At 59.9% G+C, this 51,813-nt stretch carries 44 protein-coding genes (1 of these 44 only partly in view); 15 read left to right on the top strand and 29 right to left on the bottom strand.

Annotated features, from left to right (window positions below; genetic code table 11):
- Window positions 1-233, top strand: a 233-nt coding sequence (locus tag JQ627_RS32740) for a carbohydrate porin (protein ID WP_212488474.1), incomplete at its 5' end; no start/stop codon positions are given.
- Between the two features lie 400 nt (window positions 234-633).
- Here JQ627_RS32740 and JQ627_RS32735 read toward each other — a convergent pair.
- The 6 genes from JQ627_RS32735 to JQ627_RS32710 form a co-directional block, all read right to left on the bottom strand.
- Window positions 634-3,198 (bottom strand): hypothetical protein, encoded by a 2,565-nt coding sequence (locus tag JQ627_RS32735; RefSeq protein WP_212488473.1) that lies wholly within the window; start codon window positions 3,196-3,198, stop codon window positions 634-636.
- Between the two features lie 1,472 nt (window positions 3,199-4,670).
- On the bottom strand, window positions 4,671-4,814 hold the full coding sequence (locus tag JQ627_RS32730) for a hypothetical protein (protein ID WP_409363832.1): 144 nt from the start codon (window positions 4,812-4,814) through the stop codon (window positions 4,671-4,673).
- 140 nt (window positions 4,815-4,954) lie between these two features.
- Entirely contained in the window at window positions 4,955-5,203 is a 249-nt protein-coding gene (locus tag JQ627_RS32725; protein ID WP_249143582.1) for a hypothetical protein, read from the bottom strand.
- Window positions 5,204-5,842: 639 nt separating this feature from the next.
- Entirely contained in the window at window positions 5,843-6,187 is a 345-nt protein-coding gene (locus JQ627_RS32720) for a hypothetical protein (protein ID WP_014493348.1), read from the bottom strand.
- A gap of 170 nt (window positions 6,188-6,357) precedes the next feature.
- Window positions 6,358-7,332, bottom strand: coding sequence for an AraC family transcriptional regulator (locus JQ627_RS32715; protein WP_212488472.1), 975 nt, complete (start codon window positions 7,330-7,332; stop codon window positions 6,358-6,360).
- A 1,091-nt stretch (window positions 7,333-8,423) separates the two neighbouring features.
- Entirely contained in the window at window positions 8,424-9,962 is a 1,539-nt protein-coding gene (locus tag JQ627_RS32710) for an MASE4 domain-containing protein (RefSeq protein WP_212488471.1), read from the bottom strand.
- 128 nt (window positions 9,963-10,090) lie between these two features.
- Between JQ627_RS32710 and JQ627_RS32705 the strand changes: the two genes are divergently transcribed.
- The 3 genes from JQ627_RS32705 to JQ627_RS32695 all read left to right on the top strand — a co-directional run bounded on the left by JQ627_RS32705 (window position 10,091) and on the right by JQ627_RS32695 (window position 12,203).
- Complete coding sequence (locus tag JQ627_RS32705; protein ID WP_212488470.1) at window positions 10,091-10,534, top strand: hypothetical protein; 444 nt, start codon at window positions 10,091-10,093, stop codon at window positions 10,532-10,534.
- 492 nt (window positions 10,535-11,026) lie between these two features.
- On the top strand, window positions 11,027-11,218 hold the full coding sequence (locus tag JQ627_RS32700; protein WP_212488469.1) for a hypothetical protein: 192 nt from the start codon (window positions 11,027-11,029) through the stop codon (window positions 11,216-11,218).
- A 739-nt stretch (window positions 11,219-11,957) separates the two neighbouring features.
- A complete protein-coding gene (locus JQ627_RS32695; protein WP_063981261.1) occupies window positions 11,958-12,203 on the top strand; it encodes a PilZ domain-containing protein in 246 nt (81 codons plus the stop codon).
- Window positions 12,204-12,231: 28 nt separating this feature from the next.
- On the opposite strand, the gene JQ627_RS32690 is transcribed toward JQ627_RS32695, so the two are convergent.
- Window positions 12,232-12,420: a hypothetical protein gene (locus JQ627_RS32690; protein WP_148312123.1), complete on the bottom strand. Its 189-nt coding sequence runs from the start codon at window positions 12,418-12,420 to the stop codon at window positions 12,232-12,234.
- Between the two features lie 42 nt (window positions 12,421-12,462).
- Entirely contained in the window at window positions 12,463-12,786 is a 324-nt protein-coding gene (locus JQ627_RS39305) for a hypothetical protein (RefSeq protein ID WP_249143581.1), read from the bottom strand.
- 1,248 nt (window positions 12,787-14,034) lie between these two features.
- Here JQ627_RS39305 and JQ627_RS32680 point away from each other — a divergent pair.
- Window positions 14,035-15,021 (top strand): transporter substrate-binding domain-containing protein, encoded by a 987-nt coding sequence (locus JQ627_RS32680; protein WP_312015823.1) that lies wholly within the window; start codon window positions 14,035-14,037, stop codon window positions 15,019-15,021.
- 470 nt (window positions 15,022-15,491) lie between these two features.
- On the opposite strand, the gene JQ627_RS32675 is transcribed toward JQ627_RS32680, so the two are convergent.
- Window positions 15,492-15,812, bottom strand: coding sequence for a tyrosine-type recombinase/integrase (locus tag JQ627_RS32675; protein WP_249143595.1), 321 nt, complete (start codon window positions 15,810-15,812; stop codon window positions 15,492-15,494).
- Between the two features lie 1,192 nt (window positions 15,813-17,004).
- On the opposite strand from JQ627_RS32675, the gene JQ627_RS32670 reads away from it, so the two are divergent.
- The gene (locus JQ627_RS32670; RefSeq protein WP_212488466.1) at window positions 17,005-19,167 is read left to right on the top strand and encodes an exonuclease domain-containing protein; all 2,163 of its coding nucleotides are present in this window, start codon (window positions 17,005-17,007) and stop codon (window positions 19,165-19,167) included.
- Between the two features lie 563 nt (window positions 19,168-19,730).
- Window positions 19,731-21,395, top strand: coding sequence for an arylsulfatase (locus JQ627_RS32665; protein WP_212488465.1), 1,665 nt, complete (start codon window positions 19,731-19,733; stop codon window positions 21,393-21,395).
- An 839-nt stretch (window positions 21,396-22,234) separates the two neighbouring features.
- Here JQ627_RS32665 and JQ627_RS32660 read toward each other — a convergent pair.
- The 3 genes from JQ627_RS32660 to JQ627_RS32650 all read right to left on the bottom strand — a co-directional run bounded on the left by JQ627_RS32660 (window position 22,235) and on the right by JQ627_RS32650 (window position 24,802).
- A complete protein-coding gene (locus JQ627_RS32660) occupies window positions 22,235-22,975 on the bottom strand; it encodes a hypothetical protein (RefSeq protein WP_212488464.1) in 741 nt (246 codons plus the stop codon).
- A 441-nt stretch (window positions 22,976-23,416) separates the two neighbouring features.
- Complete coding sequence (locus JQ627_RS32655) at window positions 23,417-24,052, bottom strand: 2-hydroxychromene-2-carboxylate isomerase (protein ID WP_212488463.1); 636 nt, start codon at window positions 24,050-24,052, stop codon at window positions 23,417-23,419.
- Window positions 24,053-24,070: 18 nt separating this feature from the next.
- A complete protein-coding gene (locus JQ627_RS32650) occupies window positions 24,071-24,802 on the bottom strand; it encodes a glutathione S-transferase family protein (protein ID WP_212488462.1) in 732 nt (243 codons plus the stop codon).
- 215 nt (window positions 24,803-25,017) lie between these two features.
- Between JQ627_RS32650 and JQ627_RS32645 the strand changes: the two genes are divergently transcribed.
- The gene (locus JQ627_RS32645) at window positions 25,018-26,268 is read left to right on the top strand and encodes a CaiB/BaiF CoA-transferase family protein (protein ID WP_212488461.1); all 1,251 of its coding nucleotides are present in this window, start codon (window positions 25,018-25,020) and stop codon (window positions 26,266-26,268) included.
- On the opposite strand, the gene JQ627_RS32640 is transcribed toward JQ627_RS32645, so the two are convergent.
- Complete coding sequence (locus JQ627_RS32640; protein WP_212488460.1) at window positions 26,265-27,236, bottom strand: LysR family transcriptional regulator; 972 nt, start codon at window positions 27,234-27,236, stop codon at window positions 26,265-26,267. The genes JQ627_RS32645 and JQ627_RS32640 overlap by 4 nt on opposite strands.
- A 138-nt stretch (window positions 27,237-27,374) precedes the next feature.
- Between JQ627_RS32640 and JQ627_RS32635 the strand changes: the two genes are divergently transcribed.
- Both JQ627_RS32635 and JQ627_RS32630 read left to right on the top strand, forming a co-directional pair.
- On the top strand, window positions 27,375-28,658 hold the full coding sequence (locus JQ627_RS32635; RefSeq protein WP_212488459.1) for a CaiB/BaiF CoA-transferase family protein: 1,284 nt from the start codon (window positions 27,375-27,377) through the stop codon (window positions 28,656-28,658).
- Window positions 28,659-28,840: 182 nt separating this feature from the next.
- Window positions 28,841-29,791, top strand: coding sequence for a tripartite tricarboxylate transporter substrate-binding protein (locus JQ627_RS32630; protein ID WP_212488458.1), 951 nt, complete (start codon window positions 28,841-28,843; stop codon window positions 29,789-29,791).
- Between the two features lie 370 nt (window positions 29,792-30,161).
- Here JQ627_RS32630 and JQ627_RS32625 read toward each other — a convergent pair whose 3' ends face one another.
- Window positions 30,162-31,823, bottom strand: a complete 1,662-nt coding sequence (locus JQ627_RS32625; protein ID WP_212488482.1) for a thiamine pyrophosphate-dependent enzyme — start codon at window positions 31,821-31,823, stop codon at window positions 30,162-30,164.
- 164 nt (window positions 31,824-31,987) lie between these two features.
- Here JQ627_RS32625 and JQ627_RS32620 point away from each other — a divergent pair, with 164 nt between their 5' ends.
- The 3 genes from JQ627_RS32620 (at window position 31,988) to JQ627_RS32610 (ending at window position 35,013) form a co-directional block, all read left to right on the top strand.
- Window positions 31,988-32,383, top strand: coding sequence for a hypothetical protein (locus JQ627_RS32620; RefSeq protein WP_212488457.1), 396 nt, complete (start codon window positions 31,988-31,990; stop codon window positions 32,381-32,383).
- Between the two features lie 468 nt (window positions 32,384-32,851).
- Window positions 32,852-33,634, top strand: coding sequence for a 2-keto-4-pentenoate hydratase (locus JQ627_RS32615; protein ID WP_212488456.1), 783 nt, complete (start codon window positions 32,852-32,854; stop codon window positions 33,632-33,634).
- Window positions 33,635-34,260: 626 nt separating this feature from the next.
- Window positions 34,261-35,013 carry a response regulator gene (locus JQ627_RS32610; RefSeq protein WP_312015826.1) on the top strand — a complete coding sequence of 251 codons (753 nt, stop codon included), beginning with the start codon at window positions 34,261-34,263 and terminating at the stop codon, window positions 35,011-35,013.
- A 780-nt stretch (window positions 35,014-35,793) separates the two neighbouring features.
- Here the strand turns inward: JQ627_RS32610 and JQ627_RS32605 are convergent.
- A complete protein-coding gene (locus JQ627_RS32605; RefSeq protein ID WP_212488455.1) occupies window positions 35,794-36,021 on the bottom strand; it encodes a hypothetical protein in 228 nt (75 codons plus the stop codon).
- Window positions 36,022-36,436: 415 nt separating this feature from the next.
- The gene (locus JQ627_RS32600) at window positions 36,437-38,206 is read right to left on the bottom strand and encodes an alkaline phosphatase family protein (RefSeq protein WP_212488454.1); all 1,770 of its coding nucleotides are present in this window, start codon (window positions 38,204-38,206) and stop codon (window positions 36,437-36,439) included.
- Window positions 38,207-38,581: 375 nt separating this feature from the next.
- On the opposite strand from JQ627_RS32600, the gene JQ627_RS32595 reads away from it, so the two are divergent.
- Window positions 38,582-39,964: a cytochrome c peroxidase gene (locus JQ627_RS32595; RefSeq protein ID WP_249143578.1), complete on the top strand. Its 1,383-nt coding sequence runs from the start codon at window positions 38,582-38,584 to the stop codon at window positions 39,962-39,964.
- A 21-nt stretch (window positions 39,965-39,985) separates the two neighbouring features.
- Here the strand turns inward: JQ627_RS32595 and JQ627_RS32590 are convergent, their stop codons facing one another.
- The 4 genes from JQ627_RS32590 to JQ627_RS32575 form a co-directional block, all read right to left on the bottom strand.
- Window positions 39,986-40,669 (bottom strand): hypothetical protein, encoded by a 684-nt coding sequence (locus JQ627_RS32590; protein ID WP_249143577.1) that lies wholly within the window; start codon window positions 40,667-40,669, stop codon window positions 39,986-39,988.
- A gap of 111 nt (window positions 40,670-40,780) precedes the next feature.
- A complete protein-coding gene (locus JQ627_RS32585; RefSeq protein ID WP_212488452.1) occupies window positions 40,781-42,835 on the bottom strand; it encodes an alkaline phosphatase family protein in 2,055 nt (684 codons plus the stop codon).
- A gap of 240 nt (window positions 42,836-43,075) precedes the next feature.
- Window positions 43,076-44,455 (bottom strand): cytochrome c peroxidase, encoded by a 1,380-nt coding sequence (locus tag JQ627_RS32580; RefSeq protein WP_212488451.1) that lies wholly within the window; start codon window positions 44,453-44,455, stop codon window positions 43,076-43,078.
- Complete coding sequence (locus tag JQ627_RS32575) at window positions 44,452-45,201, bottom strand: EfeM/EfeO family lipoprotein (protein WP_249143576.1); 750 nt, start codon at window positions 45,199-45,201, stop codon at window positions 44,452-44,454. The genes JQ627_RS32580 and JQ627_RS32575 overlap by 4 nt, the downstream gene beginning before the upstream one ends.
- A gap of 328 nt (window positions 45,202-45,529) precedes the next feature.
- Here JQ627_RS32575 and JQ627_RS32570 point away from each other — a divergent pair, with 328 nt between their 5' ends.
- On the top strand, window positions 45,530-45,967 hold the full coding sequence (locus JQ627_RS32570) for an A24 family peptidase (protein ID WP_312015822.1): 438 nt from the start codon (window positions 45,530-45,532) through the stop codon (window positions 45,965-45,967).
- A gap of 26 nt (window positions 45,968-45,993) precedes the next feature.
- Here the strand turns inward: JQ627_RS32570 and JQ627_RS32565 are convergent, their stop codons facing one another.
- The 9 genes in view from JQ627_RS32565 to JQ627_RS32525 are tightly spaced (at most 16 nt apart) and all read right to left on the bottom strand, a layout consistent with a single transcriptional unit that may run on beyond the window.
- Entirely contained in the window at window positions 45,994-46,641 is a 648-nt protein-coding gene (locus JQ627_RS32565) for a hypothetical protein (RefSeq protein WP_249143575.1), read from the bottom strand.
- Window positions 46,638-47,201, bottom strand: coding sequence for a type II secretion system protein GspM (gene gspM / locus JQ627_RS32560; protein ID WP_249143574.1), 564 nt, complete (start codon window positions 47,199-47,201; stop codon window positions 46,638-46,640). Before gspM ends, JQ627_RS32565 begins: the two co-directional genes overlap by 4 nt.
- Window positions 47,198-48,271, bottom strand: coding sequence for a PilN domain-containing protein (locus JQ627_RS32555; RefSeq protein ID WP_212488448.1), 1,074 nt, complete (start codon window positions 48,269-48,271; stop codon window positions 47,198-47,200). The genes gspM and JQ627_RS32555 overlap by 4 nt, the downstream gene beginning before the upstream one ends.
- Window positions 48,271-49,176 (bottom strand): general secretion pathway protein GspK, encoded by a 906-nt coding sequence (locus JQ627_RS32550; RefSeq protein WP_212488447.1) that lies wholly within the window; start codon window positions 49,174-49,176, stop codon window positions 48,271-48,273. Before JQ627_RS32550 ends, JQ627_RS32555 begins: the two co-directional genes overlap by 1 nt.
- Complete coding sequence (locus tag JQ627_RS32545; protein ID WP_212488446.1) at window positions 49,176-49,883, bottom strand: type II secretion system protein J; 708 nt, start codon at window positions 49,881-49,883, stop codon at window positions 49,176-49,178. The genes JQ627_RS32550 and JQ627_RS32545 overlap by 1 nt, the downstream gene beginning before the upstream one ends.
- On the bottom strand, window positions 49,880-50,290 hold the full coding sequence (locus JQ627_RS32540) for a prepilin-type N-terminal cleavage/methylation domain-containing protein (protein ID WP_249143573.1): 411 nt from the start codon (window positions 50,288-50,290) through the stop codon (window positions 49,880-49,882). The genes JQ627_RS32545 and JQ627_RS32540 overlap by 4 nt, the downstream gene beginning before the upstream one ends.
- Window positions 50,265-50,729, bottom strand: coding sequence for a prepilin-type N-terminal cleavage/methylation domain-containing protein (locus tag JQ627_RS32535; RefSeq protein WP_212488444.1), 465 nt, complete (start codon window positions 50,727-50,729; stop codon window positions 50,265-50,267). The genes JQ627_RS32540 and JQ627_RS32535 overlap by 26 nt, the downstream gene beginning before the upstream one ends.
- Window positions 50,730-50,734: 5 nt before the next feature.
- Window positions 50,735-51,247, bottom strand: a complete 513-nt coding sequence (gene gspG / locus JQ627_RS32530) for a type II secretion system major pseudopilin GspG (RefSeq protein ID WP_212488443.1) — start codon at window positions 51,245-51,247, stop codon at window positions 50,735-50,737.
- Window positions 51,248-51,263: 16 nt separating this feature from the next.
- A protein-coding gene (locus JQ627_RS32525; protein WP_212488442.1) for a type II secretion system F family protein crosses the window boundary here: on the bottom strand, window positions 51,264-51,813 show its final stretch. The gene runs 659 nt beyond the window's last position; the window shows 550 of its 1,209 coding nt (coding positions 660-1,209); its start codon lies off the right edge, out of view; its stop codon occupies window positions 51,264-51,266.

Below are 51,813 nucleotides of genomic sequence, written 5' to 3'. Positions count from 1 at the left end.
CGTTGGATCGAGATTTCGCATCACTCAATGGTCCGGCGTGGCCGGTGCGTAGCTCAGAGGCGCTGGTGACCGCCGTCTACCAATACGAGGTCCAGCCTGGTCTGACATTGCAGCCTAACTTTCAGTTCATCCGTCATCCCGGAGGAGGCGGCACAGATCCTCTCGGGGCGATGCGAGGTAAACCTCTAAAGGACGCGGCGGTCCTAGGGCTTCGGTCGGTCATTAAGTTCTGAAGACAGGCTCAGGTGGGCCCTCAGCAGGGCAGTTCAATGCGGAGTGTGAGGGCTACTCTGAGGTATTGCGTCCCCATTCAGAGGACAGCGCGTTGTAGAATACTGGTATTTTGAGTGTGCCCGCCTCGACAATCATAGGAAGCCCAACCCCATAGGGATCGGTGAACGAGTCGCAATTCGGCGCATACATTCCTATCAAGCTGGTCGTTGGCATGCCTCTCGGTATCTGCGGCAATTTCCTTCGCCTTGCTCCCCCAGCACGTCCTTGTTTTTGCAGGCGCGCCGCAATTGCTCGCAGTCCCTCCGCACGCCGGTCAGCATCTCCGCCTCAATGCGGGCGCGGATTTCCTTGCGCTAGATGAACCGGGTCACTTTCGTTGGACCGGATCCTTCAGTGGCGTCATCCGTGCGCTTCCGCTTCCGACACCGGAGGCCCGGCGATGCAGTCCCCGCCCTTTGCCGAGCGGCCTTCTCGCAGCTCGCACTCCAGGCGCTCCCAATTTGCTTTCACGCAGAGCTGGGCATCGAGATAGGCCTGCACCGGCTGCGACATCCACCAGCTCATCGAGACGTGCCCCATTGCGGCCTTCGTCTTGACGACTTGCCGGCACAGCGGATTTTCCCGCAACGGCATGGTTTTCTGCTGGTCCGGTGCCGCGCTCTGCGGCGGCTCGAGCTTGTATACGCCGATCGCATAGAGCCGGTGCTCGCCCACCACGCTCTTGGCGTAGGCAGCGTGGCCTTCCTCGTGGCCGGAACGCGTCGCCGTCAGGGCGCGGAAGATCGACGTGACGCCGTCGAACGGAGCCCGTTCCTCTTCGTCGGGAATCAGCGGGCGGTCGGGCCCGAGCCCGCGTGTCTCGGGACGCACCGGTTCGTTAACGACGCGGATGATGACCGGCTGCAATCCGAACTGCTCGTGCTTCAGGGCCTCGGCAATGTCGGCTGCAGTCGCCAGCCCGTCGTTTTCGAAATAGCCGCCGTCAACGATCCGGTCGACCACATCATTATCACGGTCGCGTAGAGTCCCGTACGGCGAGATGATGGGGAAGCGCGCGCTCATCGTTGCCGCGGTCGACAGCCGGATATTGCGGTCGGCCGGCGGTTCACAAGGATCAACGCGCTTCTCTGGATCAACGTTGAGCTTTTTTGACCAGGTGGCGATCTCGTTGAGATCGTACGCGAAGGGAAACAGGGTCCGCTTCGGCCCGAACCGATCCGCCGCGCACACGTCGCCGACGACAATTCGCCGTCCGGTCGAGACGGACGTTCCGTTGATGAAGAGCAGCGGCAGCCACGCGCCGGCCCTGGCCGGATCCGGGTGATAGCCGAAGCGCCGGCACATGCCTGCGTCGTCGGCCGGATCAGCGGGCCCTTGTGCCGGCGGATTCCGGCACGCGCGCGCGGAACGAAGCGAAGCGTGATCAGGCGAGGTTATGCGATGGTAGCGGCGCTCGAATCCCTGCTCCAGAAGCGTGGCGCGGTCCGGCCACAAGGAAGTTCCGGAGAACGGATTACCCAGCGGGAACGAGTCGCGATAGGCCAACCCGACCATGACCGGCGAGAGGAAGTCGCCGGCCAGGATGAGCTGGAAGCAGTCGCGCCACGAGCTCGTAGGATCGAAACGGACGCCAGGCTCGGCGAAGGTCTTGGCAAATTTGCCGAACCAGGATCCAGCCCCCTCCGTCGTGCACGGCGGGCGCGACGGCGCACCGTTCTCGGCCGCGTCGGCGAGTGCCGACCGCACCATCAAAGCGCCCACCGAACTGCCGGACACAGTGGAGAGCGCAAAGATGCGCTTGTGAACGTCGCCGTAAATGGCGGCCTTGGTCGGGTCCTGGCCCAGGTCGATGAGCGCTCCAACCACAGTCGCTGTCAGGAACGCGGCGCGACTTGCTCCTCCGGCCCCGGCAATCACTATCGGACGCGGACACGTCCTTCCCTGTTCGGGGAGGCAGCCATTGGTCCATTTCCAGCGGCGCACCGCCTCGGCCAGCGCGATGTGTTGCTGCTTTCCCATGACCGAAGAGGTGCGCGACGGCGCGCCGGTCCAGCGGACGTCGTGAAAACCGTCGATGCAATAGAGAAGCCCACCCGCCAATCCGATCAGTAAGAGCAGCAGGGGCGTGCGCACGCGATGCGACCAGGCCGCGACATCGCCGAGCAGAAGCACGAAGCCGGCAAACAGCACCGGTGCGAAGAACAGGCGCGGAAGCCACGTGGCGACGAAATGCGGATCGACGATGGTGATGACTAGCACGATGAGGATGAGCGCCCGTGCGGAAACCAGGCAGGCATCGACCGGCGAGACCGCCGTGCGGGCAACGTGAGCCTTAAATCGCGCTGTTACGTTGGGACCGACAAAGAGCTGCGGGGTGCCGATCAGCAGCGGCGGCTCGACCGCCTGATTATTGGGACTTAGGCGGGAGAAACCGAATAAGCGCGGTTTCCAGATCGCCGCAACATAGATCATCGTCAGCCCGATAGTGATTGCGAGCAGCGCCGTGGAGCGGAGCGCGGCTTCGTTGGCCTCGGGCAGGCCGTGCACCGCATCGAGCAGGTTGCGCCGCGTGCGGCACATGGCCCATCCGGCGAAGAAGAAAACGGCCAATCCCAGCAAGCGCGGCACGACCACGGCCGGCAGGTAGAACTCCTGTTGCAACTGTTTGCGGCGAACTGGACTAAGCCCACCGACGACATGGGCTTCCTCGACCCAATCGTCGTGTTGAAGCGCACGGCGCGCCGAGGCATGCACTACCCACGACCAGGCAAACAGCAGAACGAAGAAGGCCAGCCAGCGGGGCCAGCCGAAACTGATATCAGCGAACAGATCCCGCGCCTGCGGTGCGGCGGCAAGCAGCCAGCCGGCCGCAACGGCACTCATGAACGGCACGCGGCAAACCCAGGTGACGCGGAACCAGCGCCATACTACGTGCAGCCATTCTGTGATTCCGGTGGAGTTCATGAATCCTTTGGCCAGCCTTTCGGGACGACCACGTCATCATAAAATCAACTCAGAATTGGTATGTGACTTACTTCACAGGACGGGCACTGCGAAGACCTCATGCCCTAGCGATTCCGAAAAGTATCAAGCCCGACTCCCTACCGGATCGGCGAGGCGCTTACCATAACGGCGCCGACGTCATCGCGGTCGAGGCGGTCGGCCGGCACGATGGAGGGCGAGGAGCGAATACGCTACTCCGATACGACAAGGGCGAAGAGTCGGCCCCGGCTGCGGGGGGATCAGGGGGGCCGGGGCCGCTCTGCCAGCTCTGGCAGCGAGCCAGCGACGACTCAAATATTCGCTCGCCGTTGTGGTTCCCTTTCAAAACTCAAGCCGGCGCTGTCCGTATCTAACCCAGTGTCCGAACCTGATTTAAGGGGCCTGACATGGTAGAGGGCAAGCCAGCGGGGAAGGGCGCTCCCACGACCCGCGTGGGCAACAGGGAGGCTGAGACTTTGATCAACAGTGCTGAGTGCCAAGAACATGCTGACCACTACAAGAGGCTTTCTGGCGCGGGCGGCATTTCCCAGAATCGTGCCGCCCTCCTGAAAAACATTGCCCGAACTTATGTGGGTTTGGCCGGCCAACTCGATAGACTGGCGTCCCTCGCGAGGAACGAGCAGAGGTAGGCAGCCTCAGCTGGCGGTCTTAGTTGAGTTTCCTGCGAAGCTTTCGAGCGCTGGCGGGCCTAGCACTCCCGGCGCTCTAATCTGCAATTGGATCGGCGGCCGGGAGCAGTTGGGGCTGGAATGCAAGCCCGTGCCATGTTCGCCCTCTAACGGCAATGCGCGAACTTCGCGCGCCGGTAGTCTTACGGAATCCATTTTCGGAACGGGGCGTTCTATTAAAAGAACACCGGCGAGATTTGAGCACCAAGTTTTTTGCTGTTCCGGGAATGCCGCAGTGGGGGCTGGAACCACGCTGCGGCTTTTCCCATTGGACGCCGCGTCACAGACGACGCGGCTCAGGCCGGCAAGCCTACCACGTCGTACTCGAAGGCCACGCCCTCCGGATCGTTTTCATCGAGCCAAACCTTGGCAGCTTCCTCAGTCGCGAACACCACCAGCTCTGTGCCCCGGTCGTAGATCCAGACGGTTCATTGATCCCTCTTCAGCTTGCGCCGGCCCCGATGGGGCTCATTTCCCTTGGGGTTGAACTCCGGAACGTAGTGGCGGTTCAAAGCGCCATGACTCCGGTCCGCGCAAACATCGTCGGGCCGCCACCTTCCGCCACTAGGATCTAGGCTTCCATCGCTGCTTGCCCTTCCCGCGCGTTGTGCTCTTGTTCGGCAGCGCGGTGATGTACTCGCCGGCGTCGAGCAGCGTCACCAGTACGCGATCGCCGACCCTAATCGGATCCTCGAAACACCGACCCCAGCCTCGTTCGGTCATTCATTTCGCTTCAGCTCAGTGCCCGCGGCAGCAATGGCGCGTTCAACCTCGTCGGCCAGGATAGCCAGATGCGGCCAGCTTGGTGAACAGGTCTTGCTTCTTGGGATCAGTTGCCAGATCGCGGATCAAGGCGCACTCGGAAGCATCGGTGCGGAGCTTTTCCAACTGAGCCTGCATGTCTTTCATTGCGATCGGTTCCGTTCCCGATCTGGAACTATACCGCTTTGTACAAAAGCGGACAGAACTGATTGCCGGTTTTTTCCTATGCTCGTGACCACCTGGCGATCCCATTACCGCCAAGGTAGCCTCCAAACGGCCCCGGCAACTTAGTCTTTTGCTGGGGCCGCTTTTGCGGTGGTGCCGATCAGCCGGACATACGTGCCGCTCTCGTGCAGCTCAAGCCAGCCCTTCTCAACGGCATGCTTGATGCCGGCGCCGAACTCCGACCCGGTGGCCTTGAGCGTGTAGAGAAACGGAGCATTGAGCTTTTCGATGTGAATGCGACCGTCCTGGACAGCTTTAATGGTCTTCGCGAGCTCGACCAGTTTTGTGGCCGGCGGCTTCAGGAGCGGCAAAGGCACGTTCGGCGACGAGTTTCGTCCCAAGGCCGAACTGCTTCACCCGCACTTGTGGTTCTGGGCGTGGAGCCTGGTCCGATCGTCGGTATCTCTTCGACGTAGTCGTCGATGGCCTTCATCAGCTTCTCGCGATCCGTGCGGTGGTATTGGGGCAAGCGGCCGCCTATCGGAAATAGCGACAGAACGCGCAGAACAGTATGGTTTGCCAATGCCTAGCCCACCAGAGGGCAAAGTAAGCTGATCTGTCGATTTGCGGCAGATCGGCCGACCTCGTCGCTCAAACTCACAAATGCTATCTCGATGGAGTTGCGGCGGGCTCCGGATCATACAAAAATCTCGACAGCAGATCTTGCAGATCGATGAAGGTGCCGACGCCATCCTGTGCCTGCTTCTCCAGAAGCGCAGCCATGCCTCTCGTGTTTTCCAACTTCAGGTTTTGCCGGGAGCGATGCGCGAGCCAGCCGCCATCCGCCCACGGAAACCACCGACCGTGAACGGCGCCTAATAGGCCCTAGTTTCACATGGCGCTGGCGCGGGCCGGTCCCGTCCCCTGAAGCCCGGTTGCGCTGTGCGGCCTTCGTGTGGCCTTGCGCCTGCCACGTCGTGCTGATGCGGAGCGCGATAAAAGAGCCTGTGTCAATCGGTCAGGTTGAGCGTCTTATCGGCGCAGACATTGATGCCGGAGGCATCCGTCGACTGGCCGTCGTCGAACGTCCCACGCAGATCGAAGCGGCAATCGCTGGCCTGTGGCAGTTTAGCCGACGCTTGCTTGCCGGATTTCAGCGGGCCGAGTACTTCCTTCCAGTCTGGCGACCCGGACTTGGCCGCCTCCAGCTGGACTAGATCCGCTTTGCGCGAGTTCGTCACGGTGACGGTGACCGCGCCCGCCTGTTTCGCCTTGGGCTTCGGCGCGGCCTGCGCGGCGGTAAGGCCGAAAAGAGTTGCTCCCACGAGCGCTGCAGCAAGTGTCCGAGTGTTCACCGGATTGTCTCCGTTTGGTCCCCAGCAGCGACGGTCTCATTCTTCAACGCGAAGCGGTCCCGGTTATGGCCAGTTCGCGTATTCCATAGATCAAGGTGAAGGAACTCTTTCAGCCCTGTAGCCCCGGTGCGCGCTGCCTGCCGTCCCGCGAGGTCGAACTGTCCGCGTTTTCAGCGGCCGTCGCCCGCGCATTGTGAGGGGGCGCAGGATGACTTCTGCCGCACCATTGATGCGGCGCGCACGCCTGATGGCGTCTCGCCGAAGTGTCGGCGGAACGAGCGATTGAAATGAGAAACATCACCAAAGCCGACTGCAAACGCGATATCGATGATGGCCAAATGCAGATGGTGCGGGTCAGTCAACATCGCGAAGGCACGCTCAAGTCGACACGCTGCAAGGTGCACGGTGAACGGCTTTCCGGTCTCTTCGAGCAATTTTTGCACGTATCGCCGCGACATACCGAGCGCTCCAGCAACATTGTTCAGATCGAAATTGGGATCGCCGAAGCGTTGCGCGACCTCCGCCAGGATCGCCTGCAGCTTGGCTGCCTTCACACCACGCTCCGTAACGAGGTTTGCAGCTTCGACGGTCGGCCCGAGCGTCGCGGCCACAAGATCGAGGAGATGTGTGCCGACGGTGGAGGCGAGTTTTGATGACGGAGGTTCTTTGAAGGATGCGAGCGATTGCAGGTAGATGTGGAGCAGTCGAAGCGCCGGTCCAGGACGCACCGGCCGACCTGATAGATCTTCCGGCTGTGCAACCAGCGACCTAAGGGCGGCAGCTGGCACGGTCACGAATTTGACGCTGGCGCCACGCGACCCAAATACTCGCAGCAGCCTTCCCCGGTCAACCAAACAAGCGGCGCCGGCATCATAGACATGTTCCTGGCCAGCATTTGCAAATTGGACCGGGCCAGCTTCGACGATGTTCAGTCCGAATTGGTCACGGCTATCCTTGAGGTGGCATTTGTGACGGATAAACTCCACCGGCGTGCTGACAATGCCACAAACGCCAACCGGGCCGAGCGGCAAGTAGGTGACATTGATACGCGGGCGGCCGCCGCTGTGATCTATCACGTCCAAGGCGAGGTTCAGCCGCGTAAACTCTTCACGGAACGTGGAATACCGTGTGCGCTCCGGCAGCATCTCAGTCGACCATCGCACAAGGGGAGATGACGTTGGCATGCCGGCCTCCCGTTTCGGTGCCCACCCACGCAAGAACGACTGAGCGCCCGAACGAAATCTGTAAATTCCTCGAATGACGCCAAGACTGAGACAATATCGGACCGCAGCTTCGCTGCAGGTGTGAGGTGGATTACAAATGAAGGCAGGGACCTCAAGAAAATGATGAGGAATTTCCCGTCAGGCTTTCGATGCTGACACGGTTCGCATCGAGGTTGCTATGATGCGCGAAATGCCGCAAGGGCACGAAGAATTTGCGTGTGCAACATTGAGGATGCGCGCATGTGTAATCCACAGCCGATACGACTGGCATCACTCCTCAAAAGGTGAAGAAAACGCCGTGCCTAAAGGCCGCCAACCGACACGGCTTGCTTCTTTAGCAAGCCCACATCATCCGCGAGCTGCGGGTGGCCGGAAAAGCCAGTCTACGTTCCATTGCAGAGGAGCGGAACGAAGCCGGCAACTCGGTTGCGCGCGCGGACGGCTCGGTTTGCTCGGTTCAGCGGTTGCGAGTGTCTTGACCATCGCTAAATCGAATGGTGTTGGGATAGAAGCAGCGATGCGGGCCCGAATGGGATCGCCCAAAAATGTCACTGCAATCGTGATCATCACTACAGATACTAGGACTACGAGCACATCAGTCATGATGCGCCTCGAAAAGTGCTTCGTCATGATTTGAACCCTCACAACCAATGACGCGCGCGTGCGCAGCTAAAATCAATTTCGCATGCAAATGGGTATGTGAATGGGAGTTCGCCGCAGGCAGCGGATCGTCCTTTTATAGCGCAGCAGTCACCAACTATGTAGCAGCGATCCAGACCAATATAGCCCGGATGCGTCAAAACTGATGTCCTCGCAGGACGCTATAGCTTCCACGTCGTGCATCGCACGGACACGACAGGATGGTCGAAGGTCCTATGCAGGGTGACGAAAAGCGCGGGGACCGTGCAACCGAACCTATCGAGAATATCTGGCGCGAGAAAATCCGTGGTTGCAGTTGCAGGGTTCGCCAGAACGTCCGCTATACGCTGTGTGCAAAGCCCCAACTGTCAGGGCTATCTAGGTAGTGAGATTACAAATGTCGAACCTTGGGGCCCCGTTTTGCTAAGAAATAAACGGCCTCTATACTTCTCGATGATCGTGCAGGATATCGCCAATCCCAACCCCATACCCGCCGGTTTGGTCGTATAGAACGGTTCAAATATATGCGTCTGTTCCTGGGGGAGCACCCCGGCGCCAGTATCCCGGATGGACAGTAGAACGAACGAATTTTGGTCAATCCACGTTTCGATATTCAATCGCCGGCTGCTGGGGGGAGTGGAAGCCATCGCCTCGATGGCGTTTTTCAACAAGTTCAGTATTACCTGCTGCAACTGTCCGGGGTCAGCATGCACGAAAGTCGCTTCAGCCCGAAACTCCGTCGCCACCAAAACTTCGTTGAACTGCAGTTCGTGCTGCAGCAACCGTAACACTTGCCGCGCGACGTCCTCGATGCTGGTCATGGCTGGTTGGTGGGCAGCATCCTTAAACAGCGCGCGAACGCTTGTGATTGTTTCGTTGACCCTAAGGCTGGCTCCTTCAATATCTTTGAGAATGGCGCGCAACTCATCAAGTTTAGGAGGTTGTGCATCAAGTTGCTTCTGAGCGGTGTCAGCATTCAGCGTGATTGCCCCCAAGGGCGACCTGATTTCGTGAGCAATCGCGGCGGTGGCTGCATCAATGCTAAAGATGCGATTGGCGCGCTCCCGCCGCTGCATCACTAAGGCGCTGGCCAGCCGCGAATAGAGCACAGTCATCTCTGTGACCAACACAGCCAGCAGCAAACAGCTTGCGATTAGGGCAAATCCACGGGCGGTGTACCAACCTACTGAAAATCGAGCCGAGCCCGCGTATATCGCCACTAGAAAGTTAGGAAGCGCTGCAAACACTGTGACCATCAGCCATAGATCGAGCACCGTGCGCCTTCGGACAAAAAGCACCAGAAGCACGAGACAACCCAACAGCGATAGACCGATGTTAAATTGATTGCTGAGTGGTGTCTGCAGCATAAGGCCTGTCGTGAAAAACTGCGGCAGATGCTTGGTTTCGTTTATCGCCAACAACGACAGCAGAGCTATTGTCCCAAACACACATGTCAACGTGATTGCTATGCTTGCCGTCGTCGACACCCTTGAAGTCTTTCCCCTGTCCTTCATCAGCGCATAGGCAAGGATACTCAGCGGAAATGTGGTGTACCAAAGTACAAAAAACCAAGCTGGTGTGTTGTAAACGTCACCTATGAGCCCGTTTGGGGCGTAGCTGCCCGGAAAGCTCAGTGTCTGTAGAAAGGCAAACGAGCCGGCGAAGATGTATCCGCCCGCCACCGCGAGCAACGCGCTGTGCGGCTGCACCGAATATTGAGCGAATAACAGGGTCGCCGTTATCAGGTCAGCTGCGCTCATTACCGTCTGAACAACCGGAAGGAAGCTGTCAATTCTGCCGAATGGTCGGTTCACGAAAGGAAGGACAAGCGCTGAAACGGCCAGCATGACGACCGCGACACCAGCAGCTACCGCTCGGTGTTGCGGCGTGGAAGGCATCAGGGCGACCACCATCGGAGGATCATGGTCCGCAGTCAACGATAACTGGCGAGGATCATCGTTCAGCATTGTGGCCCTGTCTGCAGCCGATGTTAGCAGCATATCGAAGGCTCTGGCAGTCGGCCAAATGTTCTGCATCCGCTATGCCGCCGGAAGCGGAAGTCAGCTATCCTACGGCAACGCAGCAGGACCACGATGTCGGAGACCGTTACCGCTGGTGGCCCGCCCGTCGCCAAGCGTGTGCCTCGACCGCAATCCAGAAACCCTGTGACCGCCAGCGCGTCGGTACTGGCGGCGCACCTCGATTGCACCGGACCTACATCGGCAAGCTCGAAGCCGACGGCATGATCCATCGCCAGGGCGACGGCTTCCCGCTCTACCAGAGCGGCGTTGCCTACCTCCGCTACTTGCGGCGCGAGCGGCGGCAATCGCCGCGCAGTGAAGCCGATGCTGCGCACGTCGCGGCAATGACAGCGAGTTTTCGAGAACGCTGCAATCTCCTCATGCTGTTGCCGAAAGGCAACAGATTTATTGTTTCTTCGTTGAACTGTTCCATCTTGCGTTTACGCCGCAACAAACAGTTTTAGATTTGCGGTCTCCGGGCTGGGGCGTGTTTTACGACAGCTAATTTTCGAACCCGGAGGCTTTTCGAAATGATTTTGGAATTCCTCGCAATTGTTTCTCTTGTTCAGTTCGCCAACATGATTTCGCGACTGATCGGTCGGCGGAATGACGTACTCTCCTACGTTTCAAGATCAGGTCCTCAACGGTAAATGTGGCTAAAGCGGCATTGCTGGCACCGTTTTGATGGCATCTATCCTGCACGGTGCGCGACGTAGCGATCTTGCGACCCGGCGCGCCATCGAGCGTGTGTGTTCGAGTGCGCACAGAGATTGCCAAGGTCTAACAGGAGATGGCTGACAAGTGAGGTGAGCCGCCATGATGACCGCCGCTCAAGTCGCGACCGGCACGCCATCCATCGCAATCTGTAGCGGCGTGCTTGTTCATCGCAGGCCGGGCGGAGTTGTTTGCTATTTCTACGCGCCGCGATACTCTGACAATCGGCTGGGGGCCTTAGAATGTTCGATGTGTATCTTAACACCAAGCGTGATCTGTTGGTTGTGCGAAATGGTTTGCCAATTCCGCTTCCCGACGCGTCAGGCAGATGGCATAAGAAGAAAAAAGTAGCGAGCGTCAGCGAGGACATTGAGCTCGCCGTTCAGCGACAAGGCTACTACCTGCGCAAGCTAACGGACTTTAAAAAGCGTTAGTCCGCGAACCGCATTTCCAACCTCTACAGCATCGCGACGAACCAAGCTGCATCGCACTGTTTCGCGTCGTCCCGGCTCTCCAGGAGGGGCGATCTTGTGTCGTCATGTTTCGCGAGCGGGGCTTGTGGTGGACGCGGCAGCGTCGGGCGCGAGAGGCCAAGGGAAGGGCGGATTGCTCGTGAGCCCTGAGGCTTCGTGCCAGACGAGCGGCGCTGTCAGGTTCGCTCCGTAGACAGGGCCGGGAAAACTGCGGCGAAATGGCGGGCCGTGCGTACGGCAAAACCGTCATAAAGAACTGAAGTAAAACAACTTTTGAATGCTATTCGGCTAATCGAAAGTCTTGTGCGAAACCCGCCGGGCCCCAATAGGCCCTAGTTTTAGCCCTCGGGCTTGAAAATTCGGGTGGTTGATGGCTTGCGATTAGAGGCGCTGAGATTAACGTGTCTACGGGCCCAGATGCGCGCCGGTTCGGCGGAGGCATCTCGGCGGACTATGTCACAGATCTCGCGCTGACCACTTCCCACCGTCGCGTCACTCGTCGTCTCGGCTGGATTGGTTTGCCGGGCGCGAACCATGCACAAGATCACGAGGGGGCCACGCGCGTACACGTTTGGAAAGATTTGAACCTCGTACAATTTTAAAAAGTTATAGTCTCTTACTTTTAAATCCAAATCGTCGCGATAGTCTGCGCCGATTATCGCGTTAGTTTTTTGATCCAATAACTTTTGGAGTTGGCCCGATGATTGAGCGGCGAGCATTGGCGCGCATTGAAATCAACCAACCCGCGATGATTCACTTTGACGGAATTGACGGCGTTCATGGCTGCGTGGTGAAGGACGTGAACGATCAGGGGGCGAAGTTTCACTGCCCGTTCTACGTGTTTTCTCGCGATTTCGATCTGTCGCTGGATGGCTTCAAGACGACGAGGCGTTGCCATGTAGTGTGGCGGCACGGGACCACGTGCGGCGTCAGATTTGTCTTTTGATACCGCACTCCAATTGTTTGCAGGTAAATCACGCACCGCGCCATACGTGGAGCACCCCCTCACGGAAGCCGCCAACGAAGTGGTCCGATACATCGGGCGGCATGATGCGGCAAACGTCGTCGAACGATCCGCTGACCACGGTGGCAATCTCATGCGCGGTCGCAACCTTGGCCCAGCGCCGGCCTGCGTCCAATCCGCGCTGACGTTCCCGATCCACGCCCATACCTCCCCGGCCAAACGAAATCTACGGCGCGTGGGCTCAGGCCCGACCGCTACGTGTGTGCACGATTATCGTGAGCTTTTCTGCCGTCGCCTTCGCCAGCACGGTGCCCGTGGTGCGATCAAGCTCCTTGGCGATCAGCGAGAGCGGCATGGTGCCCGCCAGCAATTTGAGCTTTTCGACCTCTTGCGCGGTCCAACTTACTTTCCAGCGCCCCATGGGTCTCGAGTTATCCTTTGCAAAAAGTGGCCAATTCGCCGCACGCATCATGGTCGAAATCTCGCTTCGCAACACCGGTTCCCGTGTATCCATCAGCGGAAATGGCCTTTCCGTTGTTGATACGCCGAATGGCACAAACTGCACTTGCTGACGACGGCTCCTTATCTCAGCGTTTCAACGGCCGCCCTTGACGGATGTCCTCCTCCAAAGATCTCTCCGGCGGCGGGCGAGGCAGCGGCTCCGGCGCTTGCCCCCAGCCCCAGCCCCCGGCGCCGACCTTCGTCCCGAGTTCCTACTCAAAGTGGACCATCATCAGCAATGGTTCGCGTGTCGCATCAGTGTTTGCCGTCGGACGCTCGTGAAGCCAGCGGCTCGCGCTGCGCGCGTGAATGTTGCGGCATCGCTGATCGAAACCAAAGCGGTCCATTTGCATTGACACAAGTCAATCTGCAGATCGTTGGAGCGGATGGTTGGCTCGTCTCGCATGGTATAAACAAGACCGTGGTTCCCTTGTTCTTGCGATCCTGATGGTCGCATCAAGTCTCTCGTCTGTACGTTCTCAAGAAGCAAGTGTCTCGGTCGGACCTTGGGCAATCGCTGTTTCCTCAAGGGGGGACAAATTCTACAACTGTACAATGAGTCGATCTACCGTTGATCCTGCAACGACGTTTATCCGAACGCAGGACGGATTAAGCTTGCTTCTTGAATCAACGAAATGGAAGCTCGACCGAGGTAAGTCCTATGACGTCATTCTAACGTCGGGTTCGCGCTCGGTGCAGGCGAAAGCTTCCGCGGAATCCAAAAGCGTTTCGATTCCTCTGTCAGATCGAGTCCTTATTGAAAACATCCGATCAGCAAACTTTCTCGATGTGAAAGGCGAGGGCGCGACATTGCGGGTGCCTCTCGACAGCAGCACGGCGGCTCTCGACCGGCTCGAGTCGTGCTTCGAAAAAAATGTCAGAACTAGCTTCGAGACAAATCCGTTCGTGCCTCCAATCAGGAAGCCCTAAGCGTCACAAGTGTCTTAAATGGGGGCTTGCCGCCTCGGCGACTCCAGCAAAGGGCGAGACGAGCAGCACTTGGATTTCCAAGTTATTTTCCGTGAAATCGCCAAATAAAAATGCTTGGACTGAGATTGCTGGGTACGCATCGAGGTTCGGAATGAACTTCCTTCATCAGTTTTCGCGGGGCTCGCGATTGCAGAGCGCAAGTCAAGACACACAGTGCCGTGAAGTTATCGGCCGCAAAGATGATCCGCGTGCACGATTCGGGGGCACGTCTGTAAGTCGCTTGCATAGAATCATATTGTACTCTGTTTTGATATCCGTGCTCGTACATTGCGTCCCGACGCTCCACGCTGAAGAGGCGGCCGCGCAAGAGCGGGAGCTAGTGGTGGCAACGAAGGTGGCGCCGCCGTTTGCGATGAAGCAACCGGATGGTGGATGGACAGGGATTAGCCTCGCACTCTGGAAACGGATCGCCGAGGAAGAGCACTTGCGCTTCCGGTTGGTAGAAACCGATAGCATTTCCGATTTGTTGCACGGCGTCGCGAACGGCAGTTTCGATGCCGGTGTTGCGGCTATCACCGTGACTGCCGCGAGAGCGCGCGGTGTAGACTTTACACAACCGTTCTACAACACCGGGCTTGGAATTGCAGTGCCGATCAACGAAGATCCTTGGCGATCAATCGGACAGGCACTTCTGTCATTTGGCTTCATCCAAGCTGTCGGAGCTTTACTCGGTCTGGCGATGACGGTCGGTTTCGTTATCTGGATGTTTGAAAGACGGAAGACGGAGCACTTTGCTGGCGGTGCTAAGGGCCTCGGCTCGAGCTTTTGGTGGTCGACATTAGCCATGACTCAAGCCGGAGCCGCCCAGAATGCTCCTGCCACCCTTCCAGGACGGATTGTGGCCATGGGGTGGATGATTGCTTCTGTCATTGCAATCGCCGTGTTTACTGCTGGCATCACGTCTACTTTGACGCGTAGAGAACTTGAGGGCTCTGTTCACGGTTTTGACGATCTCCGCATCGTTCGTGTCGGCGCGGTCGCAGCGTCTGCCGCAACTGATTACCTTGCCCGTCAACGCCTGCCCGTTCGGAGGTATCCCGACGTCGAAAGCGGTCTGGCTGCCTTGCGGCGTGGTGAGCTGGATGCTTTCGTACACGATAAGCCGCTGCTGACCTGGATAGTTCGGAATGAATTCACCGGGCAAGTCCGTATTGTCGATACGAGTTTTAGCAGCGAGAACTATGCCATTGTTCTTCCCAAAAATAGTGCTTTGCGATCATCGCTAGATCTCGCTGTGCTCGATCAAGTCGAGGGAGGTTGGTGGCAGCAAACGCTGTTCGAAACGCTTGGAGCGAACCGATCTCGGTAACGTCGCTGAAGAAACAGGTGCCTCGAAGGTAACGAACCGTAAGGAAGCGATTACCGCGATCGGGCGTTATCGCCTCACGATCTTCCGTTTCTCAACGTGCGCACCATCGAGAGCCCCGCGGCGAATTCTATCACTGCGGGCTACTGCCTCCTTTGCTACCGACGGCCCTTTTTGTGGTGTGACTGGCACTCGCAACAGATCAATCAGACATGGGAAGTTCGGGTTCACTTGCAGCGCCCTGACCCGAAAATTCCGCGGTTTTGCGCGAGACGCGATCCACACGACAGCCTTGGGAGCCACAAGAGCTGAAGGCTCTCTTCTCCTCACCAGTCTATGCTTCGGGATTGAGGCCGAGGGGTGGTAAGGGGCATTAATCGCTCGGACGTCGATGTTCTTCAGGTGAGTTCCGCTTCCCACCCGGTCATTAACTTATCCCAATCGGACATAAACAATTTATCGCGGTGCAGTGATCAGTCCCGCCAGAAGTTGCGGAAGCGCGTAGGCGACAGCTCGGTGTATCGCACGGTGTGCTGGTTGTTCTTGTGGCCGAGGTAGGCCTGAAGGGCGCGGGTGTCGTGTCCCTTGGAGGCCAGTGCAAACCCGCAGGCATGTCGCAGCATGTGCGGATGGGCCTTGAACCCGAGGGCTCCCTGTACGCCCGCTCGCTCAACCATACGCGCGAAGCGTGCTGTGGTGAACGGCGTCCCACGTTCAGAAGTGAATACAAAGGGCGACGTGGGTGATATCCTGATAAACTCCTCGCCGGTCGGAATGCTGGACCCGACGCGCATGCCGATCGAAGCATCGCACTGGGACATTTACGGGTGCCTGCAGGCGAATGGAGTCGTTGAGCTGCCGAATTTCGATGGCCGTCGACGCTGAGCTTCATCCGCCCAGTCGCTGCGATGGTTGCCGAACTTTCCCGGGTAAGGTTACAGCGGGAATGTGCCTGGTTGCGGACGCATTGCATTGCACTCGTCATCCCAAGTAATGATAGTGAGATTATAGAAGCAGTTGCTTCAAAAAACATACTGCCTGCACTCAGGCGGTGCGGCTCTTGGAATAGTAATGCGTACGCTGTTCATCGTTCTCGGTATTTGGCTACTGATCAACGTCCTGTTCGTCGTGGTTATGATCCCCCCGCGCAAGCCGCGGGCTTCCGATCGGGGAGCAGGCTCCCTCAGGCCGGCGCCGGTCAGGACAGACGATGGCCCGCCAGAGGATGATCCTCCCGTCTCGCTGCGCCATGTAATCATTGCAATCGCGCTCGGGGCTTTCTTTTCGCTGACGCCACCGCTTTTAGAAGCGTACGATGCGCTGAGACGGTGGGTTCGCCGAATGAAAGTGCGAACCGTTGAAAGGGAGGGGTCCGATACAATCGAGTCCATTCGCAAGCGACTGCGCTCAGGGTATGAAGGACCAGCGGTTTCACCCTCCGAGAACGACGAAAACCCGCGGTCCTAGATGGTGCGGGGAACTGCCCCGCCACCTGATCGGCAGCGGTTGGCTTGCTTGCTGCTTCCAGGAGCGCCGACCGGTTGTCGTCAAGGCCAACCTCACGGGCGGCGTCCTTGGCTTCCTCCGACAGCGAAGCCACCTTCATGGACCGCTCAGCGTCCTTTTCTTGGACGCCGAGTTCGCGAGCCGCAGCAGCTATTCCGCGCTCAGGACGATGACCCCGACCGTCTTCCCGGCGACTTTCATTCGCGACAACTTGTCGGTATTGAAGCCGCTCAGTGATCTTGATCCACCCCGGGACCTGTTCGTCGCGCTCCATCAACCTCTTCAACGCATCTGAAGTGCAACCTTGAATTGGCCGACGTCGGGTCGGCATAAGCCGGTGGATCCATTTCTAGGGGTCCGTCCTTCGCTCTTGCTTGACAAATAGGGCTGTCAGAACAAAAAAGGAACGATAAAGCTGCATTTGGCTGGCCGTTGAGAACAGATTCGTTGGCCGGAATCGATGGGAACCCGGCGCGTCACATGAAGCCTGCCACGTTGCCAGTCTATTATTATCTCGACCATTTCGTCGAAATGCTCGATTTCGTCGAGCGGACGTATGACGAGATCCTCACCGACGAGCACCGCTCGTTTGCCGCTCGCTTTCGCGGCTTGTCGAAGGATGCGCAGTGCCTGCTGATCCGAATGGTCAACCGGCGAGGGGCGATCTTCAATCGCGCGCTGTTCAAATATCCGGAGATCACGGACCTCGATACCGCGGCGCGTGACTTGATCGCATGTGGCCACGCGCGTGGGCTGCGCGCCGAGGACTATTCCGCTTTCGTCCTTTGCCTGCCGAAGACCGCGCTTCTCGACGCCGCTCGTGCGGCGGGGTTTGGCCGCGATATCCGCACCTCTTGGTCGAAGCCTGCTCTGGCCGACTTCTTCGTCACGTCAATTCCCTTCGATCTTGCTGCAAGGCATTGCGGTGCCGGCGGCTTCATCGCGCGCGACAACACGCGGTCGATTGAGTTCTTGCTGTATCTGTATTTCGGCAAGACGGCCGGCGACCTCAAGAATTTCGCTCTGCGCGATCTCCGCGTGCTGCGCACGAATACGGAGACGTCGTTCAGCGCGCGCTTCGCCGACGCCGACGAAGCGCATGCATGCTTTCACTACAGCCAGGTGTTGGATCGCATCGAGGTCCGCACCGCCGACACCTACCAAGGGGCGGCCGCGGCGATCCTGGATGGACCTCCGCGGACGACCGAATACGCCGCCGACCTTGCAGCCCGCGCCGCGTGTCAGGTCGGGCAGCTCTTCGAGAAGCAGGGCGACAAGGAGCTGGCCGAACGCCTCTATCGTTTTGGCAGCTCGGCCGATTGCCGCGAGCGCCTCGTCCGGTTGCTGTACGCGAAAGGCGACAAGGAAGCGGCTGAGAATCTACTGCGGGACATGATCGACGATCCCGAAAGCGACGACGAGCATCTCTTCGCGACGGATTTCTACGCGCGCAAGTTCGGCGGACGGCGGACAGGTCTGTGCACCGAGTTGCTGCGGTCGGGACGGACGATCGTCGTCGACGACACGCATCGCGGTAATCCCGAGGCAGGCGTCGCCGGCGTGCTGCGGCGCCAAGGCGCGCAGGTCTTTTTCGCGGAGAACACGCTTTGGCATACGCTGTTCGGGCTGCTGTTCTGGGATGAACTTTTTGAATCCGGTCAGCTTCACAGCGGTTTCGACTGGGTCCCGCATTGCCTTCGCGACCGCACCTTCCATCGGCGGTTCGCCTCGGAGATCGACGGCAAGCTCGCGACGGTCAGATCCGGCAACGCGCTTCCGATCATCTTGCGTACCGTTGCCGCCAGATGGGGGCGGCCCAACGGTGTCTTCGCCTGGGACCACGTGCAGATGGGTGCACTGCGAGCCTTGCTAGAGGGCGCCCGCGCGGGCGGCCTGGCGGACATCGTGCGCGCGATGTGCGAGGATTTCCGCGGCATGCGGGACGGTTTTCCCGACCTGATGCACGTGCGCGACGGAAAAGTGTCCTTCATTGAGGTTAAGGCGGAAGGCGACGCCATTCGCCGCAACCAACTGACCCGTCTGCGCCAACTGCAGAACGCCTGCATCCCGGCCGAGATCGGCCGCGTGGACTACCGGTTCGATCCGGGGCAGGACTACGTAGTCGTCGACATCGAGACCACGGGAGCCTGGTCGTCCGGGGACCGTATTACCGAAATCGGAGCGGTCAAGGTCCGTAACCATCAGGTCGTCGACGAGTGGCACTCGTTGGTCAACCCGCAGCGGTCTATCCCCGCGAAGATCGTGCAACTGACCGGCATCACCAACCAGATGGTTAGGGACGCGCCCCTATTTCATGAGATCGCCGACAGCCTTACGGCATTCATGGGCGACGGCATTTTCGTCGCCCACAACGTGAACTTTGACTACGGCTTCCTGTCGTCCGAGTATGAACGGCTCGAACGGCGCTTCCGTTTTCCGAAGTTGTGCACTTGCGTAGGAATGCGTCGCCGATATCCCGGGCACAAATCGTACGGACTCGGGAAGCTGTGCGCGATCTACGGGATCGAGCTCGAGAATCACCATCGAGCACTATCTGACGCGAGAGCAGCGGCGCATCTGTTGAATTTAATCAACAAGAAGCGCGAAGACGGCGTCTCCGCAGACGCCGAGCAGGCTGCTTAGTCGCATTCTGGACCGGTGTCGCCCATGAAGCGGCTCACGACGTGGCGCTTAGCGCGCTTGTCGATGCCGCCCGCGATGCAGTCATCGAAGGATCACTCAATCAGCGGTTAAGGTCCGCAACGGAATCGGGCCTGTTCTTGAAGTAACGGCCGTTTTCAATTCCAGGATTCACAGAAAGCAATGATGTGAGGCCGCCCTAGTTGGCGGCCTTAAACTTAGGACAAACTGCCGGGCGACCGGCGGTCAATGTTGGCTCGTGGCCCCAAACGGCCGACACGAAATCTCCGCTTAGACGTCTGCTTTTCGGGAGGAAGGGGACTCGATGTGCTTAGATTTTCCGGGCGTGACCCACAGCTGATGTTCGGCCGTTGGTTGTTTTGATCGCGTCCATGTGTCGTCGTAAAGTTGGACGTTGGGGCAACTCGACCGGCCCAGGCAAAGCTGTCACCCTTGAGCCCGCTCGGATCAACGTCAGCGGAGTTTTGCGCCCGCCTGTTCCGCACACTTCTGCAGGCTACCCGAATAGCCGAGTGTGTATCGCATTCTCATGAACGGAGTGAGTTATGACTGACAAGAAAGTCGATCAAGAACTCAACACCCTCTCACCGGCCAGTCCTCCGACGCGGCGCAACATCCTGCTCGCCGGCACCGCGGTAGCAACAGCGGCACTTAGTACATCGGCGCTCGTTTCGACCGCGCAAGCCCAACAGTCTCCTCAACCTCCGACATCAGCACCTTCGTCAGGGCGCAAGCCGAACATCCTCGTCGTCTTCGGCGACGACATCGGCCAGACCAACCTCAGCGCGTACTCGTTTGGTGTGATGGGCTATTACACGCCAAACATCGACCGCATCGCCAACGAAGGGATGAAGTTCACGGACTACTATGCCGAGCAAAGCTGCACGGCAGGCCGTTCGACGTTCATCACGGGGCAATGCACCTTGCGCACCGGTCTGTCCAAGGTCGGCATACCCGGCGCGACGGTCGGACTGCAAGCACGTGATGCGACGATTGCCGAGTTGCTCAAGCCGATGGGTTATGCCACTGGCCAGTTCGGGAAGAACCATCTTGGCGATCGCGACGAATTTCTGCCGACCAACCATGGCTTCGATGAGTTTTTCGGCAATCTCTACCACCTCAACGCCGAGGAGGAGCCCGAAGCACGAACTTATCCCACGGATCCGGCATATCGCAAGAAGTTCGGCCCCCGCGGCGTCATCAAATCATCGGCCGATGGCAAGATCGAAGACAGTGGTCCGCTCAGCAGGAAGCGGATGGAAACCATCGACGATGAAACGTCTGCCGCCGCGATCGACTTCATGCAACGCCAGGCGAAAGCCAACAGACCCTTCTTTTGCTGGTACAATTCGACGCGCATGCATTTCCGTACCCATGTGCGCGACGGTCATCGCAGTCCACCGGGCATCGCAGCGAGAACCGAGTACGCTGACGGCATGGTCGAGCATGACGCCGTGATCGGCACCATCCTCAAGGCCGTGGACGACATGGGTATCACCAATGATACCATCGTGATTTATACGACCGACAACGGACCCCATCAGAACTCGTGGCCGGATGCTGGGACAACGCCATTCCGCAGTGAGAAGAATACGAACTGGGAAGGCGCCTTCCGCGTTCCGTGTCTCATCCGCTGGCCGGGTCGCATCAAGGCAGGTTCGATCTCAAACGAGATCGTCAGCGGACTGGACTGGATGCCGACCCTGATGGCGGCTGCCGGCGAGCCTGACATCAAGGAAAAGTTGCTGAAGGGTCATCAAGCCGGATCGAAGACATTCAAGGTTCATCTCGATGGATACAATCAGTTGCCCTATCTCACCGGGCAACAGCCGAAAGGAGCAAGAGACCGCTTCATCTATTTCAATGACGATGGCGACATCGTTGCCGCCCGGTATCAGAACTGGAAGATTGTGTTCGAGGAGCAGCGTGCCACAGGCACCATGCGCATTTGGGCGGAGCCGTTTACCAAGCTCAGATTGCCCAAATTCTTCGACCTAAGGTCCGACCCCTACGAGAGGGCGGACATTACGTCCAATACCTATTACGACTGGCAACTGGAGAACACAGGCATCCTGTATGGCATGCTCGCCGGGGTTGGCGAGTTCCTGCAGACATTCAAGGATTTTCCCCCAAGTCAGACGCCGCAAAGCTTTAGTATCGATCAGATGGTCGACAAGCTGCAAAGAAGCCTCGCTGCAGGACAGCAGTGAACTGGTTGACGGCGCTGCGTTGTGCAGCGCGGCCCCATCGGGCAAGCGGTGAGGCCGCGTTGCGCTGCCGGAAGTGCAGATCGCGACTGCCTGTAGTCTGCTCGGTGCACCTGTTCAAGCGTACTATAAAACGCCGGCTGTTGGCCCGTTGTTCGTAACGGGAAAACTGTGCAGGTCTACCGATGCCAGTGCGGCAAGAGCATCTGGGATGCGTAAGGCCGCCTGCCATAATTCCTAATCTGTGAATTGTCCACTAGGGAACTGACGGCCCCACGAGCGCATATCATGATCACCAAGGTGCTGAACCATGCGGTGTAGGAACCGCAAGCGCGAGGGAGGTTGTCAATGCAGCGTCGCCGTTTCAAACAGGTCGTGTCCCTTGAAGAACGCCTTTCCGAAGAAGCGAAGCGCCTAAGAGAAGAAGCCAAATTGCTTCCACCCGGCGCGGCCCGTGAAGCCCTCCTACGCAGAGCCCGCCAAGCCGAAACCGGCTCACACATGAGCGCGTGGCTTCAATCTCCCGAGCTACAGCCACCAAAGTAGTTAAGGGCTATGAGAATAGAGTCCACCGTCGCCATAGCCGCCTTCGGTGTCGTCGCACCGCTTGTCATGTCGGCCGTGCTTTTCTTGGTCTGAGCGAAGCGAGGCGGCCGCCTCAGTTGGCGCCACTTCCAGATCAGGCCAAGCCTGCAATGTCGGCTAATGGCCCGCTGCTGCGCGTCGTTGGAGCACCGCGGCATCCGCTTCCGGGTATTGAGCCGACAGCGTACGGCCGAGGAAAGGCAGCGTATGACCCAAAGCAGTCCTATACGCGCGAACGAGCGCGGTCGCGGTCTCATTCAGCGCCAGCGCACTAAGTGGGGATAAAACTCCATGATTGATCGCGGCTTCGTGACGACGCATTCATGAGTTGTTGTCGGCCTCGCCGGATTGTCCGCAACCCCGATCCAGGTCAGCAATCGCTTGCGCTCATCCCAGTCCAAGTCAAATTGGCCGGAGCGACCAGCGACCGTAAATCTAATGGAGCTATCGTCGGCCCCAGTGACGTTGCCCGACATGGTCTCGGCCGCGGATTGGGTCTCTAGAACTACTATTTTTGTGGAGCGATCCAGAGTGACGAAATATGGACCATACTGGCCTGGGCAGGTGAGCGAAAAGGCATCGACCGGGTCGAGACGTTTCGAGTCAAATTGCTCAGGCTGCCCGAATACTGACAGCATTGTTCTGCCAGAAACGTCCGTGCAGGCGTGTTGCAGTAAAGGTCTTCCCAGTTCATTGGCAGGCATTCCCGGCCACGTCATCACATTGCGCTTGCGATTGAAGGAAAGAAGAATACGACCTCCATCGGCCCTCAGGCTGAGGTCCAGTTGTGCGTCACTTACCGCGATGATCTCACCAGGTAGTTTGCTTCTTCCACCGGGGTTCTCATATACGAGGTGATTTGTCTCGAGGTCGTAGGTTACGAAGTAAGGTTGCTGCTGCTGATAATATTTGCCGTCGCAGCGAATGGATGTTGGTGCGGCCTCCGCCTGATGGCCGCAAGCGAAAACCATGAACAGTGATAGCGTGAGATAGCGCATTTGCTGACCAGCCTAAGTTGCTACCTTATCATGCCTCAATCATTTATGCTCGGCTAACACGAAACCCGGCTTTTAGGCGATTTCCGATATCTCGCGTTGCAGAAGGCGGATTGGCCTGAGCGAGACTTCTGCTTCTGGACCCCAACTCAAGCTTACCGTTGTGCAACGTCGGCTGTTGGACCCGGGGCAGACATGCGCCGACGTCTTGGATTCGAGAAGCGGCGACCGATTTCTCGGATGCCGCTCTCTTATGAGAAGATTAAAGCTGGGATATGCCGCCGTGCGGCGACGATGCCGTGCGCCCACCGCGCCGCCCGGCATAACTTGGGAATCCCGAGCGATGGCGGCCCAGGGCAGTCTCCAGGGGTAACTCAGATCAACCTCTCCGTTTCCGCCAAAGGGGCCGCGCAGGAGAGGATCGTCCCACCGGAGCGTGTTGGATTACACCGCCGCTTGGGATGTTGATCGTCGAGCGCGAGGAGGCGTGGGCGAGGTTAGCTCGTCGTCAATGAACTCCATGCGATCCTTACCCCAGAACATTTGCTCTCCGACAAAGAAGGTCGGCACGCCAAACACGCCGCGTTCAAGTCCCCGGTCGGTTTCTGCGATTAGTTCGTCCCTGATCTCATCGCTCTCGACCAATCGCTCAAATTCAGCCGGATCTACGCCCTGCTCGACAGCGATCGGTGTGAGCCCGGCAAGCTCCCCTACGGACGCGTCGTTTCGCTCCCAATAGGCCGCAAAGATCTTCTCCATGAATTCCCATTCCTTGCCCAGGCGGCGCATCGCAAGCGCACCTCGCAAGGCCGGACTCGTCTTCATCGGGAATTTCGTAGGCATTTGGAAAGGCAGATTGTAGCGCCTGGCCCACCTCATCAGATCGATTTTGCGTGAGCGCAGCTTGACTTTTGGTTCCTCCATCAGGACGTAATTCTGTTTTCGAAAGACGTATCCGAGATTAAAGGGGTGGGGTACCACCGTTGCATCGTGCTTCTTCGCAACGGGCTTGATCAGATGGAGGGCAAAATAGCTGTTGGTGCTACCGAGGTCCCAATAGAATTCAATGATCTTTCCCACGAGGGTGTCTCCGCTTGCTTATCTTATCGCTTTATCGTCTGAGGGAATCTCAGACCCGGCGAACTGTTTGTTTCCAAAGAGATTGTCCCACGCAGCTCCTGTCGGCGGCTTCTTGTTCTTTTCAAACCGTTCCTTCAGTACCGCCAGACCGCGTTGCACAGCAGGACGCGCCCGAACTGCGGTGTACCACCGCTGTACCGAGGGATAGCTCTCGAGCTCCTGCCCCTGAAACTTGTGGGATCGCAGCCATGGATAGGTCGCCATATCGGCTATGGAGTATTCGCCTGCAAGGTACTCGCTTTCCGAGAGTCGCCGTTCCAGAATGCGGTACAGCCGCGCCGCTTCCGAGGTAAAGCGATCTACGGCGTAGGGGATTTTTTCCTTCGCGTACTCTCTGAAGTGGTGCGCCTGGCCAAGCATCGGTGCCATACTCGCGGCTTGGAATGAGAGCCACTGCAGCACCTCGTAACGTTCCTTCATGTTGGCCGGCATAAAGCGGAAGCCGCTTTTTTCAGCCAGGTACATCATGATCGCGGCAGACTCGAACAGCGCGTATGGTGTTCCGTCCGGGCCGCTTGGGTCGACGATCGCTGGAATCTTGTTGTTCGGGCTGATCTTCAGGAATTCCGCGCTGAACTGCTCCCCCTTGCCGATATGCACGGCTTCAACTTCATAGGGAAGCCCGAGCTCTTCGAGCAGAATCGAGATCTTGTACCCGTTGGGGGTCGGCCAGAAATAGAGCTTGATCAATCCCGGCTCCTCCATTCGTGTTCTGCCGGAACGTTAGGCACCAGGATTGTCACAGTCCAAGACGATGAACGACATAATTCAGTCGTGAAACGACTTGGCGACGTGCGGTCTGACAGGTCGCATGTCGTCTTGATCAAGTTGCCGTCCGTATTGGACCAGGCTGCGGTCGCGACCTATGCCTAGGCACTCACATGCTGCGAACGGGAGCGCTAGAAATGACCACAAGCGGTGCCTTGCCAATGCTGTCGGGCCTCAAGGTCATTGACATCACGCAGTTCGTCGCCGGCCCGACTGCATCGCGCGTCCTTGCAGAGCTTGGGGCTGACGTCATCAAGGTGGAACTTGCGCCGTATGGCGATCGATCGCGTGTCCAGGGTGTGAAACCGAAGGAAGCGCCCGAGAACGCAGCTCCTTACAGCACCTACTTCTTTCAGCATAACCATTCCAAGCGCGGGATTGCGCTGGATTTCAAGAACGAGCGCGCGCGGGAGATTCTGAAGGGCATGATCTCAAAGGCCGATGTTCTGGTCGAGAACTTCAGTCCGGGTGTGATGGCGCGCGCAGGGATGTCATATGAGGAGCTCAAGAGGCTGAACCCTGGTTTGGTAATGTGCTCCATTTCATTCGCCGGTCAGACTGGCGAATTGAGCGAGAAGCCCGGGTATGACTACATCGGACAGGCATATGCCGGAGTGACGGGGATGATCGGCGAGGCAGATGGCAGTCCGGCCCTGGTCACCATGGCTATCGGGGATGTGTCAACGGGCATGTCGGCTGCGCTGGCAATTGTCACGGCGTTGTTCCACCGCGCGCGGACCGGCGAGGGGCAGCATGTCGAGAGCTCCCTTCTGGACACCTACTTCCACATGCATGAAGCCAGCATTCCAAGGATGTCGAAACTTGGCAGTGGATATGTTCAGCGGCGCACGGGATCGCAGCATCCGGACGGCGGTCCCACGGGCATCTTCAAATGTGGAGACGGCAAGTACATAACCTTGATGTCTCTGGCGCATCAGTGGCCGCAGCTGGTCGAGGCTCTTGAATTGCCCGAGCTGCTGGACAATCCCCGCTTTGCGAGCGCGAGTGCGAGGCGAAAGAACAATGACCAACTCAAGGATATTCTTGAAGGCTGGCTTGCGTCGGTCGGTCCACGCGACGAATGTCTGAAGAGGCTGGAAAAGCGTCGGATTCCTGTTGCGCCAGTTCTCGATCTGAATGACGTGATCGAGCTCGATCATCTGAAGTCGCGGAAGACGGTGCGAACAGCGATCGACCCCCTGTTGGGTGAGTTCAAGATACCTGGAATGCCTGTCCGTTTTTCGGGCTGGCAACCGCCATCACGTCTCGCAGCGGCCCGGCTTGGCGAGCACAATGCCGACGTGCTTCGGGAATATGGCCTGTCGGATGACGAGATTGCCGACCTGCATGACAAGAAGATCTTTGTCAGGGATAAGGCGCTCGGCTAACGAGGCCTGCGTGTACGCCGGACCTTTCCGATGGCTTCCGTAGGCTCGCCGCCCGACGCGGGGGCCGATGTTTTTGGCTTCAGCCGTGAAGCTTGCTGGAACAGGTGCCGGACGAGAGAAGACCGGTCGTCCCAGCGTTTGGCGAGCCACACCGCGGTCTGAGCCTTGGGATCCCGGAGCGGTAAAAACTTCAGGCCGTCCAGTGAAAGTCGCATGAGGGATTCGGGCAAGACCGAAATACCCATTCCCGCCGCGACCAGACCCATCATCGTCGGCGTTGCATTTGCCTCCTGCACTACGTTTGGAGTGAAGCCGGCGTCCCTGCATAAGTCGACTATCTTTTGATAGAGCCCGCTGCCGATTGATTTGGCGTAAAGCACCATCGGCTCTGGCGCCAGGTCGGCCAGGGTCAGGTCGTCCTGCCTTGAAGCCAATGGATGGTCTAGTCGCATGACCGCCATCAGTCGTTCGCGTGCAATCTCGATCGACTGGATCGAGGCAGGCTTGGGCTGCAGTGGCCGGACAAAGCCGAGGTCGAGGCGACCATCAAGAATTGCGTCCACCTGCTGATAAGTTGGCATCTCCTGAAGGACGAGGTCGACGTCAGCGTGCTTCGTTCGGAAGTCGAAAATAAGCTTCTGAAATCCTTCGACGAACGGTGCAGATCCGAAAAAGCCGATCTTGACCTCGCCCAGCTGACCGCGATGGATCCGCTCGGCGCGCACCGCCGCGTTCTCCACGCGTTCGAGGACTTCATGGGCTTCTTTCAGGAAGAGCATGCCGGCGTTCGTCAGTTCTACGCGTCTGTTCGATCGCTCGAAAAGGCGGGCGCCTATCTCCCGCTCCAGCGCCAGAATCTGCTGGCTCAGCGGGGGCTGCGAGATACCGAGGCGGTTTGCTGCTTTACCGAAATGAAGGTCTTCGGCAACCGCGACAAAATAGCGTAAGTGCCTCAATTCGATGTTCATCCGAACAACGTATCAGAAAAATCAGTATCTCAAAGGAGGATACAGCATTCGTTGTACATATCGAACGTGAGCTAATTGGTATTGGACGCTTGAGGACCGTCTCGTGAAAGTGACCGCGTTGTGTTTGAGGGGTGAGCAGTGGTCTCCGAAGAAAGGCTTTCCAACGCGTCGAGCGTTGCCGCAGGAAAGAAGCGGCCCATTCTTCGCGGCGTTCGCGTCCTCGATCTCAGCCGGTTCTTGTCCGGGCCGCAAGCTACCCTGTTCCTGGCCGGAATGGGCGCGGAGGTCATCAAGATTGACGAGCCGCGGGGAGGTGACCCGACCTTCACGGCGCCTCCATATTTCGGGCCTCACGGGGTCGCGCTCGACCGTCGGTCGTCGGAGGATCTCGGAATCGCCTATCTGAAGAGAGCCCGAGGGAAGAAGTCGATAAGTCTGGACCTTAAAAGTGCCGAGGGCCGCGAGGTCTTCCTTAAGCTCGTTCGAGAAGCCGACGTACTCGTGGAGAACTTCAAGGTCGGGGTCACAGCGCGGCTTAACATTGAGTACGAGACGCTTCGCGCCACCAATCCTCGGCTGATCTACTGCTCGATCACTGGTTATGGATCCACGGGGCCTGAGCGCCACCGCAAGGCGTTCGATTTGATGGTGCAGGCTGCAACCGGCATGATGAGCATCACGGGCGATCCTGCCGGACAGCCGAGCAAAACCGGTGCATCCTTGTCCGACGGCATTGCGGGAACATTCGCTCTGGCCGGCATTCTTGGTGCCCTTTACCAAAGGCACGAAACGGGTCTCGGGCAATTCATCGATGTGTCGATGGCGGACTGCCTGCTTTCCCTCATTTTCGACGAGCCGTTCGACTGTTATGGCAATCTCGGGCTCGCTCATCGCCAAGGCAACCGCATCGCAAGGTTCTCGCCGTTCAACACGTATCGAGCGGCGGACGGGGCGGTAGCCATCGGCGCCGGAACAGGCGCCGACTGGACCAGGCTGCTGAAGACCATGCAGCGCGAGGACCTTCTTGGTGTGCCCGAATTCATGGATCCCGGTTGGCGTATCGAGAATAACGCGCGGGTTGATGCGGTCGTAGGACAGTGGGCGGCATGTCTGCCAGTTGACGAGATCATCAGGCTCCTGGACGAGGCAGACATTACATGCGGTCCGATCAGAACAATTGAGGATGTAGTCGCCTGGGATCAGTTGCGGGTGCGAGGCATGCTGAAGCCGGTGCGCAATCCACATGTGCCAAGAGCCGAAGGCCCGCTCGCCGCGGGGTTCCCCCTGAAATTCAGCGAAGCGGATGCTACGCACGACCCGCGCGTGCCGGTGCCGCGCGAGCACAACGCTGAAATCTACGAAGGGCTCCTCAAGTTGTCGAGGGAGCAACTTGCAGGATTAACCAGGGCGGGGATCGTCTAGTTCAGATCGACAACGCCGAAGAAGTTGAGAACAAAAGTCGAAAGGGGAAGCGCATGGCGAGATCGATGTCGGACCCGACAAGTTGCTTCTCAAAGGCAGCTCGGCGCGTTCTCGCCGCAGGTAGATCCATGCCGTCGACGCGATGTCAGCAGCAGGGATATGGGCGCGGGATATTGAGGATAATGCCCTCGGCGCTCGTATCATTGTGCCTCGTCGTGGAGACGGCCGTTGCGCAATCATATCCGAGCCGACCGATTACAATGATAGTCCCTTATGCGGCAGGGGGACCAACGGACACCGTTGCGCGAGTTGTCGCCGACGCGATGGGCCGCGATCTGGGACAACGAGTGATCGTCGAGAACGTCGCTGGGGCAGGAGGCACCATCGGGACGACGAGGGCGGCAAGATCGGACCCGGGCGGATACACGCTGCTTCTCAATCATATCGGAATGGCAACCGCGCCGACCCTCTATCCCGGATCGATCGACCCACTTGCATCTTTCGAATTCGTTGGACTGGTTGCAGATGTTCCGATGACGATTGTGGCCCGACGGTCGTTTCCTCCGAACTCGCTGAAGGAGTTGATTGACTACACTGCCGAGCAAGGGGAGAAGATTACGTACGCGCATGCGGGAGCCGGAACGGCATCGCATATCTGCGGCGTCCTGTTTGCATCTGAAACGGGAGCCCGGCCGATCACCATTCCTTATAAGGGGACTGGACCCGCGATGATCGACCTGCTCGGTGGACAAGTCGATTTCATGTGCGATCAAACGACCAATACGACCAATCAGATTCAGTCGGGAGAGATCAAAGCTTATGCAGTGACCACCTCACGTCGGATACCCGCCTTGTCCAACGTTCCGACCGTCACCGAAGCAGGTCTCGCCAAGATGGAACTGACGGTATGGCATGGAATCTACGCTCCCAAGGGAACGCCACCCGAGGTGACACAAAGGCTCACATCGGCGCTAAAGATCGCTCTCCTCACCAGTGCTGTTGTCGAGCGATTTCGCCAGCTCAGCGCGCTCCCGGTTCGAGCGGAGAACGCTTCACCGGACGCCCTCAAGGCGAAGCTTACAGCGGAGATCCAACGCTGGAAGCCCATGCTCGATAAAGAGGCGGCTAGATGACGGACAGGTGCGCCGCAGGGCCTTGGCGCGGGTCGCCTGTTCGGCACAGGACTGCCGGTAACCGTGCTCACGCTCGCAGCCGGCGTCTGGATCGGCTACCAGATCCAGACAGGAAAGGCATTAACTATCTCGGAACGCAGTTCACGCTCGGGCTTCTCATCACCCTTGTTCAGGGACCAGCTCCGATCACAGATATTACCCCCGGGCTGGCGCGTCTGGTTGGCATCGTGATCGGCTCCGCCGTGCTGTGTCTGACGACCCTCGTTTGGCCTTTGGTTCAAGACCAGTAGCATCTCGGCGGAGACTAGCTGCTGTCGGGGCACCGCGGACTCTCGCGAGTCTGTCGGCTCGGCAGCTTTAGGGACACGGCCTAGATTGCGCCATCCACGATGACTTCTATGAGCTCAGGTCCGCGTCGTTCGATCGCCGAAGCCAGAATGCTCCGAAACTGATCGCCTTCGCTGACGCGAGTGGCGCGAACACCCAACGACCGGGCGAGACCCGTGAAGTCGACGGAAGGCTCGCGGAAATCCATGCCGACAAAATGGTTGGTTCCATGAAACGCTTGCAGGCGCTGCTTGATGATCCGGTATCCTCCGTTGTTCAAGAGCACAACGGTGAGTGGCAGGTTGTGGTGCGCGACCGTCCAGAGCGATTGTATCGAATACATCGCGCTTCCGTCTCCCGAATAGCAGACCACTGGTCTCTCGGGATTTGCGAGACTGGCTCCGACAGAAGCTGGAAGTCCCCATCCGATGCCTCCGGAGGCCATTTGGTGGTAGCCGTATCGGTCGCGGTGACGTTTCAAGGCCGCCATGTAGCGCGACGACGTCAGGCCTTCGTCGACCAGGATCGCGTTCGCGGGGAGGGCATCGACAACCTGAAGTGCCAACCAGTCGGGATCGATCGGAACGGCGTCTTTTCGTCGCGAAATGTCCTGTACAAGCCTGTCGCGGTTCGCCGACCAGTTCACTGACTTCAGGCTTTCGATACGATCTGAAGCAAGCGTGGCCAGAGGTGCCCCTCCCGTCGCCTCGATCGCGGGCGCAAGAACGCGCAGGGTTTCTCGCACGTCGGCTTTCAGGGCGATCTCGGCTGGGAAGTTCTTCGCAAGATCGTTATCAACCAGGCCAATCTGGATAATCGGCATTCCGCGAGGCAGAGGTTCGTGCGCGCTGTGGACCGACATCCGAACCGGGTCCGAACCGAGCACGATCAGCAGATCATGCGCTCCAAGTATCTTGGTAGTCTGCTGCTGATCGCGCGGCAACGCTCCCATAAAGCAAGGATGGTCAGAAAGGAAATGGGCGCCATAGGCGATGGTCTGCTGATAGACCGGGCAGCCAAGTCGCGATGCGAACAGGGCGGCTTCGTCGAGAGCATCGCTCTTCACGATCTCGTCGCCGACCACGACGACTGGGCGGTGCGACGACAGTATCCGTTGAACAAGCGCGTCCAGCGCCTCCCTGGAGGGAGCAACCCGTGTATCGACGCGCGTTGACTGACCGGGCTCGATGTGGGTCTCCGCATTGAGGATATCACCAGGTAGCGAAATGAAGACCGGTCCGGTAGGCGGCGTCGTGGCGATCTTGGCAGCCCGGCGCACGATGCGCGGAAGATCTTCGAGCCGCGTCACCTCTATCGCCCATTTGACGAGAGGTTCGGCCATCTGGACCAGCGGACCGTAGAGAAGTGGCTCCATGAGCCCATGCCCCTGTTCCTGCTGTCCCGCGGTCAGGATCATTGGCGTTCCGGTGAACCTGGCATTGTATAGCGAACCCATGGCGTTGCCGAGGCCGGGGGCGACGTGAACGTTGCAGGCAACCAATTGCCCCGAGGCCCGGCTAAAACCGTCGGCCATCGCGACGACCAGACTTTCCTGCATCGCCATCACATAGGTCAGCTCCGGACGGTCCTTCAACGCATGCATGATCGGCAATTCGGTGGTTCCCGGATTGCCGAACAGATGCGTAATTCCTTCATCCTTCAGCAGGGACAGGAAGGCGGAGCGACCGGTCGTGCGATTCATGATCCTGGTTCTTCCTGTTTCGTCGTCATCATCAGCATCACGTCCTCATCTTTGGTTTGGTCCGTTTGGTCGCCTCTTTGGTTGGCGTCTACAATGATGAGCAGAGTACGCTACAGAAGAGTTGCGGCCATCGGGATCTGCGTTACTCGTGTAACGAAGGGAGTGGGATGTACGGCCGCAGCGCCTTGATCGAGTCGGCGACCATCGCGGTCCTGACCGAGCCCTCGGGATCCCGCCAGGGCGGCGGCGCTTTATCTCAGGTTCGCGCCATCGAAATCCATGAACGTGAAGTACGTCGAACGCATCCTGCGGGATCCCGAGAATGTGTTCAGCGTGTCGCCCGGAGGCGTCATGAGATACGCGGATTTCATGCAGCGAACCGGCCAGATCAAGTCAAAACCCGCCAAATGGCAGGACATTTTCTTTCCATTCATCCAGGAAAGACAGGGGAACTGACGTCCAACGCCGGTGCCAGAGGACCCGAGAGCATCGGCAAGCTCTTCGCTGTCGCGATTTCAAATCCCAATTCCGTTGCGGTCCTTAAGAGCGATATTGGGCCGTGACGTTTCGATCCAATACCGACGATAGTTCGATCGAGATCGATCGCGACGTGTGAAATCGTTTCGTCAGGTCGTCTCACATCTGAAGTATGTCTTTGATCGTCTTGGACTGCGAGGATGGGTCGACCTATCGTCTCTATCAAGAAGGGAGAAGGACTCTTGGTCAGTCTCCAGTTGGGCCGATACCGAGCAGCTGCTTCAATCTTGGACCGGAAGTCCGGGTTGTTGTACTGACCGGCCGGGAAGCCGCCGCCAGACGGTCGGGCGCTCTGGCGCCCACCTGCCGAGGATCGAGCTTCTACAACGTCGACCGGAGCCTGTGGGACCGCCGCTTTACATGGACGGTATGCTTCTCACCTGCCTTCACGCGAATCTGAGCAGACCTGGAGAGCTCGCCGACGGACGCTTACAGACCTGCAAGAACCTCCGGTCCCGACGGCGAAGGCGACTTCTTTGACAAAAGGGTAGACCATGGACATGTCACGGCAACACGAACTCGCTGTCCTTCTCGCGAAGCTCCGCCGCGAGGGACGACAGCAGAGTGGCCTGGACGAGAGCCTTGTTCCTCCTGATAAGGAGACGGCGTACCGGATCGCCCGAATGGTGGAAGAAGTGCTCGGTTGGGAGGTTGCAGGCTGGAAGATCGCGGCGATGAACAGAAGGCTGCAACAACAGTTGCGGACGGACGCGCCCATCTACGGGCGCGTCTTCGGCACTCTTAAGTCGTCGCCGGCGACGGTCGAACACGCAAGGCAGTGCAGTCCGATTCCGGAGGTCGAATACCAGGCCCGCCTGGGCACAGACCTTCCGCCGCGAGAGAAGCCTTACTCGATGGAGGAAGTGACGGAGGCCGTTGTCTCCTTGCATCCAGGCATCGAACTTTCGGAATGCCGCTTTGTGCATGATGGCGCCTTTCCGCCACTGACGGCGATCCTCGCCGATGGTGCGGGCTCGGGCGCTATCGTCTTCGGACCTCCGATCGAAGATTGGCGCAGGCGAGACGTAGCAAATCAGGAGGTCGTCCTCACGTGCAACGGCACGCAGCGCCGAAAGGGGATTGCAGCGGAAGCGCTGGATCATCCCATGGTGCCACTGACATGGCTTGCGAACGAACTGTCGCGTACTGGAATTGGCCTGAAGGCCAGCCAGATGATCAGCACCGGTACGCTAACGGGCATGCTACGGCCGAAGCCAGGCGAGACCTACGTGGCGGACTTCGGCCCGTTTAACAAGGTGGCGGTGACCTATGCGTGACCATCCCGATCCAAATCACCGATGACGAACAGAGGTCTTCCGTGAGGCCGACAGCAAGATCGCCTTACTTCGCTAGGTCCAGGCACTGTCCCGAACGGGGCGCAGTTCAACGTCAGTGCAAAAAGCTATCAAGGAAGAGCCCCAAAGATATTGGACGGCACGTTTGTCAGGATCAAATATCAATTATCCAGCGCCAGTTGGCCTCGACCAATGAGATTGAACCTGAATTCGAGTGACCAGCCTGAAACGCAAGTCCTTGTGCCGATGCATGGGGATCCGATCGCCGATATTACCCCTGGGCTGGAGCGTCCACTTGGCATCGCCATCGGCTCCCGACAGCATCGCCCGCCCAATCAACGTTGCGAACGCGCAGCCCAACAATCAAGGGGGGCGACCGTCAATCCCATCTTCACCTGGGTACGCCTGGCCCAACGCATCCCGATTCGCATCCATATCGACGAAGATCCCACGGGCATTGTGCTTACGGCTGGCATGACTGCGGCAGTACAGGTTGAGCCGCGCAGCGGCCGGCCGATAGGTTCGCTGGGCGTAGAATGCTCTAGCAATTACGCCTGCTGCGCTCCGGTCAGAGCGCCATCGATCCTTTGAAGGGGCAGTTCGACGTGGTGGCAAGAAAATGTGATGATCAGCCGAGGACCGAGAACATCGGCCACATCATCGTGGTCGACGATGATCCGGAGATGCGCCAGATGCTGACCCGATACCTCGAAGATTACTTTGTGTCGGTGAAAGCTGCGTCAAGCCGGGCCGAATTGACCCGTCATCTTGAATGCTCCGAGCCCGGCCTGATCATTCTCGATCTCCGGCTCGGTCAGGACGATGGTCTGGATATCCTGAGAGACATTCGTTCGGATTCAGATATTCCGGTCATTATCATCACTGGGCATCATCCCGGCGAAATCGACCGAATCGTCGGCCTCGAGCTCGGTGCGGATGACTATCTCCTGAAGCCGTTCAGCCTGCGAGAATTGCTTGCTCGCATTCGCGCGGTGCTGCGACGTCAGGAAATGGGACAAGCCGCCCGGATCCGCCATCCAGAGCGGGGAGGATATAGATTTCATGGCTGGCGACTCGAGCGTCGGGGACGCAGGCTCGTCGACGCCAAGGAAAAGTCGGTTGCTTTGAGCAAGGGCGAGTATGCGCTGTTGCTGGCGTTTCTTGAGTCACCGCAGCGATCGCTTTCGCGCGAGTATCTGCTGCGAGCGACACGGGTCCATGAGGATATTTTCGATCGCAGTATTGACGTGCAGATCTTGCGGTTGCGGCGGAAGCTGGAAGTCGATCCGGACGCGCCGCGGGTAATCCAGACCGAGCGCGGCGTCGGTTATGTTTTCGCGCTGCCAGTCGGGCGTTTCTAAAGCATAGTTATGGCGTCGACTTGCGCTGGTGCTATCGTCGCGCCGGCTATTTTTGTGGACAAGATCCTTAGGGGGCGCACCCGGGCTGATGGGGTTTGCACCTCTACAAGCCAAGACGATCGAATGCAATGATATCGAGACCGCGCTAGAGGCGTGGGATTGGCTCAGACGAAGCCGAGTTGGTTCGATTTGAGATCGATGACACGCCCCATGCCATCCAAGCATATTACGAACGAGCGAGCGGTTAGATGGCACGCAGCGCGTGTCGCGGGGAATATGGAGCGAAGGCAATAGTGGTGAACGTTGCAGAAATCCATCCGCGCTTCAGACGCAAACTTGGTTTGCCGGTATTGCAGCTAAGTCCGCTATGCCCAGAAAGACCCAGCCTCGGAATTCCAAAAAAGGTGGTGGTGGGATCAAAGGCGCACTGGACTCCACTGTGAAGCTGTACGTGTACTTCACCCAGTAAGTCGCCATGTTCGCCCTCCCTCAGCAACGACTACAAACAGTGCAAAGGCGTGAAGCTAAATCACTGTGTTGTACAAGCGCACGTCTGTTCTTGGGCTCTAAGCTGAGTCCAAGGGGATGTAGAAGGGTACTGTGAGTATGTGAACTAGCGCGTTTCACCTCTATGAATTGCTCGGCGATCGCTGCGCTCGTCAATTCCCGTTGCTTCGCTAACGAGCCGCCCGCCGGCGATCGGCCCCTCGTCATTGAGGAACATGCAGTGCGAATAATGACACAGCGGACGAACTTGCTCCTCACGCAAAGCCGGCAGCTCTAGTCACTGCCGCCGACCTGGAACGCGCCGACGTCGCGTCCGCGCGGGCTGCCCGATGGGTCGAGCGCGCCGACAATGCCAAGCCAGCGCACCCGACCGAGCCGCAGGCGTTCGAAAAGTATCTTGAGCAACGCGATGTCAAAGGCATGACGCAGGCGTTTCTCGCCGACCTCCTGGAGCAGGACTAAGGGAGCGCCGACTGCAGCTCTCGGCAAAAGCGCGCGCATCTTCGGTGAGACACCCGGTGGATTCGCAATGCTGTGCGCGGAGCGGCAAGGTTTGGATGCCGACGCGAACCGGAAGCTGATGGCAATGCACCTCATGCAAGTCGTGAGGCCGCCTCTTCGGTAGGACCTAGATGAAGCGCCTTCCGGCAAGGGTTTCGACCTGCGCAAGCTGTCGTCCGATGTTCCCCATGGTAGCGCTTCGGGAGGGCCGTATGAGGCGCGGCGCCGTCACGGTCCCGCATGTCACGCTCGCCTCTCGTTTGGGCGGAGCGGCTTGTTTCGCGGATCGGCGCCGGCTGTTCCTCGGCAGCAGTGCACGGGTGGCTTAGCGCGACAGGTGCATACGCTGGTCACGCGTTCGGGCAAACGGCGGCTTGGCCCGCGTCAGGGTTGACGTGGGCCAAGCCCGTTCTTGTCAGTGCCAGTCGCCGGCCTTAAGCGCCGTCGAGAGACTGCGCACCGGGCGCGTTCCCAGCGAGTCAAGATCGAAGCGCTTTTCGAGCAACTTGAGGATCGACGTCGTGTCGAAATCCTCATGAGAGACGCCCGACTGGTCGAAGCGCTTGGAGATCAGTAGCGCCGGGATGCGGGTGCCCGGGCCCCATTGGTCCGCAGCGCGGGCTTCGGCACCGTGACGGTTGTGCGGGGGCGGGGGAACGTGATCCCACTGACCGCCGAACTCGTCATAAGTGATGATGATCAGCGCATTCTTGCCGTCCGGTCCTTCTACGATCGACTTGACGAGATCGACAAGGTGCTGGCTGCCTTCGGATTCGCTGGTGTAGCCGGGATGCTCGTTCTCCTCGCCGATTGGCTTGATGAAGCTGACCTGCTTCAGCCGGCCGTTCTTGGCGGCCTGGATGAACTCGGCCTCATCCTTCAAATGGTCCTTGCGGGCCTGCGTTCCCGGTGCGTAGTTGGCGAAATAGTTGAGCGCCTGATGGTGGAACTGAAAGTCCACGTCGGGGCAGTTCGGGAAGATTGCCGTGGAGAGATGGTTTGGATCGGTGCAGGTCGTGCCGTTGCCGTTGGTCCAGCCGGACGCGCCGACATCGCCATTGGCGTTCGACCAGCCGCCCGAATACCACGCCCAATCAACGTGCTTGGCCGACAGACGATCACCGATGTTCGGCGTGTGCAGCGGCGGCAGGCGCTTGATGTCCGCGGTGCCCGGAGAATAAGGCTGATAGAACGGCTGCGTCGTGTTGACCGCATAGTCACCGCAGGCGAGGCCCGTCGGCAGGCCGGTCTGGTTGCACTTGGCGGTGAGCTGCGCATCCTTCACGGTAGTTGTCGGCGTATAGAGCGGCGTGCTGGTCGGCATGCCGTTCGCGTCGACGATGGAGTGAAAGTCGTTGGCGCTGCCGTCGTTCAGGGCGCCGACGAATTGCGGCGCCGCAGCGGCGACCAGGTACTGGTGGTTCAGGAACGATCCGCCGAAGGCGGCCTGGAAGAAGCTGTCGGCGATAACGTAGTTCGGCGCGCTGCGGCCGTGCAGATAGGTGTAGATGGGCAGCTTCTTGGTGTCGTAATAGCCCATCGTCAGACCCGCGGCGTCGCTTCCGGTCACGTAGCGGTTCTGCTTGCCGCCGTTGAGCTGGAACTGTTCGCTATAGAAGCGATGCACGATGTCTTCCGTGCAGCCGCCGGGCGCACCGGTGCCGTTGAGAAAGCCATGCGAGGCGAAAGCGCCGACCGGCTTCGGGCAGGTGGAGGCCGATGTCGGGATGAAGTCGTTGATCTCGAACGGCTTGTTCTTGAAAGCGCTGAGGATCGCGACCGTGCCCGTATTGTCGGTGCAGCTGGTCGGCTGCGGCGAGGGCGAGGTCAGATTGACGTCGTTCTGCAGCAGGCAACCATACACGGTCTGACCGTCCTGGCGAATCTGCAGCGTGTGCGAGGGATCAGCATCGGAAGTGCCATTGATCCGGTCGCGGCCGACATCGCCCCAGTGCCCGTAGAGGTTATCGAAGCTGTGGTTTTCCTGATAGATGATGACGACGTGCTTGTAATCATTGATGCCGTCATGACCGTTATCGTGGTCGTGGTGCCGCAGCTCGTCCCTGACCTCGTGCTTGAATTCGTCGATGATCTTTTCGACGAGATTTTCCGCGTTTGCCACCGGCGCGGTTGCGACGGCGCCAGCAACAATCGCGAGCGCCGGAATGGCTCCCCAAAGCCGCATCGTGTTCTCCTGATTTCAGAAAGAAAAAGAAATGGAGCTACACGCTAAGCAAAACACATTTCGCCGGGATGACCGTTTTTAGACGCGCGCGCAAACAAGCGAGATGTTGTCAACGCGTCACGATGTCATCACCCCGTGGAGCGCATCGGTTTGGATTTCCACTTTAGCGTTGACTTGCACGTTACGGAGTTTGCGTCATCAAATTGCAAACAACATTCGTCATCCAGTCAGACGGTCATTGAACCCGCCGACAAGAAACTGTCACCCCCGTGACATCTTCCGATCGCGCGGCGGCACGAATGATCTGTAGCAGGAGCGTTTTCCGCGATGCCTTGGGATCTTCTGGCGTGTGGCTTCAGGGAATGTCGCACTGAATTGGCTGGTCGTGGCATCCGCCTGGCGCGGATCACGTTGCTGGCATTCACGGCAGCCTTGCTTGCGCCGCGCGTGATGGCGTTTCCGCTCGGCGGCGACCAGACTGTGCTGCCGGCCGGCACCGAATTCTCCGAGGAAGCATTGGCACGGCCGCGCGAGTTGTTTCACTCCGAAGCGGTCGGAGGCCACAAATCCTTTCTGGTCAATCTCGGCGATCTCGCCTTCAACTCGCCGGCCATTCTGGGCGGCAAAGCGCGCCAGGCCGAGATGAGTTGCGGCACCTGCCACGTCAACGGCGCGTCGAACCCAAAACTGTTCGTGCCTGGCGCATCCAGCCGCCCTGGTACCTTCGACACCACCAGCCTTGTGTTCAACCCGAAGACCTTCAACAGCATCCTCGACCCGGTCCGGATTCCGAGCCTGCGCGGCGCCCGCTTCCTCGCGCCATACGGACATGACGGGCGCATCACCTCGCTCCGCGACTTCGTCTATAATGTCATCGTCAACGAATTCGCGGGGCCAAAGCCGTCGGACGAGGTTTTGGACGGCCTTGTCGCTTACATCAACGACATCGATTTTCTGCCCAATCCAAAAATTGTGCCCGGCGGCAGGCTCGCAGTACAGGTCGGCGATTCCGAGCGTCGCGGCGAGAAGCTGTTCTTCAAGCCGTTCCCGCGTCAGGCCGAATTGAGCTGCGCGGGCTGTCATATTCCGTCTGGAACCTTCAACGACCAGGCGCGTCACGACGTCGGATCGGGCGGGCTGGTCAAGACGCCCACCTTGCTAAACGCGAATTTCAACGCCCCTTATTTCCACGACGGCCGCTATGACAGCTATGAGCAGGTGGTGCAGCATTTCGACCGCGTGTTCGATCTGGGATTGACTGCCCAGGATACGCAGGACTTGGTGGCCTATCTGAACACGGTCGGCGACGGCGAGCGTCCCTTCGACAAGGACGGTGTCGTGATCCGGATGAAAGAGGTCCTCGAGCTGTCGAGCGTGCTCCAGGTCGCGATCCCCACCGGCAATACGGCGGTGGTGTCGCTGGCCGTGACCGGCGTCGGTGCCGAACTGCGTGAATTGACCGAGCACATCCCCGACATCAGGAACGCCTCGGTCGGCGGCCAGGATGAGCGGCTTGCGGCGCGTACCATCTTGAAGGACCTCGTCCTCACCCTGCGCCGCATCGATATCGATGTCTCGGCGGGCCGGATCGATGATGCGATGACGGAATACCGCAGCTTTGCGCTGCTGGTGAATTTCGACGTTCCCGTTGCCCTGAAGAAGGCCGAGCCGTGGTCGCTGTTCAACGGTAACGTGCATCAATCGCACTACGCGGCGCTCGGCCGGTTGCTGCCGGCGGCCGGCCAGCAGCCGCAGTGACCCGGAGCGCTCGCGCTCGCCTCACTCCGAGTCCGGCTGCGCGACCCATACATCGCTCTGCTGGATCCGGCGGATCAGCGCGTGCGGATCGAATTTGCGCATGCCGGCGGGAATCTCGAACGTTTGCGCCGGCTGCGGTTCGTCGCGGATGTGTTCGGCGGTGATCATCGTGCCGTCCTCTGTCTTGATCTGGAGCGGGAATTTGTGCTCGCGGTCGACCCAGCTGAGAAAGGTGGAGCCGGGCGCCGCGACCCGGTAGACATCCATCATTCGCCCGGCGACCGTCTCGTCGTGATCGTATTGACAGCGCCATGTCGCAAGGTCGGTCGGCGCTGATAGCTGCGCTATCGCCAGCCATTGCCGGCAGGGATCGTTCGGATCGACCGGCACGAACATCCCCGTCAGGGGGCTCGATTGCTTCGCGTCCATGAAAACACGTGCGCCGGGGCGGACGAAATAGGCCGTGGGCCCGGCCGTGTCGATCAGGAAGAAGCCATCGGGTAGCGCTGCCGCCTCTAACCGTTCCTTTCCGTCCGAGACATGCAAGCGTCCCAGCACAGTCGTCGTCTCGTCCTTTTTGGCAACGAGATCAGCCGAAAACTGCTGCGCCTCGACCGATTCCGCCGTCGCCGCCAGGAGGGCGGCGGCGAGCAGGGAGGCTTTGAGGAGGCTGCTGGCCGGCGAGGCCTGTGCATTGAGCTTCATTGAAAAAGTCCCGGGTTGGTTCATGGCGGACATGACAACGCCGACCGAACCATGGGTTCGGTCGGCGCCGGCATCAGGCCGACCAATGTCTCGTGCTGGACGAGAGATCGATCACTCGGTGTAGGACAACGTGACCGCCTTGCTGAAGTCGAACGCGTCGAACATGTCCGACAGTGCGGGGCTGTTGGACGGGACGTATTCGTTGTTCTTCGAGTAGGTCGGGTTCGGCAGGTTGTCGCGGCTGCGGTTCGTGAGCGGCTGGAGAGCCCAGTTGCGTTCGATGAACTTCAGCAGCGAAACGTGGTCGGCGTAGTTGTGGTTGACCTTGCCGCCCGTCGAATAGGGCGAGAGGACCAGGGTCGGGATGCGCGGTCCGTCGCCGAAGAAGTCGATCGACTGGATGTAGCCCGAGTCCCAATATCCGCCGGCCTCGTCCCAGGTGATGAACACCGCGGTCTCGGCCTTCAGTTCCGGATTGTTGTCCAGCGCGTTGAGCACGTTCAGGGTATAGGCCTCGAACAGGTCAACCTTCGAGCTCTGCGGATGACCGTCGAGTAGACCGTCCGGCTTGCCGAACGACACCGCGGGCAGAGTGTTGTTCTGGATCGCTGTGATCAGATCGGACGTGTCCTTCATGTGAGCCTGACGCACGGTCGGGTTCGCCATGATCGAGGTCGCATACTGGAACGGATTGCAGATCTGGCAGTAGGCGATACCGAGCGCGTGTGCCGGATCGGCAACCGCGGCAGCGGTGAGGTTCGGACTGGTCGGATTGGCCGCAACCGCTGCGTTCGAGAGCGTCACGGCGTCGTTATACGCACCACCATAGAACGCCCAGGAGATGTTCTTCTCCATAAGCGCGTCGCCGATCGTACGGACGGACGACGGCGGAACGTTGTTGCCGCCCGACAGAGCGCCGTTCGGGAGATAGCCCGGATTGACATTGTTGAGCATGTAATAGTGGTTGGGTTTGCAGTTCGGCTCGGCCGCATACGGCAGATTGTTGAGATAGGTGACGATCGGTTTCACGCCGGGCTGGAACACATCGGAGCAGTTGCTCCAATTGCCGTCGACGGTGTAGCGGTTAACCGTACCCGCGACCGGATTCGGGTTGGCGATCGCGGTGGCCGGCGGCGTCGCCGGGTTGCCCTTGCCATCGCTCCAGAAAGCTGCGTCGCCGGTACCGAGCATGAAGTGGTTCGCACCGGTGCCGCCGTGGAACGACTGGTGGAAGTTGTCGCTCAGGGTGAAGCGGTCGGCGAGCATCTTGAGGACCGGGGCCTGACCCTGCTGGGCGTTATAGAAGCCCATCGAGTTGGCCGCGCTCTTGTTGGACGCCGAGTAGGTTGCCATCACGAACGGGAACAGGTCGTTCAGGCAGCCCGAATTGTTCTTCTTCGTGGCGTTGGCGGCGCTGCAGTCGTCCTGCTGCCAATCCTGATAGAAGCGGTGGGTCGAGTCGCCGGTGTAGTCATCGTCGCTGATCTGCTCACCCTGCAGCTGGAACGGTCCGTTCAGGCTGCCGGCGCCGGGAACGCGGGTGTCGAGCACTCCGGTCGGCAGTCCGCTGAAGCCGGTCGTGAGGATGTCGAGATCGCTCGGATCCATGTCCTTTTCGACGCTAGCTTCGGCGATCGTCTTGAACGGGGCGCCGGTGTCGCTCTGCGCGGTCGGCGTTCCGTTGGTGTTCGGCTGCGGCATCTTGTTGGTGGCGTTATAGGGAGACTTCGAGATCGTCGGCGCGCCGATATAGAAGGAGGGCTGGCCCGCGACCGAATACTGCTGCGCCTGGGCGAAGTTCGGGCCCGGCGTTCCGTCCTCGTTGACAATGCCCTTCGACAGCAGGTTGGAGATCGTCTGTCCCTTGCCCTTCGGCTTGTAGATACCGAAGGTGTGGTCGAGGCCGCGGTTTTCACCGATCAGGATGATGACGTGCTTGATCGGCGAGGCGGTCTTCACCTTGTCGCCGTGATCCTTGTCACCATGATCGCCGTGATGCTCGTTCCGGCTTTCTTCGTGCGATTTGTTGTTGTGGTGTGAACGCTTGTCCCACGGGCTGTGACCGCCCGGGTAGTGAGCGGCGTAGGCGGCAGTTGCGACGAGCACCGTGGACGCGAGGCAGATCGCGGTGCTGGTTCGCCAGTGCTTCTTGTAATTGAAAGTCATTGTCGACCTCAGGATGTTTGCGGTTAGCAACACACACCTGCTTAGTGAGACAATATGACGCATGCTTTTCGTTGCGATGAATGCCCGAAAGAAATTTCGAAACGTTCCAAGAATTTCTGTGGAGACACACGCAACGTGAATCGCATCTCCACGATTCAAATCATCAGCGAGCGACGGGAAAGGATTTTTCAGCAATTCAAGCGACCACGAGAATCGTAAACGCGATTCCGCGCGGCCTGATCAATGCGAAACATGCTTGGACTGCATCACCTGGCGAAGTGCGGCATAATGCTGATCGTGGACGTCCTGGTTGAAGAGCGACCAGGGCTCGGCGCTGGCGAGCAGCGCGGGCACTGCAGCGGCCATCAGATAGCGGAAGTTCCTGAGCTCGGTAGTCGCATCGCTGGTGCGTCCAGCTCCAACAGCCATCTCGATTCGCCGTAGCGTGAGAACGAGCTCCTTCAAGCTGTTGCGCGCAAGGACACGATGCTCTTCGCCACCCGATACGCTGGTGTTCTTCCGGTCGGGATATTGCTCGGTCAACTCGCGCAGCTCGCGGCCGATGGTGTCGACCGCAAGGGCGACCGTGTCCTTGTCGCCGGCGGTAACGGCAATCGCGAGCACGGAAGAGAAGTCGTTGATCTCTTTCAACGTCGCGCCGGCGCCGTCGCGCTCATAGGGCTGCGTGCCATCGCCGACTGCCGTCAGATAGGCGACGAGGTCGCCCTTGTCCTGAGTGGAAAGACCGAGCTGGAACGTCCGGTCGAAATAATCGACGACCTGATTGAAATCGTCGAAGCGGCCGTCGTGAAAATACGGCGCGTTGAAATCCGCATTGCGCAGGGTCGGGGTCTTGAACAGGCCCCCGGAGCCGATGTCGTGCTGCTGGTGATCGACGAAGCCCGACGACGGAACATGGCAGCCAGAGCAACTCAGCGACGGATCGTGCGGGAACGGCTTGGAGAACAGCGCTTCGCCGCGGCGCTCCGCTTCGCTGATCTTGCCGGCCAGGCGTCCCGCAGGACCGAGGCTCGGATTGGGCAGGAAGTCGATGTCCTGGATATAGGCGACGATCGCGTCGAGCGTCGCCGGGGACGGCTCCGGTCCGGCGAACTCGTTGGTGATGACGTTGTGGACGAAGTCCCGCAGCGAGGCGAACCGTCCATCGGCGCCGTAGGGCGCAAGATAGCGCGCGCCGCGCAGGCTCGGAATCCTCACGGGGTCGAACGCCAGATTGTTGGCCTTCGGATTGAACAGTGGACCGGTGGTGTCGAACGTGCCGGGCCGGCTCGACATCTTCGGCATGAAGAATTTCGAGTTGTTGGCTCCGTTGACGTGGCAGGTGCCGCAGCTCACGCCGCCCTGTCGTGCCACCGGGCCGAGGAGCCCCGGTGAATTGAAGGCGAGATCGCCGAGGTTCACGAGGTATGACTTGCGGCCGGTGCGCTCGGACTGGAACACCTCGCGCGGCTTGTCGAGCGCATCCTCATTCAGCTCGGTCGAAACAGGCAGAACGGTCTTGTCGCCGTCGACGGGGAAAGCCACCGCCTGGCCGAGCAGTAGTACAAGGACAGCGAGACCGGAAAACAGCGCGCCCCGACGCAAGTGAAGCGATGTCATCGCGCCTGGGCCTCCAGCGTCGGCCGCTGCAGGCCGAGCTTGGCCGAAGCCCCCTGCAGTGCCACGACCAGCTCCTCGCTGGTACGGCGCAGGTCCGCGATATCGACGTGCGGCAGATAGGGCGTCGCGACGATCGCCTCGAGCTGCTCGATCCGGTTAGACACCATCTCGTCGAGCTTGCCGTCCACCGTGTTGAGCGCGGCGGAGAAGATCGTGTGATACGCGAAATCGATGCCGGCGATGTTGTTGCGCATATCGTCGAGCGAGGTGCCGCTGATGCGCGACTCGCCGCCATCCGCCTTGCTCTCCCCGACCTCGTAGGTGAGCCGCACCGTGCCATCGAGCAGGCCCTGCGGCGTGAGCTTGATGTCCTTGAGCTTGCCGTGAAGATCATTCAGATGCTGCACGAGGCCGGCCACATCGGCGGCGACATCCGTGCTGCCTGCTCCAAACAATCTTGCCTCGATCGCGTGGAACCCGCTGTCCGCGTTCGGCCACGCGTCGATCTGCACATCGAGTTCGGGGACGAAGCCTGCGGTGAACACTTCCGAGCGTTCCCAGCCCGCACGCGCTGAAAGCCATGCCTTCTTGGCGCCGGGCAAATCCGAGGCTGCGGCGCGCTCTTGCAGGGCGCGTGCGCCCGCGAGCGCACTGGCAACGCTCTCGATCAGGTACGGCCGATAGCGTTCAGCTCCGTCCTCGAGCGCGCCGGCATGCGCGTCACGCACCCCGGCCAACGCCGCCAACAGAAGGCACGTCGCCACTCGCATCTTGTACATTGTCCAACCCACTCATCCGCCATGAAGGGCTTCATGGCGTACAGTCGGGCGAACTATTGTCGGTATCCTATGCGGATTTGTGACAGCTCGGACGTTTTGTCGCATCTTTTCTATTTCGACATCATCGTCGACGATCACAATCCTGAAAACTTAGTTCGCTACAACTGATCGATTCAAATCTGCGGTTCAACGCGGATTATTGCGAAACGACATCCACACGCGTCACACCCGTCACGTCACGATGCATCTCGGCTACGAAGGTCTTTATCTTATTGGATCTTATGGGGCGCTTTGCGTGCTCTGCTGCGCTGTCGCGCTGATCGACCTTCGGCACGGTATCATTGCCGATTGGCTCAATCTTGCGATCGCGGCTCTCGGTCTTGCAAACATTGTCGTCACAGACGGCACAACCGCAGCTCTCAGCGCGATGGCGACCGCCTTGCTCGTCGGCGTCCTGTTTTGGCTATTGCAGCGTCTTTACTTCAGGTTACGGCACGTGGATGGTCTGGGCCTTGGCGACGTCAAGTTTCTTGCCGCCGCCACGATCTGGGTCGGCGTTGCCGGCGTGCCGACCTTGCTTCTGATTGCTGCGGTCGCGGCACTTGGCGTCGCGGGTGGCCTGCAACTCGCAGGTCACGAGATGAAGCGTCAGACGTCGATCCCGTTCGGTCCCTTTCTCGCGCTCGGGCTTCTCGCGACGCCGGCCTTTCAGAACTGGCTTGGTCTGAGCTAGAATCGGGATTTCAACCGCAAACGCAATCACTTCTCGCGCCGCGCAGCGAGGGGCTTCTTCTCGGTGCTGATCGGAATGAGGCGGATATCGCCGCTATCCTCGCTCCCGGGGCGCGGCAGCGTGAGCAGCGCCCCTTGCTCGTCCTTCTCCATCGTCACTTCGCGTCCGTTGATGGTGCGGAGTTTCCATCCCTGAAAATCGTCGCCGATCTTCAATCGCAGCGCGGCTTTGGTTGACAGATCGAGAAAGATCCCGAAGCTTTCATCGCCGCCCGCGATCGTGCCGACGAGCGACAGCGGTGGCGGTTCGATCTCGACCTTGCGCGGTGGCGGCGGTGGCGATGGTGTGCTCTCCGCGGGTTCCGCGACGATGGCCGGCGGAGGTCGCCGCGACGGCGAGAACACGGGACGATCGCGTGTGTTGGACAGCGCTTTAAGCGGAATGCCCCATAGCGGATTTGCACTGAGCGGCCTTGGCGTTGGCACCGGCGACGGCACCACCCGAACCGAGGCCACGGGCTCAGACGGTGGCGGCGATGACAGTACGGGCCCGCCGAGCCGGGTATCGTCAAGCGTCCCAGCGTCGAGTGCATCTGCGGCGCGGTCGGGAACGGCAGCCCATGCGGCATGAGCCGAGACCGCGCAGACAATGATCGTTGCGAAGCGCCACTTCACTTGGTGCCTCGCCATTGTCCGGAGACACCGAGCAGCACGCGCAGCTTGCCTGGATCGGCTTGCCCGGCAGTATCGTCGGCGATAGGCTGCACGACCAATTGGTCAATGAACAAGAACGGCATGCCGGCCTCGAGGTCGTAAAGCACCTGTTGCAATTGTGCCTGCTCGATCTCGCAGCTCGCGACCATGCTGATGAAGCCGGCCTTGGCCGGGATGGTGGGGACATCAAGCTGGGTCGACAGCACGTTGCCGCCGGATTTCGCGACCGCGCCCGATACGCGCTGGAGCAGGGTGGCGCCGGCAACGGTGACGGTTGCGCCCTCGAGATATGCCGAGCCGGTCGGCATGACCGGCCTGCCGGGCGCCGTATTGGCCTTCGTTCTCCCCTCCAATTGCGCGAGCATGGCGGCCGATGCCGCAACATCGCTGCGCTGCGCGACAAGATCGGACAGCGACGATATCACGACAAACAACAACAACACGACAAGACCGAGATAGCTCGCGGTCGCGACCAACGGCGATGTGCCGACCGAAGCCAGCGAGCGGGATGCTGCGCTCATGAGCCGGATCCAAAATAGGCGGTGATGTTGGCCTCGACGTGGAACCGCTCCGCGGTTTCGTTTGCCGCACGCGTCGTTGGGGCGAAGAAGGTGGCGCGGGTGAATTGCGGTGACTGCTCCATCAGCCGGATGAGCGATGGTGCGTCCTGGGTCAATCCCACCACCTGCACCTTGGGCCCCTCGATGCGGAGCTCCGTCACATAGGTCGTGTCGGGCAGAACGCGCGAGAGGGCTTCCAGAACCATGACGCTCGACGGCGTCGTTTGCTTGCGCTTGGCCAGCAGGCCGAGCCCGGATGAATCACTGTTGGCGTCGAGGCGCAGCGCCGCGCGGCGCTGCGAGATGCGATGCTGTAAATCATCCTGTTCCGATTGCAGCGCGCCGCCGAGATAGATGTTCAACAGCAGGCATGCCGCGGCCGCGGCCGCTGTCGCGGCGAGGAGAACGCGCAGGAGACGGGAAACATTTGAACCAGCAAGGCCCCGCAGCTTTCGATCGAGCAAAGTCACGTGCAGCGGGGCACCGTCACTCCCGATGGCTGGTGCCGAGACGACGACGGAGGCGCAGCCGAGCGTCTTCGCCAATCGGATCAGGGGATCCACCTTGGCCGCCGAGGTCGCACTGAACGCAACCTCGATGCGATCATTCGCGACAGGCTGCGGCGAAGCCCAGCCGAAGACGGCGTCAGCAACGCTCCACGGCGTCAATCGGTCGACCTGCGCGCGGACCATGCCGTCGAGGAAATCGGCAGCCTGGCCGGGGAAATCGAGCAGGCGGCTGACCACGTGATCCGGTTGCAGCCGCACCTCGATACGGCTTCCGTCCAATGCTGCTTTCCAATCCGCCGACAGCATTGGCGGCAGCGCATCGTGCTCAAGCCGAAACGACAGCGGAGCCGGCAGCGACCCGTCCCGCGACGCCGTAAGGTGTGTCGTGAACGAGCCGTCTGCATTCTCGTCGAGTGCGACGCTGCGCCGGTGCATAAACCGGCCCGCAACGCCGTCAGCGGCCGTCGCGGCCGCGCCGATCCATTGCTCAAACCATTGCCGTGCCTCGGCAAGTACTGCCATCAACTCCTCCCGCGAAGCAGGACCGTATTGCGCGGCTCGACATTGTCTTGCCAGGACAACACGCGATAGGGTTCAACCTTGTCTCCGAGTGCGATCACGGCTTCGGAGTTGGTGCGGCGGCCGTTATGGAACTGGATCGATATCGCGATCCGGTAGCAGGGACTTTGCGCCGTCGATGCCGCGCTTTGCGGGCTGGGCGCGCCAGCGGTGCCGTTTGGTGACGCCGACTGCGCCGCAAATCCGCCCTGCGCGTTCCCCGATGCCTTGTCCGTAGCCGCGACGACTTCCGGCGAGGCGATGGCCGGGTCTATGTCGGGCGTGCCGTTGAACACCGTGACGAAGGGCAGGGCGCGGTCGACCAGGGCAGCAGGAATGCCCGCGACTAATCCCAGTTCATTGACGTGGATGAACAGGCCCTGCCTCGGCGAATAGCCGAGCGCATTGTAACGCGCTGCTTCCACGTTCTCGCTGCCTGGCGTGGGGCGGGTTCGCCAGCCGATGATCCGATCGGCGTATTCGGCGGCTGCGCCCTTGTTGCCGCCGAGCACGGCGAAGAGGCCGGTCAGCATCTCCTTTGACGCGTAGTTCAGGTCGAGGCGGCCGGCCTCGGAGGTGAACGTCACGGCGACATTGGCCCCGTCGAGGGCGAAATGAAACGCGCCGCGGGGCGGCCTTGTCTTCTCGTCGGTCAGCGTCAGCCGATAGGCGGCGAGCTCGACGCCGGCAGACACCAGCGCCTCGGTCCGCAACGACATGTCACTCGCCGCCAACGCCCGTGCCGACGCGGCGAGATAGGCCGAAAAGATGATCGCCAATGACGCCAGCGCCATCAGGATCCAGAGCACGGCAACGATGACGAAGCCGCGGTTGGCCGGGGGTCGGATGATGTTGCCGGTGGCGCCCATCAGGTCTTGTCCTGGTCGCTGGCGCCTTCGGAATTGCGCTTGTCGCTGCAATTACCGTCCGGCTTGGTGCAGTCGCCGGGAACCTGGACATGCACCGTCGCGATGGTCGAGACCGACAGGACGCGCTGGCTTGCAGCGTCGCGCACCGTCAGGCGGATCATCGCCGGCAATTTCTCGGCATCCTTCCACGCGCTTTTCCAGATCCTGTCAGGCCCGGCATAGGCGAAGGACAGGCGATAGGGTGCGCGCAATAGCACGACCGGGCTGCCGAGATGGATTTGTTCGGTCAGCGACAGCCCGTCGGCGAGCGGCGTGAAGCGCGTTTGCGTGCGAACGGTGACGAACTCACCGCGATCCCTGCTTTCGCCGAGCCGCACCACGTCGAGGCCCGGTCCGGCATTCGGACCCACCGAGGTTCGTACGAACATCACGGACAGCTCGGACCCGTCAAACAGCGGCCGGCGGGTGTCGCGATTGGGGGCGACGAACTCCGCCGCGGCGAGATCGGCGCCGATCCGCTCCAGCGCAATCCCGATCAGCTCGCTGCGCTGGATCCTGTCCAGGCCTCTGTTCCAGCTCGGCAACCACTGCGCCGTGATGCTGGCGAGCGCCGACAGCAATAGCCCCATCAGCACCAGTGCGACGATGGTCTCGATCAGCGTGAAGCCGCGCTCACGCGTTCGCCGGTTTGTCCTTGCCGGGGTCATTCCGAAGACCTCGGCATCAGGCGCACGGTGCGGATATCGGACAACGCGCCGCCTGGCGATCTGACGCGAATTCTGACCAGCTCGGGGGCCCAGGGCGCATTGCCCTCGGGCACGGTCCAGTCACCGCCGAGTGCGCTGACGTCGATGGTCCAGCGATAGCCTTCGGCCTGTCCCGTCGAGGTGCCCGACCGCAATTGCGCGCGTGGCGGAATGCCGATCGTCATCAGGGTGCGTGCCGCCTGCATCAGCGCGACGTGCTGCTCCAGGGTCCGCACCCCGCGCGCCTTGCCGCCCATGACTGCGCCGATCGCGACGATCGAGACAGCCACCAGCGCGAGCGCGACCAGCACCTCGATGATCGTGAAGCCCGCATCAGTGCGGCTAGTTGGCGGCGATATCGCGCGCAATGATTTCAACCCTTCCGGTGAGCCAGTTGACGCGGACCTCGAACCCCGCATCGAGCCGCGTCAGCGCGATGGAGCCGCCGCAGGAACCGCCATTGGCAAAGAAACGAATGGTCGATTGCGCGGCCTGGCGCTGGCAGCTCTGCGGTAGGACGGCATCGAACCTGACGTCGTCGGGAATGCGCAGCGTCGTGCGCGAGGAGCCCGAGTGAATCGCGCGGCTCGCCGCGTCGACCAACGTCGCAACGCTGGTGCTGCGCTCAATGGCGGCGTTGCGATCCGCCTTTAGCAGCGTCGCGGTCTGCAAAGCATAGGCCTGCAACCGCGATCGCGACGTCTGATGTGGAATGAATGGCAGCAGCACGGCGGCCATCAGCGCGATAATGGCGAGCACGCACACCATCTCGAGTAGGGAGAAGCCGCGCTGCGTGGCATCGGTCATTGCCGTTATTCATCCCTGGCAGCGGTGGTTTTCTCGAGCGAGATGTCGGCCGAAGTGCCGCTGCCGCCCTCCTGTCCGTCGGCGCCGTAGGAGACGATGTCATAAGGCCCGTGCTCGCCGGGCGCGCGATAGACATAGGCGTGATTCCAGGGGTCGCTCGGGACGTTGCCGCCCTTCAGATACGGGCCGTTCCAGGCCGCAACTACCGGCGTGCGCCGGACCAGCGCGGCAAGTCCCTCCGCTGTGGACGGGAACCGGCCGGCATCGAGATAGAACAGGTCGAGCGCGCTCGAGAAGCTCTGGAGCTGAATGCGCGCCGTCTTGACTTTGGATTCGCTGAGATAGTTGAGAACGCGCGGCCCGATCAGTCCCATGATGAGGCCGATGATCGCAATCACCACCAGCATCTCGACCAGCGTGAAGCCCTCTTGCCCGGGACGCCTGGGCGATCGCGACTGCGCGCGGCTACCTCCCGCAAGCGTGGAAAATGCGCCAATGATGGTGTTGCGTGATATCATGATCGATGTCCCTGCTTTAACCGACAAGCTGCGTGACCGAGAGCAGCGCCGTCATCACCGAGACGATCAGTCCGCCGACGACGGTGCTGATGATGATGATCGCCAGTGGCCCAACGATGCCGACGACGCGGTCAAGGCTGCGCTGCAATTTTGCTTCGTAGAATTCCGCGACCCTTCCCGCCAGCACTGGAAGCTGCCCGGTCTCTTCACCGAGCCGCAGCATGCGGACCGCCATCGGCGGCAGGCTGTCCGCGACGGCAAGCGCCTCCGACAGCTTTCCACCGTGACGGACGCGGTCGGCCGCAGCGGTCCAATTCGCCTCACTTCCTGTCACCGCCATGATGTCGACGAGAATGCGCAGCGCGGCGGTGAGGTTGACGCCGCTACCGAGCAGCACGCCCAGATTACGGCAGAACAGGCTGGCGCGATAAAACTGGAAGGCGCTGCGAATGCCCGGAACCCGCGCGATGGTGGTGACAAGTGCTGCACGCACGCTCGCCTGTCGCAGCAGCCACCATGCAAGGATGATCGTCGCCGCGGCCATCAGGATCGCGGCCGTGGCGTTG

Source organism: Bradyrhizobium liaoningense (assembly GCF_018130785.1).
GTDB lineage: Bacteria > Pseudomonadota > Alphaproteobacteria > Rhizobiales > Xanthobacteraceae > Bradyrhizobium > Bradyrhizobium liaoningense_A.
Note: the sequence above shows the minus strand (reverse complement) of the source record. Positions and strands in the feature narration are given on the sequence as shown.

Excerpts from the sequence above, each read along its gene's own strand:
- JQ627_RS32735 (WP_212488473.1), bottom strand. The coding sequence starts at position 3,198 with ATGAACTCCACCGGAATCACAGAATGGCTGCACGTAGTATGGCGCTGG.
- JQ627_RS32730 (WP_409363832.1), bottom strand. The coding sequence starts at position 4,814 with ATGAAAGACATGCAGGCTCAGTTGGAAAAGCTCCGCACCGATGCTTCC.
- JQ627_RS32715 (WP_212488472.1), bottom strand. The coding sequence starts at position 7,332 with ATGCTGCCGGAGCGCACACGGTATTCCACGTTCCGTGAAGAGTTTACG.
- JQ627_RS32710 (WP_212488471.1), bottom strand. The coding sequence starts at position 9,962 with ATGGTGGTCGCCCTGATGCCTTCCACGCCGCAACACCGAGCGGTAGCT.
- JQ627_RS32705 (WP_212488470.1), top strand. The coding sequence starts at position 10,091 with ATGCCGCCGGAAGCGGAAGTCAGCTATCCTACGGCAACGCAGCAGGAC.
- JQ627_RS32700 (WP_212488469.1), top strand. The coding sequence starts at position 11,027 with ATGTTCGATGTGTATCTTAACACCAAGCGTGATCTGTTGGTTGTGCGA.
- JQ627_RS32695 (WP_063981261.1), top strand. The coding sequence starts at position 11,958 with ATGATTGAGCGGCGAGCATTGGCGCGCATTGAAATCAACCAACCCGCG.
- JQ627_RS32675 (WP_249143595.1), bottom strand. The coding sequence starts at position 15,812 with ATGCGCGTCGGGTCCAGCATTCCGACCGGCGAGGAGTTTATCAGGATA.
- JQ627_RS32670 (WP_212488466.1), top strand. The coding sequence starts at position 17,005 with ATGAAGCCTGCCACGTTGCCAGTCTATTATTATCTCGACCATTTCGTC.
- JQ627_RS32665 (WP_212488465.1), top strand. The coding sequence starts at position 19,731 with ATGACTGACAAGAAAGTCGATCAAGAACTCAACACCCTCTCACCGGCC.
- JQ627_RS32660 (WP_212488464.1), bottom strand. The coding sequence starts at position 22,975 with ATGCGCTATCTCACGCTATCACTGTTCATGGTTTTCGCTTGCGGCCAT.
- JQ627_RS32645 (WP_212488461.1), top strand. The coding sequence starts at position 25,018 with ATGACCACAAGCGGTGCCTTGCCAATGCTGTCGGGCCTCAAGGTCATT.
- JQ627_RS32640 (WP_212488460.1), bottom strand. The coding sequence starts at position 27,236 with ATGAACATCGAATTGAGGCACTTACGCTATTTTGTCGCGGTTGCCGAA.
- JQ627_RS32630 (WP_212488458.1), top strand. The coding sequence starts at position 28,841 with ATGCCCTCGGCGCTCGTATCATTGTGCCTCGTCGTGGAGACGGCCGTT.
- JQ627_RS32620 (WP_212488457.1), top strand. The coding sequence starts at position 31,988 with ATGTACGGCCGCAGCGCCTTGATCGAGTCGGCGACCATCGCGGTCCTG.
- JQ627_RS32615 (WP_212488456.1), top strand. The coding sequence starts at position 32,852 with ATGGACATGTCACGGCAACACGAACTCGCTGTCCTTCTCGCGAAGCTC.
- JQ627_RS32605 (WP_212488455.1), bottom strand. The coding sequence starts at position 36,021 with ATGCGCGCGCTTTTGCCGAGAGCTGCAGTCGGCGCTCCCTTAGTCCTG.
- JQ627_RS32600 (WP_212488454.1), bottom strand. The coding sequence starts at position 38,206 with ATGCGGCTTTGGGGAGCCATTCCGGCGCTCGCGATTGTTGCTGGCGCC.
- JQ627_RS32590 (WP_249143577.1), bottom strand. The coding sequence starts at position 40,669 with ATGAAGCTCAATGCACAGGCCTCGCCGGCCAGCAGCCTCCTCAAAGCC.
- JQ627_RS32585 (WP_212488452.1), bottom strand. The coding sequence starts at position 42,835 with ATGACTTTCAATTACAAGAAGCACTGGCGAACCAGCACCGCGATCTGC.
- JQ627_RS32580 (WP_212488451.1), bottom strand. The coding sequence starts at position 44,455 with ATGACATCGCTTCACTTGCGTCGGGGCGCGCTGTTTTCCGGTCTCGCT.
- gspM (WP_249143574.1), bottom strand. The coding sequence starts at position 47,201 with ATGAGCGCAGCATCCCGCTCGCTGGCTTCGGTCGGCACATCGCCGTTG.
- JQ627_RS32555 (WP_212488448.1), bottom strand. The coding sequence starts at position 48,271 with ATGGCAGTACTTGCCGAGGCACGGCAATGGTTTGAGCAATGGATCGGC.
- JQ627_RS32550 (WP_212488447.1), bottom strand. The coding sequence starts at position 49,176 with ATGGGCGCCACCGGCAACATCATCCGACCCCCGGCCAACCGCGGCTTC.
- JQ627_RS32545 (WP_212488446.1), bottom strand. The coding sequence starts at position 49,883 with ATGACCCCGGCAAGGACAAACCGGCGAACGCGTGAGCGCGGCTTCACG.
- JQ627_RS32535 (WP_212488444.1), bottom strand. The coding sequence starts at position 50,729 with ATGACCGATGCCACGCAGCGCGGCTTCTCCCTACTCGAGATGGTGTGC.
- gspG (WP_212488443.1), bottom strand. The coding sequence starts at position 51,247 with ATGATATCACGCAACACCATCATTGGCGCATTTTCCACGCTTGCGGGA.